Origin of the sequence: Shewanella decolorationis, assembly GCF_004354305.1 — a bacterium.
Lineage (GTDB): Bacteria > Pseudomonadota > Gammaproteobacteria > Enterobacterales > Shewanellaceae > Shewanella > Shewanella decolorationis.
In genome coordinates, this window is sequence record NZ_CP037898.1 from 4492200 (window position 1) to 4549870 (window position 57671).

Sequence of the window (57671 nt, forward strand, 5' to 3'; positions counted from 1 at the left end):
ATTCTGGCGCATTCAATCTTGCTGTTTTCACCGCAAAGCCAGCAAGTCGTTGGGCTGATTGAGCAACAGCGTTGGACGCGGGATATCACTAAGCGCGGGCAACGCCGCCAACATGCTACTCGCCCTTACGAGGAAAAAGAGAGCCACAAATGGGAACAAGCCTCCGCCAATATGTCTGCCCGTTTAGGCGAGCATATCAACAAGGTGATTTCCGTCTGTGACCGTGAGGCTGATTTGTTTGAATATCTGACCTATAAAACCCAGCACCAACAGCGCTTTGTCGTCCGCTCGATGCAGAGTCGATGCATTCAACAGCATGCACACAAACTCTATGACTACTCGAATACATTACCGCTTGCAGCGACGAAATCTCTCCTCATTCCTCAGAAAGGCGGAAGGAAAGCCCGGGCGGTGACGCTGGAAATGAGATATGCCCGAGTGACCCTCAAAGCTCCAGCCAACAAACGCACTCAGGCAGACATCCCACTGTATTACGTCAGTGTCGTAGAGCAAAGTCATCGTGAAGAAAAACTGGCATGGCACTTACTCACCTCCGAACCTATCACATGCTCGAAGGAGGCACTGGAGGTTGTCGGCTATTACGAGCGCCGTTGGTTGATTGAAGATTACCACAAGGTATGGAAAAGCAGTGGCACCGCGGTGGAAGAGCTGAGAATGCAGTGCCGTGAGAACCTGGAGCGTATGAGTGTGATACTGGCTTTTATCGCCACACGCTTACTCCAGCTTCGCTTTATGAAGGTATCCAAAGCGGAAGTGGCAGCACAATGTTGTGAAACGCTATTGGGTCAGAAAGCGTGGAAATTACTTTGGCTGAAAATGGAGGGACGTCCGTTACCTCAACAGGCACCCGATATGCAGTGGGCGTACGAGCGTCTGGCCAGATTAGGGGGTTGGAAAGATACCAAGCGGACAGGTCGAGCTTGTGTAGAGGTATTGTGGGAAGGATGGTTTAGGTTACAAACCATCCTTGAGGGTTACGAATTGGCCATGTCTCTCAATCACGAAGACTTGTGATCAAGAGACAGCCCGAAGGAGCCTTAATGCAATGTTGTTCGATTTAGTCGATATTTTCTGGTGGGACAATGAAGCCCTGATAGGCATCCGTTTTTAGCTCATTAAAGCGCTCTAGCTGAGCTTCTTCTTGAATTCCTGTCACTATCACCTGAATATCTAATCCTCTAGCCACATTGATAATCGCACGGCAGAGCTCGCTATTATGTGATGCTTCGTCATAGTAAGAGAAAGATTGGTCAAGTTTAACGTAACTCGGTCTTAGCTCTTGCAGGTAAGACATGGAGCCAAATTGACGGCCGAAGTGGTCTATACCAAATTTTGCACCATTGTCTCTAATGATATTGCAAAGGCGAGTACAGGATTCTAAATCGCTATAAACTCCCGCTTCAGGGATCTCAAAGCAAATCCGTTCAACCTGTGGAGCACTGCGCAGGAAGTGATTAAGCCAGTCGTGGAACTGGGGATCGCTAATACTTTGATGCGTTAGGTTGATTGCCAGTGGCTCATAGTTACGCTCAAGCAGTTTTTGCTCGTAGACTGTCTCAATGAGGCATTTATCGAGTAATGAGCCGAGTGAGAGTAGCTCGATATACGGCATAAACTGGCCTGCATGAGCAAGCTTATCACCCAACTCGAGTTGGCAATAAAGTTCTCTTTGGCTCACGCCATCGCCATTACAAAATTGGATCGGTTGCCAACGAAACTTGAATTTTTTGTTGCTAATGGCGTGGCTAAGGTTATCGCGCCATTGTTCTCGGGTGAAAAGCTGTTGTTCGGTTGTCTCGAACCAATGGAAGGTCTTATTTTCTTTGAGTGCTTTTTGCAGGGCGTTGTCTGCTTGGGCAAGAATATCGGATACCTTCATTTGGCCAATACGTTCAGCGACACCAATGGCGAAGTTTTCATTGGGTTTACAGCCCGCTTTAGAAATTTCTTGGTTAATGGTGCGGATCAGCGTTTGCAGGTATTTGCTAATTTGATCATGCTCGACATCGGTAACTAGGAAGGCAAACTCAAATGCGGCAATTCGTGCAATCACAGAAGGTGTGATCTCATTTAATTGCTGAACTAGTTTTTCGGCCAATAGGCGAATGGTTTCATCGCGAACCTGATAGCCATATTTACTGTGAACTTCTTCGAGCCAGTCTAGCTTAGCTAAAAATAGGGCACCGCTACTCGGTTCGCTTAGCCAGCCATTGAGACGGCTCACCACATATTGGCGGTTAGGCAGTCCAGAGGCGGGGTCTGTGAGATTCTTTTTACGTAAAGTACCAACTTCTTCATCGAGCGATTGGAAGAGTTGTTTAAGTTGAGCTGACATACTGTTGAATGCGGTAACGAGATCTTTGAGTTCTGTGGTCTTAGGCAAGGGCATATCGGGGCCAAACTGGCGCGCAGCAATCTTTTTAGCATGATCAGATAAAGCGTGGAGTGGTTTTAGGATCCAAGTTAATCCTAATCTTGCAGTAAAAATTGCGACTAAAAACAGCAATGAAAAGGCGATAATGGTATTTGACATAATTCGCCATAATTCATGGTAACCAAAACCTGGGTGCGCAGTGATTTCTAGTTGAGCCAGTTGTAACCATCCAGAGGTAATAGTGCTTTCTTTTTTGATTGTCTTAAATAGTTTTAAATTGATGAACCATTGGGGCACATCTTCAATTTTTAGCGGGTTATTCCATTCCTGTTGTTTGCCATCAACCATCCAAGTCAACTTGATATTTTGATAATAGCCGCCTTCAAAAATAACGTTAACTAAGGTTTCGGCAGCCGCAGTATCGCCAGCTTCAAGTGCAGGAGTAAGCATTAATCCAAGCGAAGTACTGGCGTTGTTTAGATCCGATTCCATTTGCTTGGTTAAAAAGCTTTGAGTCTCAGTGAATTGCACATAGCCAAGGCTTGCTACTACTAACAAAAACAGGCTAAAAAGCAGCGAATAAATCTGTCTAAACAGTGTCATCTTGGGTGCTACTCCAGTTTTAATTTGGGTTGTCTTAGGCGATCAACCCCTAACCTATGGTTAAGGTCATTCCATTTTTCGAGTCGTGTTGACGAGCCAGCTAAAACGCCTCGTCCCTGTTCTTTATTTAGCCATAACTGTTTACCGTTAAAACTGTAAACGGGTATGAGATCTTTACGTTGTGTTGCGGGTTTGATGACATGGTCGAGATTATCGAGTACTAGAGGGATGGATGAAGGCGTATCATAGTAAGCCAATACCATATGATACTGATTCACGCTTGTGGCTTTAACCATAGTGATCCGCATCTTATCTTCGGGAACACCTAACTGAAGCAGTGTGAAATACTTGGCGATTGAAAAATCTTCACAATCTCCACCATTGACCCCAATGAACTCCATCGGAGTGGCCCAATAGTTTGATTCTCCCCATAATTTTATGTCATCAACAAAACGGAATAAGTTAAAGAAGTTGTTCACTTTCAATAGCTTTTCCTTTTCGTCAACCGTGCTTGCCTCTGCCAATACTTTAAACCAAGCCCGTGCTCGCATCCCTGCACGTTCACCATAGCGTTTTTCTAACGTTGAGGTGATTTTCGCTTCATCAAGTTTTTGGGTAGGAGACGCATATAGAAAGCTAATCCCTAATGCAGATGCAACAAGGCTAGAGCGGCAGGCTCGAATAAATGCACTTGTACCCTTTGGCCTGCCGTTCATAACCTACTCTGTTAGACCTTATTTTGCGTTATCGACGGAATAAATCGTCCATTTCATATCTGTCGCCGTATCGTCTCCCGTCACTTCTGCAACGACTCGACGATTACGAATTTCTGCTTCGGGTGTTCGTTCTAGAACGACTGGCCGACTTGAGCCATATCCTATTGCAGTCAATCGACTTCTGTCGATACCAAAACGTTCGGCCAGTACCGCGGTGACGGCATCTGCCCGCTCTTGTGATAATACCGCATTGCGTTCGTCAGTACCTGTACGACTAGTGTGACCTTCAATAGTCACTTTAGTCGTTGGATATTGACGTAAGAAAATAGCAACTTCTTCGATTTGCGGGTAATACTCTGGTGCTATATATGCTGAGTTATTAGGAAATAATACATTAATTTCCTTACGCTCATTGATTGATTTGATCTGACCACAACCGTAGTTATCTGTGCCCGCTCCTTTGGCTGTATCATTACAGCGCTCACGGGCTTCGATAACGCCATCACCATCCTTATCGGAAAGATCGTATGCTTGAGTGGTTGTCATATCATCAATATTGACAGTATCACGCATGGAACAACCTGCTAAAAGCGCCACGCTAAGGAAAAGGATTGTGGTTTTCATTGGTTAGCTCCTCCTTCGTAGTTACGTTCGCCACGCCATGCTTCTGGACGAGTCACTTTCAGTGAGTCGAGTAAGCGGCCTGTCGCATTAAGTACACGGTATTTCGCAATGATTTCATCATATTCAGCCTGTAAGTAGTCCTTGCGAGCTTCGAATAACTCATTCTCAGTATCCAGTAAGTCGAGCAAGCTGCGTTGGCCGAGATTGAATTGTTGCGCATAGGCGGACTGAGTGTCTTTGGCTGCGATGACATGGTCGCGAATGTATTGCTTTTGAGGCGCTAACATTTCGTAGGCGTTCCATGCAAGGTTTACCCCTTCAACGACTTCCCTTTGTGCACGTTGACGGATTTCTTTCGCTTCACCCAGTTTGTAAGCAGATTCCTTTTCGCGAGCAAGATCTTTACCGCCAGCGAATAGGTTGTATCTGACTCGCACCATAGCAACGATATCATTGCTATACCCACCGACATTTTGGCTCGCGATAGCACTTACACCATCCTCACCACCCACATCATTATTCCAGCTACCGTTAAGTTCTAACGAGACTTGTGGATAATAATTGGCTTGGGCCGATGAGCGCTCATTTTCAGCGGCACGAATGTCATTTGCTGCAGATTTGAGAATAGGATGATTTTTTTCAGCGTCTGCTAGGCTGCTGTTTAAATCCTTAGGCAACATATCTGCATCAGGAACGGGTTGAATTAAGTCAACGGGTTCAGCGGACACGACACGGATAAACTGGGCTTTAGCATCGAGTAAATTATTACGTGCCGAAATTACGTTAGCGTTTGCACGGGCAAGACGACCTGAAATCTGTGATAGGTCGGCGGTTGAGCCTAAACCTGAATCGGTACGTTGCTTGATTTGGTCATAAATTTCTTTATGGCTATTGAGATTTTTTTCAGCCAACTTCAATACTTCATCAGTACGAAGGTAGTTTAGATAAACTTTGCTGACATCCAATGCCATATCTTCTGCTGCGGCAAGAAGGGCCCATTGGTCTGCACTGGCTTCAAAGCTATAACGGTCAACTTCACTGCTGGTATAAAAACCATCGAATAGCATTTGTTTAAGGCTAATACCAAATTCACCACGGTTTAGCTCAGCAACACCATTGCTATCAACATCGCCGACATTTTTGCGTCTGCGGGTTGATACACTATCTGTTTGCTCATAGCCATAACCACCAGTGATATCTACTGTAGGCATATAACCAGCAATAGCTTGATTCACTTGCTCTTCTCTAGCTTTAAAGCGATTAAAAGCCACACGTAGATCTGGGTTGGTATCGAGTGTATGCGCAACCGCTTGCTCTAACGTTTGGCTTTGAGCCGATAGTGGAAGCAAGATAGCTGATAACAACACAGCTATTTTTGAACATTGAAATTGTCGTCTTACTAAAGTCTTCATTGCAAACCTCCCGGTTTATAACAGGCTTAACGCTCTCTGAGCGCTGTGTCCTTAGCCCTTAAAATTGGATTTAAAATGTACTCAAGAATGGATCTTTGTCCGGTTATGACATCAACGGTCGTTAACATCCCCGGTATAATTGGCATCTGCGTGCCATCGTCTTTGATTAAACTTGATTCTTCGGTTCTCACCTTTATAAGGTAGAAGCTATTTCCCTCATCGTCCTGTGATGTATCGGCACTAATATGTTCGACTGTACCTTTAAGACCCCCGTAACGAGTAAAATCATATGCCGTTACCTTAACGACTGCAGGTAAACCTGTGTGTAAAAACGCAATATCCTTAGGAAGGATTTTGGTTTCTATCAATAGTTGATCTTCGGATGGGACAATTTCAATAATATCAACACCCGGTTGGACAACTCCTCCTAACGTATTGATATGCACAGTTTTGATCGTGCCATTTACCGGCGATGTAATCACCGCTTTGCTTACCTTATCCTGGGCACCAACTTGGGCTTCGTTCATTCTTGATAATCGAGTTTGTGTTTCGTTTAGCTGTGCACGAAGGTCTGCGGCATAAACAAACACCGCCTCACGGCGTTTTAATATGGCTTCATCTAATGCTGCTTTCAGTTTTGGTCTAAGCAGTCTCAATGAGTTTAATTCCCCTTGGGCATCGTTCACTGCGCGTTCGAGTTTAAGTAATTCAACTTCGGGCACAATCCCTTTTTTAGCCAGAGGCCTCGTAAGCTCTAACTCCCTAGAAATCAATTGCATACTGGTTGTTAAGGTCGTAGTTTTTGAGGCAAGGTCATCGATTTCTTGTTGTCTTTGTTGTATCTGACGAACCAGAATCTCCAGTTGGTTGCTCAGATTGTCTAAGCGCCCATTATATTCTTCTTGCTGCCTCCTCACTAATGCAGGCTCTGCTTCTGTAATGCTATCGGGGAATACCAAAGCTTTTTTGGTTATTTTTACTTGCTCACGCCAGTCAGAAGTCATATCAGAGATTAGAATGCTATCTAATTCCGCGCGCATGCGAATTGCATTCGTTTTTAAACCTAAAACCTCTTGCTCCTGTTGAGCAAAGTCAGAACGAAAACGTGTATCATCAATCCTAACAAGGGGTTGTCCTTTAGTGACAATATCTCCTTCTCTCACAAAGAGTTCTTGCATGATACCGCCGTCGAGACTTTGAATGACTTGAACTTGAGAAGAAGGGATAACTTTCCCAGAACCCGTTGTCACCTTATCGAGTTTGGCAAAACCTGCCCATAACAAAAAACAGGCGACCATGGCAGCTAAAGCCCAAATAATTAATCTGTGCCCACTAGGAGCATCAGTCATAATCGCGCCATAAACATCATCGACCATATCTAAATCATTTGCCGTGAGGTGTTTGCTCATTTTCTGGCGCCTCCATTAACTAGGCCAAAATTGAGTTTTTCTAACACTTCGGCTTTAGGACCGTCGGCAACCACATGGCCGCGTTCCAGCACAATAATTCGGTCAACCAATTGTAATAAATGCATTTTATGAGTGATTAGTAGCAAGGTTCTATCCTTGCTAACATTTTGCATTGAGCGGATAAATTGTTGTTCCGCTCGGGCATCTAAACTAGCTGTAGGTTCATCCATTAACAGCACTGGCGGGTCGTTCAGTGTCGCACGGGCAAGGGCTACGGTTTGTCGTTGGCCGCGACTAAGAGACATACCTCCTTCACCAACCTGCTGATCTAGCCCTTCTGCTTCCATGTGAGTGAACTGACTCACTCCTGAAAGTTGTACCGCACGGATCAGTTGATGCTCAGTCACTTGGCGAGTACCAAATAGAATGTTGTCCCTGATTGTTCCATGGAATAGGGTGACATCTTGAGGTAAGTAGCCAAAGTTACGGCGCAAATCACAGGGATGGATTTGGGCAGAGTCGACACCGTCGTACCGCAGGCTGCCTGTTGTGGGTTGGAAGAGTCCAACCAGAAGTTTAGCTAAAGTACTTTTACCTGAACCATTGCGGCCAATAATCGCAACTCGCTCACCAGGATTAATCGTTAATGTAAGCGGATGAAGTACTGGTTTTTCAGAGCCAGGATAACTGAAGCCAACATGATCGGCGTTAATTTTCCCGATTAACCGCAACTTACTCACCAGATGACCTTTATTTTCAAATTCATCTTCTTGGGTCATAAGTTCGTTGAGCTGTCGTAGAGCACTGGCGGTGTGATTGGCGCGTGTTAACAATCCCGCGAGTTGCGCCATTGGAGCTATCGCCCTACTTGATAACATAACAGCCGCAATAATGCCGCCCATGGAAATTGCATTATCCGACACACGGTAAACACCTAAAATTACCACGCAGACCACGGTAAATTGCACGATAAAGTTAGCGAAATTAGAGACTGAATTTGAGAGCTTTTTCGAGCGCAATTGCCAGTTAGCACTATGGCCAATCATCTGTTGCCAGCTTTTTTGCACAATCCCTTCTGCTCCGTTAGCCTTAATCGACTCAAGTGCAGAGAGACTTTCAATCAAATGTCCATGTTTTAAGCTGGAGAATTTATTACCTTCTTCGATAGCCGCTTTTAACTTGGGCTGTGTATACAGCGTAAAACCAAGAATGATCAAGCCTCCAACAACTGGAATAACAGCTAAATCCCCAGAAACGATATAAATGACAATCAAGAAAAATAATGCAAAAGGAAGATCAACTAAGGTTGTAATCGTCGCTGAGGTTAATATTTCCCGAATACTATCAAACTCCCCAAGTTGTTTTGCCATGCCTCCAACACTGGGAGAGCGTTTTTCAAGCGGTATACCAATTGCTTTGGCAAAGAGGCGAGATGATACGATGATATCTACTTTTTTACCTGCTACATCAATTAAATAGCTTCTTAGTTGACGCATAACAAGGTCAAATAAATAGGCAATCGATGCACCAATTGCTAATACCCAAAGTGAATCAAATGCAAGGTTAGGTACGACTTTATCGTACACATTCATGATAAACAGCGGAGAAACCAACGCGAAAATATTCACGAGAATCGAGGCTATTAAGGCATCACGGTAAATGGGGGCTGAGTCTTTGAGAGTTTGGACTAACCAGTGGGTTTTGTTGTCGTGTAAATAGACATCGAACCCCATGTCCCCACGATATTCTTGTTTAACGAGAAATAGATAGCCCACATACAGAGTTTCAAGCGATTCTATTGTGAGTATTTCCTCGCCCCCTGTCTCGGGCATTTGAATGACAGCTCGATCGGATTCGATGTCAAACTCCCGCAAAACACAGGCTTTTTTATCCTTTAATAATAAGATGCAGGGTAGCAGTATTGGCGATATCTCATTTAAACCTTTACGAGATAATTTGGCCGCTAATCCTGCGCGTGATGCTGCCTGAGGGAGCAGATCGGGTGTTAGTACCGCTCCAGACAAAGGCAAGCCTGCCGCAAGTGAATCACTTGAGCATGGATTACCAAAATGTTCAGTAAGGAGCACTAAACAATCTAACAGTGGATCTACTATTACTCGCTGTGAAGCGGAAATAGTCCACTGTTCAACTTTTTCAGAAGCTGTAACAGGCACCTCTTATCTATCCTTTGATTTTTATTTAATTATCAGAAGTATCGGTCATGATGGCCTATATTTCTATAGGCCATCCGAACTGATTTTATTAAGGAATCATAGTGCCATTATTATGAGGGTCTATCAGTGGCGTCACTCCTTGTGGTGCATCTGGTGTCACGGGCGCTGCATCGATAATGAGTGGGCCATTACCATTAGTACCAAGTAATCCATTGATAATACCTGCATTATCTGTCGCACCATATTGGCTATAGAGGTTAACCCCATCGAGCACGATATGCTGATCAAATACACCATCCTTGTTAGCATCGATATCGATAACGGTAGAACCATTGCTATCTAAGCTAAAGTTCAGATAGCTTTCTAACGTGCCAGCCGTTTCTCCTTGGAGTAAATCACTCAGATCGAGCTTATCTTCACTCACATTGAAGTCCATGATGTGGTCTGTGCCTTTGTCAGCATCCGCATAGCGCCATACGAAAGTATCATTACCACTATCACCACGTAGAACGTCATCACCAAGGCCACCGATCAGAGTGTCGTTACCTGCACCGCCAATCAAAGTATCGTTACCATTGCCACCATAGAGAGTATCTTTACCAGCACCTCCATCCAAATAATCATTGCCGCCCTGACCGAATAGAATGTCATTACCAGCACCACCCAAAATGATGTCTGCTTTGTCGTTTGCACCAGATTGGTCAAACTCGTCACTATGTTCACTGATGTATCTGTGAACTTGGGCATCACTAGCATCAGCTATACCTAGCTTATCGGCAACGTAGGCTTTAATAGCGGCGAAGCCTTGGCCACTAATGCCAGTAAAGTGTATCGCATCACCAAAGATGACATCATCTCCAGCACCACCATCAAAACGATCTGCGCCTGGTATGGCGTTAACTTGGTCGCCAAGAATTGCATCGGCTAGATCATCAGCATCAACATTCGTTTGAACATTATCATCAGAGTCATAAGGTAATAGGTCATCCTCATCGATGTTCGAACCCATGCCGATGGCTTGAACCGTGACGCCTAGGCTTGAGAGCAATGCAAAGCCTGCTTGGGAATTTGATATAGTATCCGCGCTGGAGTCTCTACCATTACCAGCTAAAGCATAGTACTGATAGTTACCTTGGGCATCGGGTCGCATTGCTCCAACAGGGCTCCGGCTCACGCTGTTGAAGACGTCTACGCTGAAAACATTACCATTTTCGTCAATCACCACATGTCCGTTAACTGTATAGACTTGGCCGAATACGTAGCCACTGCCGATGAGTTGTGACAAGCTACGATCATTATTGCTCCCCCAAGTGTCGTATACCAGTGGGTTACCACCAGGAACAGCATTGTAGTAGGTTGGTTTGCCGTCGGTAATAAAGAAGGCAAGATTAGTCGCCCCACTATTATTTTGGGCATCACCATTGGCGAACCAGTTGGCCGTAGTTGTGAATACATCCTCATAGTTGGTGCCGCCGCCGCTGCTCATATCATCTAAGGCATCTTGAAGAATATCTAATGCATTGGGGTCACTAAGATCTACACTGATGCTGCCCTTGGCGTGAGTATCAAAATCAACCAAGAAAATTTTCACCGTACCACTTTGTTGGCCGCTTGCACTGTCTTTGAGGGTTTCCAATACCTGAGCCAACTGCAATTTCATCGTCTCTAGCGTATCAGCGTTAATACTGCCTGAGCTATCGACCATAAAGGCAATATTGTAGTTTTGACCTGGCAGAACAATGCTACCGTCAAGGTCTCCCACAACAATATTGTGTTCGCTGCCAAAATTGACATTTTGGTCTCCTGGCTCACCTTCTGTGCCCTTGAAGTAATCAAGACGGATGGTATCTTCACCCGTTGCAGAATTAGTGAGATCGGTCCCTTTCTCTCTGGCAACCGCTTCAACTACCAAGTCAACCTGACCTGCACTTGTTCCTGGAACGCGAATTGTGACTCCAGTCAACGTAGCGTCCAGTGCATTTTCAGCCCAGAGATTGCCACCAGTCCAGCCATCAGGGCCGTCGTAATCTAGCAGTAGCTTGCCATCATTGTCAGCTACACCGAGTAGTTGTCCGTTGTAGAACACTTGTGTGCCAGCAGGCAAACCACTCAATTCAATGGAGTCGAGCAATTCGCTGCCGTCACGATCAGTTAGAGATGCATGGATTTCAACTGGGTAGTCAACATAGGTTGGCTGAACCATGACGAGCTCACCAGTGTTCTTGTCCAATTCATAAATGCCGTCATCAAATTGGATATATTCGATATCGTGCAGTGCTTTTGTTATTGTTTGTCCGTGCTCAATTGTTGTGAAGTTGAACCAGTTGTCCCACTGTGAATATCTATAGTCTTTTGTGATGATATAATCAGCGCGATTGCCCATAAGGACGGCAATATCATTCCCTTCGCCACCATATAAGCTATCTTGGCCAAGTCCTGCGACTAGGATATCATTGCCAGTACCGCCATTAATTGTATCACCTTGAATAGCATCTCCGCCGACTAGCACATCATTGCCAGCATAACCAAGCAAGTGATCTCCACCGCCATTCGTGCTAACTATGTGATCGTTTCCAGTCGAACCATATACTGTATCTTGGCCACTGGAAGCATCTGTTTGTTTAGCTCCAGTATTGAATGGTTGGTGAGTAAAATCGCCATTGCGGAACTGTTCAGTTGTAATTCCTGAGCTGATGAAACCACTGTAAAGTGGTGTGCCATTAGCGGTCAGTATCACGTCAACCAATGGCTTATCGGCAACTGGTTGTACTGTAATATTGAGTGTTGCCGTATCTCCCGTATTAGTCGTGTACGTAACAGTGGACACATCGCCTGACCAGTGTTGATTAGGTATAAATTTGAACTCTCCATTAGCTTGTATTAGCAAGCTACCTATGGAGAGGGCCACTGTTTGACCTGCATTGAAGCTTGTTAGTGTACCGTTATACATGACGGTAAAGCTGACGATACTTGTATTACTTGAATGGTCGTTAGTCAAAAGTTGACCTGTTACTAACTGATCTTCTTGCTCGGTAAAGCTATCGTCTTTCGCATAAATGACAGTCGCCTGGTCACTGCCCGGCTCGGAGACGTTGCCCGCCTTGTCGGTCTGGGTTGCACTTACCGTCAGTGACTGGCCATCCGCCGGGGTATTCTCGGTCCAGCTGATGGTGCCGTTGTTGTAGGTAAAGCCTGTCGCCGGAGTGCCGTCAGCAAACTGCAGCGCGCCATTCACCAGCTTCAGTTCCACATTGGTGGTCGCGGTGCCATTGACGATAGTCAGGTTCACGTGACCGCCTTCAGCAAAGTCGGCATGGTTGATGGTGACTTGGAGCTGTACGCCATCACCGTTGATTTCGGCTTGCGTGAGTGAGCCATCACCTGGATTGCCGTCATCGACGATCAATACGGTCGGTGCAGTGGGTGCTGTGGTGTCTATTGTTACAACGTCGCTGGCATTATCGGTGTTACCTGCAGGATCTGTGACCGTAGCTGTTAAAATCAGGGTCTTGCCTTCATCTGGGGCATCGACCGCTAAACTCAGGCCGTTATTCAGCATGTCCAGAGTGACGGTACCATTAAACAGCTCGTTACCATCTTGGTCGACAATTACTAAGGTATCGCCGATGGAGGTACCTGCACCGAGGGTGACTTGGTAGTTCACTTGACCGCTGAGTTCGGCGCTGCTGAGCAGGCCGTCGTTGTTGGTATCTTCAGTGATTGTGAGGTTAACTACTGGAGCATTGGTGTCAATCACCACATCTTGGGTGACGGTTTTGCTGTTGCCAGCGGCGTCAGTGACGGTGGCGACCACGGGGTAGGTGCCGTCAGGCAGCACGGTGCCAGTCAGGTCGACACTCCAGTTACCTTGTGCATCAATCACTAAGCCGTTGGCGGTGGTGTAAACCACACCATTGATGGTGACGGCTAAGGTGCTGTTGTCATCCAAATCGACGGTACCTTTGAAAATCAGGGTGTTGTCGTTGGTGATAAAGTCACTGCTGGAGCTGCCGGTGTCTTCGGTGATGGCGGTGATGGCCACGGNGTTNCCGTCACCGTCTTGGTCAATCTNGGTGTCAATCACCACATCTTGGGTGACGGTTTTGCTGTTGCCAGCGGCGTCGGTGACGGTGGCGACCACGGGGTAGGTGCCGTCAGGCAGCACGGTGCCGGTCAGGTCGACACTCCAGTTACCTTGTGCATCAATCACTAAGCCGTTGGCAGTGGTGTAAACCACACCATTGATGGTGACGGCTAAGGTGCTGTTGTCATCCAAATCGACGGTACCTTTGAAAATCAGGGTGTTGTCGTTGGTGATAAAGTCACTGCTGGAGCTGCCGGTGTCTTCGGTGATGGCGGTGATGGCCACGGTGTTGCCGTCACCGTCTTGGTCAATCTTGGTGTCAATCACCACATCTTGGGTGACGGTTTTGCTGTTGCCAGCGGCGTCGGTGACGGTGGCGCTGACGGGGTAGGTGCCGTCAGGCAGCACAGTGCCAGTCAGGTCGACACTCCAGTTACCTTGTGCATCAATCACTAAGCCGTTGGCGGTGGTGTAAACCACACCATTGATGGTGACGGCTAAGGTGCTGTTGTCATCCAAATCGACGGTACCTTTGAAAATCAGGGTGTTGTCGTTGGTGATAAAGTCACTGCTGGAGCTGCCGGTGTCTTCGGTGATGGCGGTGATGGCCACGGTGTTACCGTCACCGTCTTGGTCAATCTGGGTGTCTACGCTGCCGTTATCGCTGGCTTTTCCTGTATTACCCGCTGGATCGGTGACTGAAGCCTCTGCAGTGTAGCCACCTTCAGCGATGGGGTTGGTCACATCAACTACATAAGTTCCATCTGGGTTAACCGTCGTTGTAAGAGTTTGTTGTGCTCCCGTACTGTCGGTAACAACGATAGTGATAGTACTACCTGGAGGAGCATCGGTTGTACCAGTGATAGTGGGCGTTGTATCTTGCGTGTCATCAGGCGCACTCACAGTGATCACTGGACCTGTAGTATCCAGAACTGCGGAATCACTGCCTTCTGGCGAGGTGTTCCCTGCTGAATCTGTTATAGTTGCAACGACAGTGATTGTTTCACCTTCAGCAGGAGCTGGAAGCGTTAGATTAACAAATCCATTATCTATGTCTTCCTGCGTTAGGATGTAATCAACACCATTAACTGTGAGCGTATCTCCCGCATTCGCGCCAGTACCCTCTAAGCCAATAGTGACATTTACTTCGGTTGCTCCACCAAGTTCTTCATTACTGATGAAGCCGTCATTGTTAGTGTCTGTAGTGATAGTGACACTAGGACCGCCATTTGCAACCGGAGTGATATTAATCGTTAATGTTGCAGTTGAACCAGTATTGGTGGTGTAAGTAATGACGGGTACTTGGCCATTCCAGAATTCGTTAGGTGTGAATGTGTAGGAGCCGTCGGCATTGATGACTAAGCTACCGCCTTCTAAAGTAACTGTGGTGCCAGCTGCAACCGTTTGACCGTTGACTGTAAAGCTGGTCACGGACAGTTCATTGTCCACATCGCTATCGTTATCAAGCACATTACCTGTCGCCACGGTATCTTCTGGCACGGTATTGGTGTCGTTTGCTAGTACCGATGGGTCATCCACTGGCGTGATATTAATGGTTAATGTCGCAGTTGAACCAGTATTGGTGGTGTAGGTGATAACAGGAACTTGACCGTTCCAGTTTTCATTTGGCGTGAAGGTGTAAGAGCCATCGGCATTGATGACTAAGCTACCGCCTTCTAGAGTAACTGTTGAACCTGCCGTAAAACTTGTACCGTCAACACTAAAACTCACCACACTTAAAATTGTGTCAGCGTCAGTATCGTTATTGAGCACGTTACCTGTGGCTACTGTATCTTCATCAACGGTAATACTGTCGTTTGCTAATACTGAGGGAGAGTCTGTCGCAATAGATTGATCTGGCGTGTTACTAGCAATAGCCGCAAGTGTTTGTCCTGATGTGCTATAGCCGGATGTTGCAATCGCTTCGGCCCCATCACGGGCAAGACTTACGTAACCGGAATTCCCATCACTGGCAGGGGCATTGCCTGCAGCGGTTTCAGGTAAGTTTTTCGTTGGGTCTTCACCTGAAGCAATAAGATCTTGTAATGCTTGGATTTCATCAGGTGTTGCTTCAGCGTTTGTTGGGGTAGCTGCTGTAATAGCTGGCGCTGCCTCGTTTGATAACTTAGTGCCATCATCAAAAGTGATTTCGTAAGTGGCATTTTCACCAATGTGGAGAACGGCACCCTTTGGGAGTTGTTCGCCATCCTTAGCGGGTTGTTTTGAACCATCAACTTCGATATTGATCTGCCCATTAACTAACTTGAGCAAACCTTTCTTTGATGTAATTACCGATCCCATAATTAGCTCCCAACAGCCAAAGTGTGTTAATCCGAAGAAGCACAAATTCAACAAAAATGCAGAATTGTGATACAAGTGGTGAAATTTTAGCTGGGTAAGTAGCGCAAGTCAATTTTTTGACGCGCCTAGATGGCTTGCTGTGACTGGGTTTTACGGGAGGAGAGACTGAATAATGTCGTTTATAAACCAAAAAACTAGATGTTGTATCTTAAATCACAAATGCAACTGTATCTAGTGTCATTGATTTCTATGTTTAAACATTTTTATAACAATTTGTGCTTGAAATAGATATTAAAGTTTTATGAATTGTTTGAGATGTGCAAGAGGTTGACCGCCAACTTCAGTTATTAACCAATAAATTTGCTTAGGCAATACCTGCTCAACAAGCATTGTCGCAACCCGCTAATGGGGCTGCGACGGCAAAATATTATAGGTTTACCGCTTGGCGATAGCTTTGATTAGCGTTGCCTTGTTCACCTAATTGCTCTTGAATGCGTGCTAGCGCAAGCCAAGAGTCTTTACTCGGGGCAAGGCGACACACATTCTGCCAGCAGGTTTTCGCTTCTTTCATGTCGCGGGTTTGTTGATACAGCAGTGCTAAGCATTTTTGGTAATCAGCATTATTCTCATGGGTGATTTCATGCTTGAGCAATTGCTTGCGGATCTCTTCGTCATGGGCGGTGACGATCTGTGGGATCACTTCTAACAGTGCTGACTCTGGCGAGCTACGTAGCTTTTTCGAGAGTAATTTAAGCGCTTGGTCTTTACGATTAAAGCGGCATAAGCCCATGGCGTAAATCGCTAAAAACTCAGACTGGTTACGTTCATCGCGTGAAAGCCATTGCCAGCATTGCTCTAGGGCATCTTCCCCTTTAAGACTCGCCGCTTTTAATAGGGCGCAATGGGTTTCAACGCTTAGTGCAGTTAACTTTGCATCATCTAGAATTTGGCGTTTCTTCAATATTGGCAGCAATAGCTTAAGTGCTTCCCAGTCTTGTTGCGCGCGATATAACTCGAGGGCGAGTTTCAGCACTGGGGCTTTACTCTTACTGGTTGGAGCTAACTTATCGAGTTCCGCTCTGGCTAAGGCTAATTCACCTTGTTTGAGTAAATAACGGGTACGAGTGGTTGCTACCGCATTGGCCGTCATAGGTTGGGCTTCTGCGCGGGCAAGATATTGATCTCGCTCTGCAATTTTATTTTGGTGTTGCGCGGCGCGTGCTGCGGCTAACAAATTTAATGCGGGCAGTTCACCGTTGTCGGCCCCTTTAATCATGGCGCGCTCTGCCGCAGGCCAATCTTCTTCGGCAATGGCAAGTGCGCCGATGAGGGTGTGTTTTTTAGCGGAGCGGCGACGCCAATGTTGCGGAATAAAACGGCTACGTAGCAGTAGATTAATCACAGTGATCACTAGCCATTCCAGTATTTGGAATAGGGCATAGAACACGATTAACATGATGATCCCAAAGACTAAGCTGGTCTCAAGTTGATAGTCACCCGCTGCGATATATACATAACCCGTATTACCAACAATCCAGGGGCTGATACATAGGCCTAAAAGTATAATACCAAGAAATATTAATACCTTAATCATAGCTGTGGTTCCTCTGAAGAGGTGAGTTCACCATAGCTGGTTAACTGTAATAACAGCGGTTTAGCGGCAAAGGATTTCAGGGTGATCGGGTCAAGCTCGAGTATTGCCAACTTGTCGATTTCGGCAATCGCTTCACTAGTTTGATGGGCTTGAACATCAAAATAGGTTTGGATCCACTGGCGCGCCATCATCAGTGATTGATGATAAGCGGCTCTATCATAGCGATAGAGTGCCAGTTGTGATTGCAGCAGTTTATGGCGGATATTCTCAACCAGATACCATTGTTGCTCTGGAGCAAGTAGGGCTGGCGCATCGGCGGTTCTGTGGCGAATGGTAATAAAATCTTGGGTCAACGCCTTCCAAGTTTTACTTAGATTGCTTTGCCAATCATTCAGATCGCCAGAAATGGCGGTATCTTCAGTGGCGCTTGCATCAGCATCGGCACGGTTTAGCGGTAATTTGTCGAGTTGAGCGATTAAGGCATCGAGTGCTAGTACACCACCTTCAATATCCACACTCTTAATATTGGTAGTCGCAGCAATATCCTTGGCCAGTGCCTTACGGATTGGCAGTAAGGCTGGGTTGTTCATCGCGGCAATGGTTTCGTCGGCTGACTTTAATAAGTCGGTCGCCGTGCGCGGATCTTTTTCGAGCCAAAGTTTACGACCCGCCATGTTCACCAAATATTCGGCTTCCGAGGCCATCCAGTGGGTTGGGCTACGTTGGGCCAGCTTATTTAATCTGTCCTGCAACTGGCTTTGGTCCGTGGCGAGTTTCGACAATTCTTGGAAGGTTTTGGCATCGGATAGTTGTTGTTGCTCAAGCTGTGCAATGCGCTGATTCGGGACGAGTAAAGCCTGCTGCAACTGATCTTGCAGGGCTAGATTTTTTGTCTCTTGCAATTGAAGCTGTTGCTGCATTTGTTGATACAGCAAATAGCCGCCACCTATGGTGCAAACGGTTAAGCCTAAGGCCAGTAACACACCGAAACGAATCGCCCAGGAGCTGCGATTCACTTGCAACACTTGGCGAGCCGCTTGAGTCGATTCGGGTTTGCTGGCTTGCGGCTTAGTATCGGCAGGTTTAACGGCTTTATCTTCGAGTTGATTGGCCTGGGGTTCAGAAGCTTGGGTCTGTGGCGCAGCGTCATCGGTATTGACCGACGGAGCGAGAACTGGGGTAGCCTGTGACTCTGGGCTTTGGGCGTCGTGCTTGTTGTTATCCATTTAACAGTCCTTAAAATCATGCTACTGCCGAAATTCGAGTAAAATCGGGCTAAATAGCACTTAGAGTTTAAGGGCGTTTAGCACGGCTTTGCTGTTGGCGGCATTGGCATTGGTGACTTGGGTTATACCAAAGGCATGAGCTTGAGCTTCTACTCGGTTACTGGGGACTATGATATGACATGAGCGCAGCCATGCAAATAACTCTTTTGGCACTAGATTAATCAGATTATCCAGTACTTCACCACTCGTCACGACGATAGTATCTATCCCTAAGTCTCGCCATTGTTGGCTTACAGCTGCGCCATCGAGTGGCGGGCAAGCGCGTTGATAGACTTCCCAATAGCGGACCTTCGCACCTCTGGCACTCAGTTGCTCGGCGAGGGCTTCACGGCCACCGACACCACGAATGATAGTGATGTGTTTGCCTTGGATATGTTGCAGTGCAGGCAATGTCAGCAAGCCTTCTGTTTGCTGGCAATCATCTGGTGCTTCGAGAGCCTCAATTCCCTTCTCTTGCAGCGCTTCCCAAGTTGCATGACCCACGGCGAAATAAGGCACGCTTGGCCAGTCTTTAACTTGGGCTGTATCGACTTTAAACGCAGCATCAGCAAAGCTCACCGCATTGGCGCTGATGCAGATAACCATATCGACATTAGCGAGTGGATGCGAAGTGTCTGGGGGAAGAGGAGGCGTAGCCTCGACACAGAGGAGTGGGGTAACGCAGTGGTCGATACCTTTTTCAGTTAAGGCATCGACCATGGACTGATTGCGCCCCTCGGGACGCGTCAGTAAGACTTTCATCGTCTTAGGCTTTTGCGTAAACAGCGTCGAGGATGCTTTTGGCGCCTTTACTCAGCAGTTCTTCCGCGAGGGCGACACCGAGTTGCGTGGCTTCGGTCTTCGGACCTGTGATCACGCCTTCGATGATTTGACTACCATCGGGATTACCCACGAGGCCGCGCAGTGTCATCTCATCGCCGTTTATTTCGGCAAAGGCACCAATAGGTACTTGGCAGCCACCTTCGAGGCGAGTATTCATGGCGCGTTCGGCGATCACCCGGTAGCGAGTCTCTAAGTGCTCTAAAGGTGCTAAAAGCGCTTTTACGCGTGCATCGTTATTGCGGCACTCGATACCAACAGCGCCTTGACCGTTGGCGGGTAAGGATTCTTCGGCAGAGATAAAGCTGGCAATACGCTCTGATAACTTCAGGCGAATTAAACCTGCCGCAGCCAGGATAATCGCATCGTATTCGCCGTTATCGAGTTTCGCTAGGCGGGTGCCGACGTTGCCGCGCAGATCTTTGATAATCAGGTCTGGACGTGAGGCGCGTAGCTGGCACTGACGACGTAGGCTTGAGGTGCCGACTGTTGCACCAAGTGGCAGCTCACTGATTGACTTATACAGGTTAGACACAAAGGCATCACGCGGATCTTCGCGTTCACAAATCACTTCCAGCCCTAAGCCTTCGGGGAAATCCACTGGCACGTCTTTCATTGAGTGCACTGCGATATCGGCTTGATCTTCCAGCATGGCGACTTCGAGTTCTTTTACAAACAAGCCTTTACCACCAACCTTTGCTAAGGGAGTGTCTAAGATAACATCGCCCTTGGTGCTCATTGGCAATAGTTCCACCACGATACCTGGGTGAACGCGTTCTAATTCTGCTTTAACAAATTCAGCTTGCCACATGGCTAGCGGACTCTTGCGGGTAGCGATACGTATGCGGTTTTCAGACATGCCTAGTTTCCATCCGAGATCTTAGTTGCGCCAATGCTAACATTGGCTATTCGCGAATGTAAGGAAGCCGTATCGATTCTTTGAAGTCGGCGGTGTTCTAAATAGTATAAAAGTGTGATGGATATCTCATTTAGTTGCTCCGCTTTGCAAAAGTGTTAACATGAGCACACTTCTCAATTGTGCTTAAGTGTCGTGTTCTAGGATGGATCAGCAAGGTCAATTTCCTGATATCGCAGAAAGACTTAATCAAGTTCGTATTGCACGAGCTTTGGCTTTGCTTTCGCCGCTGCAAAAGCATTTGTTCCGTTTAATCCCCTTTCTTATTCAGCAGAATAGCGTTCAGTATCCTGGCTTTGTCGATGTCAATACGCCGTGTGGGATCCAAGGTTATTGTCCTGACTCACTTGAGGCTCAGGCCTGTGATGTATTTAAGCTCCCCTTTATTGCCAGCGAGGTTGAAAATCCAGCCTTTGAAGGCGTTTATGCCATGGGCAGCACTGCAAGCTTTGGTCAAAATGCTAAGAGCGATGTGGATGTGTGGTTAGTGCACAACGCGCAGTTATGTGATGACGACTTAGCCTTAATCAAATTAAAAACCGAGCGTTTAACCGCCTGGTTTGCCGAGTATCAATTTGAGGTGAATTTTTATTTAGTTCACCCACTGCAATTTTGTGGGGATATGGCGCAGCGTTCGGGCTGCCAATCGTCGATGGCCCATGAGCACAGTGGTAGTACTCAGCACTGGTTATTGCTTGAGGAGTTTTACCGTAGCCAAATTCGATTGGCGGGCAAAACCGTTGCATGGTGGCCGGATGCCAAGCTCAATCCTGAGCTGTTATACCTGGGCAATGTGCATGAGTTACCGGCAAGTGAGTACTTTGGAGCTTCGCTTTGGCAGCTCTATAAAGGCCTTAATAAGCCCCATAAGGCGTTGATAAAAGTACTGCTACTTGAGGCCTATGCGAGTGAATACCCCCATTCGCAACTCTTGTGCGACAGGTTATGGCAAAAGACCTTAGGGGGAGATTTCTCCGCCTCTAACGATGCCTACTACGCGATTTATGAGGTTATTGAGGCTTACCTATTAAAGCAAAATGATAGTCGCCGACTCGAGATTGTACGTCGCTGTTTTTACCTCAAATGCGGTGTGTTTTTGAGTGTGGAGGCTCAGGGTAAAGATTGGCGTTATGCCAAGATGCAAAAGCTGGTGCAGGAGTGGCAGTGGCCCGACAGTTTGATCACTACCTTAGATGATTGCGAGCATTGGCATAGTGGCCAGCTCAATTGGTTTAATGAGCAACTCAATGAATTATTGCTGGCGAGTTATCAAACCTTACTGCGTTTCGCCTCGACCCATGAGTTAAACGAGGGACTCAGGATTGAAGAGTTGGGGATGCTTACTCGCAAACTGCACACTTACTTCAGCCAAGATGAAGACCAAATCGCTAAGTTGAATTTACTCTGGAGCCGATCGGTTGCCGAATCTGAAGTGACCATGGTGTCTAGTGCCAAGGAAAATCTGTATTACCTCTATCGTCAGGGACCAATTCCCCGCAATCTTTTAGGTGAATCAGCTATTTGTAAAGGGAAAAGTCCTTCGTCGTTAATGATCTGGGCCTGTTTAAATGGGGTCTCGACCTTGGAAACCAAATGGTATGAATTTGGTCAGGGCAAAGCCAAATCTAGCCGTTTGACAGAAGCCTCAAGGCGACTGCTTAATTTTATTGACCATGATTGGCGAGTGTCGAAACTCGATTTATGTCAGCCCTGGCATTTTAGAAAGCTTATTTTTGTCCTTAATCTCGACTGTGATCCTACCGTCAATTGGCATGGGCAAGAGATGATGGTCGATGTGATGAATGCCAACGTGTTTTCATTGGGCCGTAAGAAAGAAAATATGCTCGGCGCCCTCGATGCCATCTGTCTCAATAGTTGGGGAGAGTGGCAATGCCATCGTTTTGAGGGTGAAACTGCGGTGTTGCAGGCGCTATCGTTTGTCACGCCGGGATTAAGACGAGCAACCCATCCCGTTGATATGGATGTGATTAGCTGCTCGCAAAAACTTAGGCCACAACTTAAGTTAGCGGTGAAAAACCTGCTGAAACAAACCGTGCGCCTTTGCCAACAAGTGCAGCAATCGAGCACATTAGTGCAACCGTTGCAAATCAGTCATACCCGTTATGGGATTTTCTTTAATCCATTAGGCATGGCGTATCAGGACTTGAGCGATGCCAAATCCTTTTATCAGCAGCTGTCACGCAGTCATTTGGTGCAATTACCTCGGCCTGAGTTGGGCGACGATCCCTTTTCGAGTATGCCGAAAATTATTCAAAACTTTGCGGCTAAGGGCGCGATTCAATATTTTCTGCGCCAACGCGCTGACAGCCTAGATGTGTTTATTCTCGATGAGGAAAATCAGTTAAGCCATTATGTGCAGTCTGGTTCGGATATGAGCGAACTGGTTAACAAGGTGAGTCATCACTATGTGTTTGATGAATTTTATGCATCAAAAGCACGCTTTAATATTCCGCAGTTTTTCCAGCTGGTGCGGGTGGCCGGCGAGTTGACCGTGATGCCTTTTGGGGTGGATATCAATAATGCCAATGTGGAGTTTTAAGCGGGAATCATTTCCCGCTTAGCAATGTCATATCCGCCTATTATAGGCTCAATGCGATACCGCTCTGGCGAAGGATGGAGTCCTGCACAAAGGGCATAAACTCGCCACCATTACGACCATCAATCCATTTACCATCAACAAAACCAAAGTGATAGCCACCGAAACGGGTCGCAACCCAGATTTCATGTAAAGGCTCTTGTTTGTTGATGACGATTTTCGAACCATCGACAAATTCCAGCTGTAACACGTTACCGCTGGCATCGATATCCACATCGGCGTCTTGTTGATCAATTGCGGTTTCGATAGCGGTCTCTATCGCTTGGAACATGTCATCGGCGAGCTGGTGAAATTCTGTATCTGTCATGGCCATGCATTTCTGTCCTTTGCTTTCGTCAAGATGGGTGCGATTATAAGGCTATTAGTCACCAGATGCACAGATGTTGAGAAAAATGAGACTGTTTTTATTGTTATTGCTTGGTAGCCTATTCATTACAGCATGCGGTCAAAAAGGCCCCCTGTATAAATCCTCTGCCGCAGAGGTGAGTCAGTCTAAAAAAGTCAAGGCGCCTGAGAGAGAAGCAACCCTTGCTAATCCGGCGGAGCCTCAAGCTGAAACTGAAAAAACACAATAATAATCAGCATAATTACAACAAAGCGCAGTAAGGAATCGGACATTGGATCACTTTCTCTACCAAGACAATACCCTGTACGCCGAAGGCTGTCGGGTCAATGATTTAGCCCAGCAGTATGGCACGCCACTGTATATCTATTCCCGTGCGACGCTCGAACGTCACTGGCATGCGTTTAACAATGCGGTGGCCGACCATCCACATTTAGTGTGTTACGCGGTGAAAGCCAACTCGAACTTAGCCGTATTGAATGTCTTGGCTCGTTTAGGCAGTGGTTTTGATATTGTCTCGGGCGGTGAGTTAGCGCGGGTGATTGAAGCCGGTGGCGACCCGGCCAAAGTGGTATTTTCGGGCGTGGGTAAAACCGTTGCCGAAATGGAACAGGCACTTAACCTCGGTATTTATTGCTTTAATGTCGAATCGAGCGCCGAGCTTGAACAGTTAAATCAGGTCGCAGGCCGCTTAGGTAAAGTTGCCCCCGTGTCGCTGCGGGTGAATCCCGATGTCGATGCCGGAACGCATCCCTATATTTCTACTGGTCTTAAAGAAAACAAATTCGGTATTGCCATGGACGAAGCAGAAGCGGTATTTGCTCGCGCCCATGCCTTGCCGCACTTGCAGGTCAAAGGGGTCGATTGCCATATTGGCTCACAGCTGACCGAGATCCAGCCTTTCCTCGATGCGATGGACAGAATGTTAGCCCTTATCGACCGTCTGGCCGATCAAGGCATTGTGATTGAACACTTCGATGTGGGTGGCGGTTTAGGGGTGACCTATGACGATGAAACGCCGCCGCATCCTGATGTTTACGCTGCTGCACTGCTCGCGCGTTTAGGCGAGCGCAAACTCAAGTTAATTTTCGAGCCGGGTCGCGCCATTGCCGCTAACGCGGGGATTTTCGTGACTCAAGTGCTGTACCTTAAAGAAAACAGCGATAAGCGTTTTGCGATTGTCGACGGCGCGATGAACGACTTAATTCGCCCCGCACTCTATAGTGCTTGGCAAAATATCATTCCGGTAAATCCAAGGGATGAACAGGCACAAGTATTTGATATCGTAGGGCCAGTGTGCGAAACCGGTGACTTTTTAGGTAAAGATAGAGCACTCGCGATTGCGGCGGGGGATTTGCTGGTTGTGCGCTCGAGTGGTGCCTACGGTTTTGCCATGGCCTCAAATTATAACACTCGTCCGCGTGCGGCCGAGGTGATGGTCGATGGTGACAAGGCTTATCTGGTGCGTGAACGAGAAAAATTAGCGCAGCTCTGGCAAGGTGAGCAACTCCTGCCGTAAACTAGAAAATTATATTGATTCAGGCGCTTGGCTAGTTAATGGCGGCGCCTAGGCTTAAAGGATAAGTATCTTGATCCAATTCACTAAGATGCACGGACTGGGCAACGATTTTATGGTGGTCGATGGTGTCACGCAGAACGTGTTCTTTTCGCCTGAGCAGATCCGCCGTTTAGCCGACCGTAACTTTGGCATAGGTTTCGACCAACTTTTACTGGTTGAGCCGCCCTATGATCCCGATTTGGATTTTCACTATCGTATCTTTAATGCCGACGGTGGTGAGGTCGAAAACTGCGGTAATGGCGCCCGTTGTTTTGCGCGCTTTGTTCGCAATAAAGGACTGACGAATAAGAATAAAATTCGTGTAAGCACCTCTGCGGGTAAGATGACTCTGCGCCTCGAACGTGACGGCACCGTTACTGTGAACATGGGCGTGCCCGTGCTCGACCCAAGCCAAATTCCTTTCAAAGCCAAAAAGGCCGAAAAAACCTATCTGCTGCAAACGCCGCAACAAACCTTTTTATGTGGCGCGGCCTCTATGGGCAACCCCCATTGCGTGCTCGATGTCGAAGATGTTGCTAACGCCAATGTCGCCGAAATTGGCGCGCTGCTCACTAGGCATGAGCGTTTTCCGCGCGGGGTAAATGTCGGCTTTATGCAGGTGGTGAACTCGGGCCATATCAAGCTTAGAGTTTATGAACGTGGTGCGGCCGAGACTTTAGCCTGTGGCACAGGCGCTTGTGCCGCCGTGGTGGTAGGGCAGGTCCAAGGCAAACTTGACCAACAGGTGCGTGTCGATTTGCCGGGTGGCACCTTAACCATCAATTGGGAAGGTGAAGGCAAACCGCTATGGATGACGGGACCTGCGCAGCACGTTTACGATGGACAAATTCAGTTATGACCGAGCCTTTGATGCCGCAGACCAATCTTCCCTTCGATGAGTTGATTATTCGCGAGTACCTACTCGATAACCCAGACTTTTTTAATCGATATCCCGAGCTGTTATTGGCGATGCGTTTGCCCCATTCGGAGCGCGGCGCGATTTCTTTAGTCGAGCGTCGTCAAGAGTTACTGCGCCAACGGGTTGGGCAACTCGAAGAGGAAATCACCAGTCTGCTGGCGATGGCGGCACGCAATGAAAAGATATTTCGGTTTAACACTGAGCTGTCTTTTAAGTTACTCAATTGCGTTAATTTAGAAGCGCTTAAAGAAGTGCTGGCCGATAATTTAAAGACGCAGTTTAATTTTACCCATGTGCGTCTTATCAGTGTGTTAGACGCTGATGTTGAGATGCAAGCGATTTGGGCGCAGCGCCTACGTAAGGATTACTACTTTGGCCGCTTAACCCAGCAGGAAGCGAAACGCCTGTTTGGTAGCGAAGTGGGCTCAGTCGCGTTAGTGAAGTTAGCCGATAATATTCCAGTAATTTTTGCCATCGCTAGTCATGATGCTACTCATTTCCATCCGGATATGGACAATATGTTGCTCGAACAATTACGTCGGTTACTCGCACATATGCTGGCCAAACTTTAAGGTACATGGTCCGCCTTGCCTCAATTCCCTAATGATGAGGAGCTGGAGATGCCCCCGCAGTGTCAGTCCTATTTGCAGCAATTTGAAACCTATATGCAGTCGGAGCGACAGTTATCGGCGCATACGGTTCGCAATTATATGTACGAGTTGCAGCGGGGAAGCGAGTTACTGCCCGAGGGCGTTGATTTGCTCAATGTGGGCCGTGAGCATTGGCAACAGGTGCTTGCTAAGCTGCACCGCAAGGGCTTAAGCCCACGCTCGCTATCATTGTGGTTGTCGGCCATCAAACAGTGGGGAGAGTTTTTATTGCGCTCAGGCGTGATTGAACTCAATCCAGCTAAGGGACTGAGCGCGCCCAAACAAGCCAAACCGTTACCTAAGAATATCGACGTCGATTCTATCTCGCATCTGCTCTCAATTGAGGGTAATGACCCACTGACCCTGCGTGATAAAGCCATTATGGAGCTATTCTACTCCAGCGGATTGCGTTTGGCTGAGTTGGCGGCGCTGGACTTATCCAGTGTGCAATACGACCAGCATGAAGTGCGCGTCTTAGGCAAAGGCAACAAAGAGCGCATCGTCCCTGTGGGGCGTTATGCTATAGAAGCCATCAGTGCTTGGCTTAAGTGTCGCAAACAAATTCCCTGCGAAGATAGCGCATTGTTTGTCACCGAGAAGGGCAAGCGTTTATCCCATCGCAGCATTCAGGCGCGGATGAGCAAATGGGGTCAGGAGCAGGCGCTTTCTATGCGGGTGCATCCCCATAAGTTACGCCATTCCTTTGCTACGCATATGCTGGAATCCAGTGCCGATTTACGGGCGGTGCAGGAATTATTAGGCCACGAAAACCTATCTACCACGCAAATTTATACCAGTTTAGATTTCCAACACTTAGCTAAGGTGTATGATAACGCCCATCCTAGAGCGAAAAAACAACAGGATAAATAATGCGTTGTTATCTTAGACCCCAGAAGATTCGTGCGATTAGCTTCGATCTCGATGATACCTTATACGATAACGAGCCCCACATTCTTAACGCCGAGGCCGAGCTCACGCAGTTTTTGCATCAGGCTTATCCGCTGACTCAAGCTTGGCAACCGCAGCAATGGCGACTGCTCAAGTTGCAACTGATACAGCAAAATCCGGCCCTTGCCCATGACACCTCTGCGGCGCGAATTGCGACCCTGCACAAAGGCCTTTTACTGCTCGGTTATAGTGAACCTGAGGCAAAACGTGGCGCGCAGGAAGGTTTGGATTGTTTTTATTTTCATCGCAGCCATTTTCAGGTTTCAGACGACGTCTTGGCACTACTCACGCGCTTATCGGCCCACTTTCGCTTGATTGGTATCACCAATGGCAATGTGGACGCACAGCGTATCGGCTTAAGTAATGTGTTCGAATTTGTGCTGCATCCTGGCTGTGGTGTACGGATGAAGCCTGCTAAAGATATGTTTTCACAGGCCTGCGAAAGGTTAGATATTGGCTTAGATGAACTGCTGCACGTTGGCGATAGTATGAACGCCGATGTTCGCGGTGCGCGTTTAGCGGGGTGTCAGTCGGTTTGGCTGAATCCGAGTTTTGGCCGTGTGGCGTCGCTGCCTATTGCAGCACTCTTGCCCCATATGGAAATTGCGAACCTCGATTCATTACAGGAAATGTTATTGCCTTAAAAGAATAGCAGCCTATTTAAAGTGATAGGGATCAAGGATTGGCATATCGTTTTGCCGTAGAGTATTAGCATTTGTTTAACTCAGTTGTTACGCTTTCACTAACAAGGAACTGCTATGGTGCGTTTAAGTCTGTTGCTTCTCTTGAGTCTATCGTTTATTGCCCCTGCGTCGGCGCACGAAATCCACTCCGGTGGTGGTTTTATGGCGGGCTTTAATCATCCTGTTTTAGGCTTTGACCATCTCCTTGCCATGTTAAGTGTGGGCATGCTCAGTACTCAATTGGGCGGCCGCGCTATTTGGACTGTGCCCTTAGCCTTTGTGTGTTTTATGTTGGTGGGTGGTATTTTAGGGTTATACGCGATTCCGGTGCCTTTTGTCGAAATTGGCATTGCGTTATCTGTCTTATTGCTTGGGCTGGCGATTGCCTTTGACCGCCAATTACCGCTGTTGTTTGCGATGGCATTTGTCGGCGTGTTTGCGATTTTCCACGGGCATGCCCATGGCATGGAAATGCCAGAACTCGCCAGTCCCGTGCTCTATGCTTTTGGTTTCTTATTCGGTACTGCGGTTATCCATTTAGGTGGCGTTATGCTAGGGCTTGGCATGCAGCGGGTCACCGGACAGCGCAGCCTAATGCGGGTATCGGGCGTGGCGATTGCTGCTATGGGTGGCTATTTACTCGCGGGTTTTTAGAAATACTACCGCGCCTTAAGTTGCTTATTGCAGTGATGGGCGCGGCGCAGCATTTGTGTAACCTGTCTTCGGCTGGCGTGCATGTCGGCATCTCCCACACGAAAATAAGTCCCCGTATAAGGATCTGTACCGATAAATACAGGCTTTAGGTGCTCTGGCGCGATCGGTACGCGAATTCTTATCAGTTTTTTATTCATAATTTCAATCAGCTGCACATCGGAAATCGCCAAAATATTATGGCTGGTGCGGCTTGGGTCATCGAGGATTTCCCAAAATTCCTGTAATACGGGTAGTGGATTAGGAATGCCTTCAATGGTGAAGTGACCATGTTCTTCACGCACCCCGAGGATAATCTCGCCACCTAAGGTATTGGCGAAGGAACTATAGGTTGCCCAAATATCTTCAGGTAATTGACCTTGCCCATCGCGGCCCCGCGCGAGCTTAAACTCCACTTGGGCGGATTCATGCAGTGAACCAATATCATCGAGTGCGAATGTGGGGTATGTCATGGCGGCTTATCCTAGCAAGGCACACCACTTTTTGTAACACGCCAAAATAACAAAGGCCAGCAGTTGTGCCAGCCCTTGTGGTTAATCAATCTTGTTTATTAGGCAAGTTGCAACGCCTTGGGGAAGAGGATGTTATTCTCTAAATGGATGTGTTGGTGCAAGTCCGCCTCAAATTCGACGAGAGTCGCATAACATACGCGCCATGTGGTGCAGGCGTATTCCGGCGGCGTAAAGTCATTGGTTAACTCGTGTAGCTTTTGCAAAATTTGCCCAGCTTCTTCATGCTCGTGTTGCATCACATTGATAGGATTGCCGATATGACCAAAACAACCTTGCACTTGTTCACCTTGACTCATGGCACGGATCGCGGGGAAGAGGATATTTTCTTCCTTCATCAAATGCGGCATTAAATCTCCAATTAAGGCGCGTACCCAACCAGCGAAGGGAATAATCTCTGCATAATGCTCGCCATGGGCGCGTACCATTTTCTCTGAATATTCGAGCAATAATGGCGCCTTAGCACGAACGTATTGGTGGTGGGTTTGCTCGATATAATAGATCAACTGGTCGAGGGGTAGCTGATTGAGCTCATTTTCTTTAGCGCCAGAGTCCGAGACTGCCTCCAATGCCGCAACAACCTGCTCAGGATTTGCTTCTGCTCGCTCACAGGCCTTGATCAGTGCTCTACCACCACCGCAGCAGAAATCGATACCAAATTGGCTAAACACATGGGCGCGACGAAAATCCTCAGCAACTAACTCACCCACTTTACGATCAAGCCATGGTGAGATTGAGGGGTCTTCTATTTGAGGACCAGACGAGAGATTAGCTGACAGCATAACAACACTCCAAAGCGCAAATAATTTACATGCATAATATTTGCGGCTTTAAAGTGGTGCAATAAATCCTTACTAAAATACTCAAGATTTGCAGCAGCTGTCACATAAATAGCGTCTGTTAAAAAGTCATATGGGGATTATCAAGCTGGAATGGGATTAGCCCTTTTGAGATTTGATTCATCTGAAGAGGAAATTGCTGAAAATTGCCGCATATTAAGATGATTTGATGGGTTATAGCGGCTATTTGGATAGCAAAACCCCCTTGAAAGTTAAACTACTCAGCAATAAAAGCGGCTAGCGCCTTTGGGTTGATAATATGCAGCTGCTGATCGCGTTTTTCGACAAGGCCGAGTTCAATCAGGGAGTTGAGTGCGCGGCGGTAGACGCGACTGCTGGTGCCGAAGCGTTCGGCTTCCTGTTCGACCTTGTTAAAGGCTCCGAGGGCGAGATTGTTTTGGCTGCGTTGTAGCAAATCTAGGGCGATATTTACGGCGATAGGGTGCAATAGGCGGTTGGTGTAGATTGCCATTGAGTCTTGATAATCCCATGCCAGCGCGGAGGCAAAAAACAGTGCTAACTGCGGTTGCGTGATGATGCATTGTTGCAGTTTGGCCGCACAAATTACCTCGGCTTCTATTTGCTCTTCGGCCACCACAGTCCACTGGCAGGGCAGTTGGGTAAAAAACTCAATTTCGCCAAAAATATGTTGGTCACAATTTAGCTCGCCTAGTTGAAAGCGCCGACCATTATTGGCGCTGGTATACATGGCGACTTTCCCGACTGATACCACGTAGAGCTCACGCACATTTTGCCCCTGTTGCAACATGATATCTCCGGGGGCAAAGTGGCGGCTGGCCGTTTGGCACTGAAATAAAGCTTGCTTAAAGAGTTCGCGCTGCTCGTTTAAGGTGTCGCCAAAGCGGCTAGAGAGTTCAGGATGTAACTGCATGTTGATGATAGTTGCGGATTACTAATGCGATTAAGGTACGCATTTCACCGCAGGATTGATACTTATTCGATCATAAAATCAGTTAATCCGTGCATACAGGCACTTTGGTAGCGGTGGATGATAGCGCACAATGCGCGTCGCCGCAGTTGTGGCGCTACAAACTCTGTTGGAGGGATTGGGGTGAACGTGAATGATAGTGTGAGTTGAATGGGAGAGTGGCGCATTGGCTGCGCCATTAAGAGCATGGCTTTGTGGTTATCTGGATGCTGTGTTTAGCGGCAATGCGGGTCACTTTAGCCTTGCTCGCCCTAATCACGCAGGGCGTTGAGCGCGGCTAAAATGGCATGTCGCTCACCTTGGGCGCTTGCCTTGGACGATGCTACATAGTCATTAACGCCTGCTTTAACATCCTGCTCAAATAGCACTACGTTGGTGAGTATCGCCGCCACTTCAAGCTGGCGCAGTCGGCCGACGGTGAATAACGCAGCGGTTTCCATATCGGCACCGAGCACGCCTTGGCGATGCCAATAGTGGCAGAGTTCCTGTTCTTGATCGGTATAAAAACTGTCGTGGGAGCGCACTACGCCGCTATGGGCACATATATGATGCTGTGCGCAATATGCTTGCAGTTTGCCGACCAAGTGATGATTGGCACAGGCCGGAAAACCGGGCTTTACATAGCTGGCAGAGCCGCCATCATCACGAACGGCGGCCTCGGCAATAATCACATCGCCTATGGCTATTTGCGGTTGTAGCGCACCAGCAGAGCCGATGCGGATAAGTTGCTTTACACCGCATTGATACAGTTCCTCAAGGGCAATGATCGCTGAGGGCGCGCCAATGCCAGTGCTGCAGACGGTGACTGTAGTGTCGCCATAACGACCACGCATCAGTCGAAACTCACGGTTATCCGCCAATGATTCGACATCAGTTAGATGCGCCGCGATGCGGTTGACTCGATTGGGTTCGCCGCAGACGACGGCTTTTTCACTGACTTGATGGGGCGCGACGAGAATATGGGGTTGAATGCTCATTGTTAACCTTTATCAATTACTTAGCTTGGCGGTAGCCCCGAGTTTTAACGGGCTACCGCGAAGGGAAACTTAGATAAACAAACTGACAATTGCAGCATTCATTAAGTTTGCTAACGTTGCCGCTAGCAGTACTTTCATTCCGAGCTGGCCAATCAGCCCTGCACGTTGTGGGATCATTTTACTCAGGGCGCCACACACCATGGCCACTGAGCCGATATTGGCAAAACCACAAAGGGCAATGGTCATAATGGCATTACTACGTGCAGACAGTTCCACATTGCCCATATTGGCGAAGGCAACAAATTCATTCATGGCAATTTTTTGCCCAAGGAAAGCGCCAGCTGTACTTGCTTCAGCCCATGGAATACCAATCAACCATGCTACTGGCGCAAACAAGGTGCCGAGGATCATATCTACGGTTAAGCTTGGCATGCCAAACAGTTCACCAATTGTCCCCAATCCGCCGTTCAACAAAGCCATGAGGCCAATGCAGGCAATAATGACTGCGCCGACGATGGCAGCGATTCCCATACCTGCAATGGCACCTTTGGCTATGGCATCAATAAAGCTGCTGGGCTTTTCATCATCGGGTAATTCGGGCACTTCGTTAACGGTTGGCTCGGTTTCAGGGATAAGCAACTTAGCGAACATCAACCCCGCAGGGGCAGACATAAAGCAGGCCATAATCAGATAATTAAGCGCAACGCCCATCCCCGCAAGGCCCGCTAAAATGGAGCCTGCAATCGAAGACAATCCACCGACCATGACCGCAAAAATTTGCGCGCGGGTGAGAACGCGGTGATAGGGCTTGATCAGTAACGGTGCCTCGGTTTGGCCGAGAATAATATTGCCCGCCGCATTCATTGACTCCGCCCGTGACGTGCCGAGCACCTTTTGCAAGCTGCCGCCAATGATTAACACAAACCACTGCATAATGCCCATGTAGTACAGTAAAGAGGTGAGTGCGGCAGTAAAGATGATTTGCGGTAAAACCTGTAACGCCCAGACAAAACCAATGCCTTCAACACTGAAATTGACTAAGCTGCCAAAGGCAAATTTAATCCCTTCAGTACCATAACCAAAGACTTTGCCTACGGTATTTGATACCGCTAGTAGCACATCGGCACCAATCTCGGTTGCCAGCACAAAAAATGCGAGCGCGATAATAATGCCAAATGCACCGATAACAGCGCGCCAGCTGATCAAACGGCGGTTATCAGAACACAACAAACCAACGCCTAAGAGCACTAAAATGCCAAGGATGGACTGGATCATACTGAGTGGTCCTTATATGAATTAACGGCTGCAATTACACGATCTGCGTGGGCCTTTGCAAGGGAAAGAGTGTTGGATTTATTGCCACCTTCAGCGGCAGTGGAGTTCATCTCAAAGCTAATAATGGTATCGATAATATCGACAGCGGCTGCGCGAAATGGGTGTTCGTAAGCTTGCTGGTATGCGTTAAAGGGTAAAAAGTTAAAGCCTGTCTCGCTGTAAGAGTCCTCAGTCGCCCCCGCAGTGATAGAAAATAAGACAGGTTTACCTTGGAGCTGGCTACCATTGGGGCCAAAGGCAAAACCATAGGTAAATACCTCATCAATCCAATGTTTGAGCACGGCGGGATAGGTGCTCCAATAGAGCGGGAATTGCACCACTATTACATCGGCATCAAGCAACTGTTGCTGCTCCGAGGCGATATCGCCATCAAACTGAGCCACTGAATTGATATGCCAGCCCAGTTGCTCAGCCTCTAGGGCAAGTATGCTGGCATTGGCAACAGACTGGGTTAAGTTGGGGTGCCCGTTTAGCACGAGTATGTTCATTTGCTAGCTCCTGAGAGAAAACGGTGCCACTTTGCAGCCAAAACCAGAGGCTCAAGCACCGTGTTACGAAGTCATAGCGTGGATTATAGGGAGGGAAGAACGAATGCCAGAGGACATTTGTCTCCTAGCACCTGATTCAGTTCATACTATTGTGATAATTTGATTAACACATCGATGTAAAGATGAATGAAGTGATAAATGCCGTACTTTTCCAATGAAATTAAAACAATTTATTTAATTCACTATTAATGCATAAGAAGTCATCGTGAGCGAATATCAATACTATAAATTCGAGCGTCTAGATGGGTATTTAGACGCTAAAGCACGCGAAGCACTCCGAGCCATTTCAAGCCGTGCCGAGATCAGTGCTACATCCTTTCAGGTGTATTACACCTACAGTGATCTAAAGGCAGAGCCTTTTAAGCTGATGTTAAAATACTTTGATATCGGTTTTTACTATGCCGATTGGGGCTCAATCGATGCCTACATCAAGCTACCAGCAGGAACGCTTCCTGATGCGTTACTTGGCTTTTCAAGCGATGGGCTTCATGTTCAAGAAAACGATGAGTGGCAGTTGCTGATTTTTTCCCTTGAGGAGTATGACGACTATTTTGACGATGAACAGGCTGACGACTTTTTCCAGCATTTAGCTGCTTTACGCAGCGGGTTAATGCAAGGGGATTGGCGCCTTGTGTACTTTATGTGGCTCAAAGCGTTTGATTTTAATGATGACATTGAGCGAGTGCCGTTAATTCAATTCGATTTTGAGCACCTCAGTGAAGAGGAGCAGGCGTTTGCTGCGCTGTATGATATTCCCTTAGCATTGGTTAAGGCACTCGCCATGGCGCTGAACGCACAACCCAGCCATCAAGCCAAACAAACTCAGCTTACGTTTGATGCGTGGCTCCATAATCTCTCTGAAGCAGAGAAAGACACGCTATTACGCACGTTGTTTGAGCAAGGCCAGCTAACCCGTCACCAAGCCTTAGCGCTGACGCGAAAAGAACCTGCCAACACAGACGAGATCTATCAATACTGGTTAACCCCCGAGGTAATTTCCCCTTTCATCGAGCAAGCGCAAAGCCAATTACAGCAAGAGCAAGCCGCAGCGCTCGCAAAAAAATTAGCCACCGAAAAAGCGGAAAAAGAAAAAGCGTTGACGGATATCTACAATCAGCGCGAGTACTACTGGCAGCAATCACAAGAGCAAGCGGATCGAACTTGCGCCAGTGGTTATGATGCGGCATCACGCTATTTGCATCAGCTGTTTGAGGCCTATCAGTTCAAAGCGGATGAAGCGGTGTTTGAACAACGTTTTAAGCGCTTTGTTGTGGCGAATGATAGCCGGAAAGCACTGTTAAATCGTCTCAAAAGTCTACTTTTATAGGGCGTTCCGTTACGCCCCTTTGCGTAGCACAAACATGCGGTACCCAAACTCGCCTAAGTAGCGCTCATAAATCGCAATTTCTCGCTCGATATCTGCGATGGCGTTTGATTTTGGCATGCTTGCTTTCACTTCTGCCACTCGCGCTTTGAGTGGTTGATAGTAATCGTGCCATGCTTGTTCCCTTAAGGTGAAATGATCAATCACTTCAAAGCCTGCTTGGCGCATTTGGCTTAAGCGTTTTTCGATGGTTTGCATATCTGGGTATTCACCTTCCCAGAATGCGACTGCCTCTTGACTTGGGTTATCGGTTAACCAGATCAAATCACTGACGACCATATAGCCACGATTAGTCAGTAGTTTACGCCACTGGGTTAATGCTTGTTCAATACCCATTATGTAAGCTGAGCCTTCTGACCAGATACAATCAAAACTTTCAGGTGTAAAAGGCAGATCCGTCATGCTGGCGCAGCTTAAGGTAACGCGGGTATCTAACCCCTGCTCAGTGAGGCGTTCACCGAGTTCATCCAGCGCACTTTGCTCGTTATCCACTGCCACAATCTCGGCTAGGGTGTGCTTTGCCAATAACCGGGTTGAAAAGCCTTTGCCGCAGCCAATATCAATGATCTTGGAGGGTATTGTTGGCAGCGTTAATAGCGCCTTTAGCGAATCGGCATCACAGCCCGGCCCCCATCGTTCTAGAGTTTGGAATACCATCATGAAGTCGGCCATGTATTGATCGTGTTCGTTCATATCTTTTGATAACCATTTCAAATGCAGGGCTTGTTGTTCATTAAAACCTTGCTGTTTTAACCAATCCAGATAGGCTTCTGGCGCTAATTTATCGGTCTGTTGATGCCAAAGACGAAGCGAACCCTGACCCAGCAGGGCGACGAGTAACTCGCGAGCTTGCTGCTTTTGAGCGATATCTTCGTCCAACTGCTGCAAGCGCTTTTCAAGTACCGCGCGCTGCACCTTGCTGTCCAAAAAGGATTTACATTCCTTAAGTGTTAAGCCGCCCGATTGTAGTTGTTGCAACAAGTGCAACTGCTGAACATCTTTATCGGAATAAAGTCGATAGCCGTTGGTTTGGCGAGAGCCACGTAATAAGCCTTGCTTCTCGTAGTAGAGCAAGGTTGAACGTGATAGCCCGACTTTGTCAGCTAACTCAGAAATGCGATACACAGATAAAACGTCCTTTCCGTTCTTTTTTAATAATGGCGCGGCTGGCTCAAACAGACCTGAACGCTATTGACGATAAACTATGAAGTTATAGACAGGTCAATCATTGTTGGCAAAAAATATTGTTCAGCGGTGATTGGATGATTGGATGATTGGGTGATTGGGTGATTGGGTGATTGGGTGATTGGGTGATTGGGTGGAAGGTTGTATGCCACCTTTAGGTCTTCAGATTGTTACCTTTAAAGTAACTTAGCGTAGACCACTGACCGCTGCATTTCCCCGTTCATTAAAACGCGTGTACGAGGCTGTTCATAATTCTGTGTCAGGCTAATTTCACACCTCTATGCGCATGAAAGTATTGTGGTGTTCTAGTCGAGTATAAAACAACCCCTCAATAGCTTTCTTCTTTGCGAATGCCAGCTCGTTAAACAAGGCGTTGCCATTGTGCAATGGCTTTTGACACTTCCCCCTTGGGCATTTTTGGTGGCATGGGGACGCCTTGAGTGAACACACCTAGCGACTCATCAACCCTGCCACCATTTAAACAACAACTGATAACAGACATCTGCAAACCGATTTGGATGGGGAAAATAAAAAAGCCCTGTATTTACAAGAAAATAATAGGGCTTTTAAGACATTCTTGGACGGGTGGGAAAACTATTCGATGTTTTGGATCTGTTCGCGCATTTGCTCTATTAAAACTTTAAGTTCTACTGCTGCAGCGGTGATTTCGGTGCTGATGGATTTTGAGGCGAGGGTGTTAGATTCGCGGTTAAATTCCTGCATCATAAAATCTAAGCGACGGCCTTCGCTGCCGCCTTTTTTGAGGATGCGGCGCGCTTCGGTGACATGGGCTTCGAGTCTGTCCATCTCTTCGGCCACATCTTGCTTTTGCGCTAACAGGATCATCTCCTGCTCTATGCGGGCTGGGTCGAGTTCACCTTTGATTTCCGCGAGGCGATTGGTGAGTTTATCGCGTTGATATTCCATCACTTTAGGCATATGCTCACGCACGATAGCGATTTGCTCTTCGACGCCTTCTAAACGGCTTAACAACATTTCTTTAATCGCTGCACCTTCGCGGCCACGGGCTTCGATAAACTGGTCTATTGCTAAATCGAAAGCCGTTAGTAACTCGGCGCCAATGGCATCCATATCTTGCTCTGAGCTTGAGAGCACACCTGGCCAGCGTAGAATGTCAGTCAGGCTCACTTCGCCTTGGCCGGCTTCTTGCCTTAGCCAACTGGCCGCGTCGAGCAGCTGTTTAGCTAATCCTTGATTTAATTTAAGTTCGTTATTGCTATTGTCGGCTAACTCGTAGCGTAAATTGACCTCGACTTTACCGCGGCTTAAACGTTTACGCAGGCGGTCGCGCAGCACTGGCTCGAAACTGCGAAATTGTTCGGGTAAGCGCAGATAAGTTTCGAGATAACGTTGGTTAACTGAGCGAATTTCCCAAGAGGCGGTGCCCCATTGTGCTTTGTGCTCGATGCGAGCGTAGGCTGTCATGCTTTGGATCATGGGATTGTCCTGATGGTTGAATCGTCATATTGATAGGCGATTATAGAGTCAATGGCTTTAGGATTAAAGGCATACAGTATACTGCGAAGGGAAAGCTGGTGTTGTAAATGGCGGAGTTTGCCAGAGAATGGCCCTAGGCATGGCATCCTCAGGCACAAATCCCTATAATATGCAGCCAAAATCGGTCAATGACTCAGAATACAGGAATCTCGCATGCGTCCAAGTAACAGAACGCCAGCACAAACACGTCCCATCACTATCACTCGCCAGTTTACGGCCCACGCCGAAGGTTCTGTGTTAGTGGAGTTTGGCGAAACCAAAGTACTTTGTACCGCCAGTTTTACTGAGGGTGTGCCACGTTTCCTTAAAGGTCAGGGACAAGGCTGGGTGACGGCAGAATACGGTATGTTGCCACGTTCAACCCACAGCCGTATGGACCGTGAAGCGGCTCGCGGCAAGCAATCTGGTCGTACTCAAGAGATCCAGCGTCTGATTGGCCGTGCACTGCGTGCTTGCGTCGATATGAAAGCCCTTGGTGAAAACACTATCGTTATTGATTGTGATGTGATCCAAGCCGATGGCGGTACTCGCACCGCATCTATCACAGGTGCCTGTGTGGCTCTTGTGGATGCTCTGAACTGGGCCCGTGGTAAGGGCATTATCAAGTCTAACCCACTGAAGTTTTTGATTGCTGCGGTCAGCGTAGGTATCTACAACGGTGAAGCGATCAGCGATCTTGAATATGTGGAAGACAGCGCGGCCGAAACCGATATGAACGTAGTTATGACGGAAACCGGTAAGATTATTGAAATTCAAGGTACGGCCGAAGGTGAGCCGTTTAGCCATGAAGAATTGATTGAGCTACTCGGATTGGCGAAGAACAGTATTCGTGAAATCGTCGATGTGCAGAAAGCCGCATTGAATTAATTGTTGTTGATAAGAAGCCCCGTTATGGGGCTTTTTATTAAATCAATATTGCTATAACCCAATAAAAATAGAACGTTAAAGTCGTAAGGAGAGATTGTGAAAGCCTATCAACGTGAGTTTATTGAATTTGCCCTAGAGCGTCAGGTACTGCGATTCGGTGAGTTTACCCTTAAATCGGGCCGAATCAGTCCTTATTTCTTTAATGCGGGTTTATTCAATACTGGACGAGACCTTGCGCGCTTAGGGCGTTTTTATGCGGCGGCGTTAGTGGATTCAGGCATAGAGTATGATCTGTTGTTTGGTCCTGCCTACAAAGGTATTCCGATTGCGACCACAACTGCAGTGGCCTTGTGCGAACACCACGATATCGATATTCCCTACTGCTTTAACCGTAAAGAGAAAAAAGATCACGGTGAGGGCGGTAGCTTAGTCGGTAGCGAGCTTAAAGGTCGGGTGATGCTGGTGGATGATGTGATCACTGCGGGGACGGCGATCCGTGAATCGATGGAAATCATCGAAGCTCATCAAGCGCAGCTCGCGGGCGTATTAATTGCGCTGGATAGACAAGAGAAGGGCAAGGGTGAACTGTCGGCCATCCAAGAGGTTGAGCGTGATTTTGGCTGCGGTATTGTGGCGATTATCAAACTGGCTGATCTGATCAGCTACCTGTCAGAAAAACCGGGTATGGAAGTGCAGTTGGCGGCGGTGAGCCAGTACCGTGAGCAATATGGTATCGAGGCTTAAGCAAGACTTAAGTTTGTTATAAACACCTAAAACCAAAACGCTGCAATTCAATAAGAATGGCAGCGTTTTTTTATGCCCTGATTAAATCTAACAGCTTATTTGGATTGATTTAAAAACTCGGCACGGGTGGCGGGGTTAGATTTAAAAATCCCCCCTAAGGCGGTGGTCGTGGTGGAGCTGGTGGAGTCCATTACGCCGCGGGATTTTACGCAGTAATGTACCGCATCCATTTTAACCGCAACATCTTTAGTTTCGAGCAAGGTCTGCAGCGCGACTAACACTTGCTGAGTCAAACGCTCTTGTACCTGAGGACGTTGGGCAAAGAAACGTACAATGCGGTTAATCTTTGATAAACCAATAATTTTTTTACGTGGAAGATATGCAATGGTTGCCGTGCCATCAATAGTGACAAGGTGATGCTCACAGGTACTGGTCAGGCTAATATCCTGCACTCGCACCATTTCATCAAAGCCCATTTTGTTATCAATCACAGTGATCTTTGGAAAGTTCTCATAATCTAGACCGGAGAATATTTCGTCGACATACATTTTGGCGATGCGGCGTGGGGTATCGGCAAGACTGTCGTCGGAAAGATCCAGCGACATTAATGTCAGGATTTCCTTCATATGGTGTTCAATCTTGTCCTTACGCTCTTCAGGAGTAAACACACTGGGGAGCATGGGGGTTTCAAGTCCGCGCTCTTGCAGGGCGGCCTGTACTTTTACTGCTGCTTCACTTAATGCCATTTTTATCCTCCACTACTTTTGTAGCGGCTATCACTGAAAACCTAGCACTGGTCGCTGTGTATCAGCAATCAGGCGCACTAGGGTACAAATCGATTCGTTGTCACTTGGACAAGAATAAGGTGGGGCAGAATAGCGCGAATTGCGGATAATTCATACCAAAAAACGCTCACGCTGAAGATGAAAAAGTCGATAGTCCTTATCGATTATCGGCTCCTCGGGGCGTTAAAACATCATTATCTTGATGAAGATAATAGGGCGTGTTGACGTTTCAGGATTATTTTTGCAGCAATGTGGCTGGCTTTTATGCAAGACAAAGTCCGTGCTGTGCAGTTATTCTACATAAACGGACGATAACGCGGCAGAAAAGCCAGCCAAATGCTGCCCGAAGGGTTCGTCTGGCAAGCCCTTGCTCTTATTTTCTGTCATAAGAGCCGCTCGTCATTTGAGTAGAATAACTACACATCATTCCTCGTTTCGCGAGCACGTGCTTGCCAGAACGAACAAAATTTAATCTCGAAACGTCAACACGCCCTAGTTATTTTAGTGAGTACTAAAGTTTTAAGTTGGTTTTTAAGAAGCTCAGCATCTGATCGTAATATTTGGCTCTATGCTCATCGTTATAAAAACCATGGCCTTCGTTATCCATCACCAGTTTTTGGTAAGGGTAATTATGGGCTTCGAGGGCTTTTTCGAGTGATTCGAGTTGTTCAATCGGCGCTCGCTCATCGTCACCACCGTGCACCAGTAAGAGGTTTGCTTTTAATTTAGCAACGTTTTCAGAGGGGGACATGGCTTTTAGGGTGGCTTTGTCTTGGCCAAGTACGTCCTTAAGATAGCTTGTGCCTGAACGTGTTCTGGCGACGTCACCTTCATCAAACATCAACTCCAGATCATACACACCAGCAAACCCAACCGCACATTTAAACATATCGGGTGCTAATACCGCACTTTGCAAGGCGCTATAACCGCCAAAGCTACCGCCTGCGATACACACCCGTTCCTTATCGGCAAAGCCTTGGTCAATCACATATTGAGTTGCATCGATAATATCGTGCTGAACATCCGAGCCCCATTTTTGATAGCCAGCTTGCTCGAAACGCTCGCCATAACCCCCTGAGCCACGGAAGTTTACCTGCAACACCGCCATACCATTTTGAGCAAGTAGTTGGTTTTGTGAGTCAAACCCCCACCAGTCACGAACGCCATGGGGGCCACCATGGGGATTGACGACCAGAGGTAAATTTTTGGCTTCTTTTCCATTGGGTAAGGTTAAGTAGCCATGGATTTTCTGGCCATCACGGTTAGTGAAACTAATAGGTTTAACCTCAGCCATTTTTTCGGGGTCGAGCCACTTACGGGCGGCGGCCAGATACTCTAGCTTGAGTTTTTTCGTATCAAACAAATAGTAATCACCGGGATTGCGATCGTTAAATGCAATCACCACCAATTGTTCGCCATTACGGGTTTCGCTGACGATTTGCACTTGATGCCCCGGCAGGGCCGCGAGTAAATCCTTAAGCAGTTTGGCATGGTTATCGTTGTTATCGACAAAGGCATAGCTCGGATAGCCATTTTCAAACTCAACGGCATAGAGCTGTTTGTTAGTGCCATTGATCCAGAAGTTGCTCGGATCAACGACCTCATCTTGAATGATTTCCGCTTTATCGCCTGTTTCGAGATTGATGCGATAGACACCTAAGGTTTCATTACCCACGCGGCCAGCGGCATAAATGCTATTTTTATTATCGGCGAAGGAGATAGGCGTAAAATCACTTAAGCCTAGGTTGAGTTTGTCGGTGTTTACCCATTCGCCATCTTTGCGGTAAAAGACTTTAGTAATGTTTTTGCCATCTTCCCCTGCCACAAAGCGGACTTCACCCTCATGGTCTGTCATAAAGCGTGCTCGGCCAATGGGGGAGCCTGTTATACGTTTACGAACCCCGCTAAATAAGTCAACGCGGTAAACATCCTGAAGTGTTTCAGTAAAGTTGGGGGCACCACCCCATGGGATCGCATTGACTAACATATAACGCTCGTCATCAGGCATGGGATCGAGAATAAAGGCGGTAGCACTTATAGGAGTATTTTTCTTGAGATTCGATCCTGTTTGTTGCTCGCCGCTGTTATATCCAAATAGATATTTAGGGCGAGAGCCATCGGCGTTGACCGCCATTAATTCACCGTAGTATTGGGGCACATCGCTCCAGCCTTTAAGGTATTCTTTTGCCAGTACAATGCGCTCGCTATTGGCCCATTCATAGGTGCCTACCTGTGCGTTGCTCGGGAAGCGAATTGCATTAAGCAGTTTTTTGGTTTGAGCATCTAATACTATAAGTACATTTTTACCCTCGACACTGGTAATTGCGCTCAAGTACTTACCAGTAGGTGATATTTTCACATCAGCGTACTCATTGCCGCGACTGAATAATTGGGATTGTGACAGGGTATTTGTCGCCGAGGTTTCGGCCGCTAATGTACTGAAAGGCATAATAGGCAAGCAAATTACGGCCAATGCAGCAAATGGCAAAGATTTCATCTGACATCCTTGTAATATTGTTGTGATTTTTGTTTTAAAAATGTTTATTCGAGATTAAAGCAAAAGAAATACTGATACAAGGAGTAGGGGATAATATAAAGGACGGTGATTACCGTCCTTTATATTGAAAAATCATTAGCTTTGTAACAGCTGATGCTGAATAAAGCGCCACTGTTCATCGAAGTGCTGTGTTGGTTTGAGTTTAAACTCACTGCGGACAAATTGAGCAATTCGTCCTTCAGCGAAAGCTAACAGCAAATTAGCTAAAATAGCCTCATCTAAATTAAAGCCTTTACCTTCACGCAGGGTTTTTTCCCGCAGGATTTGCTTAAGTTGGGTCTCAATTTTGGCAAATAGGGTGCTGATACGACTGCGTAGACGTTCATTTTCACCTAAGAGTGCATCGCCATTGAGTACCCGAGAGATACCAGGGTTGCGCTCGGCAAAAATCAACAGCAGTTGCAGCACTAGTTGACAACGTCTCATGGTGTCTTTTTCATCATCCATGATGATGTTGATGCGGGAGAGTAATGATTCTTCAATAAACTCAATTAACCCTTCAAACATCCGCGCTTTACTCGGGAAGTGGCGATAGAGTGCCGCTTCCGATACACCGACTTCTGAGGCGAGTTTAGCGGTGGTAATACGTTGTCCTGGGCTGGTTTCTAGCATTTGCGCTAGGCATTGCAGTATGTGTTCACGACGATTAATTTTTGGGCTTACAGCCATTGCAGTATCCTTCGCTCAATAACGATTCAGGTTATTTAGTGCCAGAATGGCCAAATCCACCTTCACCACGGTCTGAGCTGTCGAACTCATCAACGAGTTTGAATTGCGCTTGCACCACAGGGACAAATACCAGTTGTGCGAGACGATCACCAATTTCTAAAGTGAATGGGGTATCGCTGCGGTTCCAGCAAGAGACCATCAAAGGGCCTTGGTAATCTGAATCGATTAGCCCAACCAGATTTCCAAGGACGATACCGTGCTTATGGCCAAGGCCTGAACGGGGCAGGATCACGGCGGCAAGGCCTGGGTCTGCCACGTGGATGGCGATGCCAGTCGGGATTAACTGAGTCTCACCTGGGGCTATCGTCATTGTGGTATCTATCATGGCGCGAAGATCCATGCCTGCGCTACCAGGTGTTGCGTAGGCTGGCAGGGGAAATTCGGAACCAATGCGGGAGTCGAGGATCTTTAATTCAATCGGTGTTTTCATTTATTTTGTTTTTTCTTTCACTATCAACGAAAGTAATTGCCGAGCCAACGTGAGCTTATCGGTAGCTGGCAAATCTTGACTACCCTGCGGCCAGAATACACGCAGGGCATTGGCATCGGCATTAAAGCCAAGACCAGCAACGGATACATCGTTTGCGGCGATCATATTCAAATTTTTGCGTTTGAGTTTATCGCGGGCGTAGGCTTCTACATCATGGGTTTCGGCGGCAAATCCCACCACAAAAGGACGGTTTGCCAAGCTTGCAACCGTCGCTAAGATATCAGGATTCCTCACCAGCGCAAGTTGCATTTCTTCGGCGGACTTTTTGATCTTACAGTCCGCAATATCGCTGACGCGATAGTCGGCAACCGCCGCGCAGCCGATAAAAATATCTTTTTTATCAACATTATCCATCACGGCGTCGAGCATGTTTTGCGCCGATTCGACATTGATGCGCGTCACCCCTTCAGGCGTGGCTAAATTTACGGGTCCTGCGACCAAGGTCACAGCGGCGCCCATGTCTGCTGCGGCTTTCGCTAAGGCGAATCCCATCTTGCCTGAGCTGTGATTAGAGATATAACGCACCGGATCGATGGCTTCACGTGTTGGCCCTGCGGTAATGAGCACTGACTGGCCCGCTAGGGGCTGCGTTTCCTGTTCAGCATAGACATCTTTTGTTGCAAAAAAGCGACTGGCAAGTTCGGCAATTTCGAGCGGTTCGAGCATACGACCAGGGCCGACTTCGCCACAGGCTTGGCTGCCGCTGGCGGGGCCCCACAGGGTATAACCTCGGCCTTGTAAACTCGCTAAATTGGCTTGGGTAGCGGCATTGCGATACATCTGCTGATTCATCGCGGGGCACAGGGCTATCGGGGCTTCGGTCGCAAGGCAAGTGGTGGTGATAAGCTCATCCGCCATGCCAGCATTGATGCGGGCGAGAAGATTCGCCGTTGCAGGGGCGATAATCACTAAATCCGCCCAGCGCGCGAGCTCGATATGACCCATTGCCGCTTCGGCGGCGGGGTCGAGTAAGCTTGATGATACTGGATGGCCAGACAAGGCTTGCAGTGTGAGTGGGGTAATAAATTCCATGGCGCTCTGGCTCATCACCACTCGCACATCAAAGCCGCGTTCTTTTAAGCGGCGCACTAAATCCGCACTTTTGTAGGCCGCAATGCCGCCACCAATACCCAGTAGGACGTTTTTCGTTATCAGGCTCACAGACATCATCCGAGATTGAAATAATGTCGCCAACCATACCACAAAGCGATGAATTGGCGTGACTGTCCAAGTTCAAAAAATCTCGTCCATACTCTCTAAAGTAAAAATAGAAAACGACAGGAGGTCACATGGCGATTAAGGATTGGCCAGAGGGAGAAGGGCCGCGAGATAAGTTATTAGTCAAAGGCGCTGCCCATCTTTCAGATGCAGAATTGTTGGCCGTTTTGCTGCGAAATGGGCTGAGCGGTTTGAATGCGGTCGACCTTGCACGCTCACTCATTCAAGAATTTGGTGGATTAAGAAGCTTACTTTGCGCACCAAAGCATCAGGTGTGTCGACTTCCGGGCGTGGGACCTGTAAAATACGCCCAGCTTCAAGCCGCGGCTGAATTAGCGAGGCGTGTGGCACAAGAAAACCTGCAGAGAGGTCAGGTTTTGACAAATCCCGATTTAACTCGGGATTATTTAATGAGACAATTAGCTGACCGCTCCTATGAAGTGTTCGCAATTTTGCTGCTGGATAGCCAGCATAGAGTGATTCAATTCGTCGAATTATTCCGCGGAACAATAGATTCAGCTTCGGTGTATCCACGTGAAGTGGTGAGCTTAGTGCTGGAAAAAAAGGCTGCTGCCGTCATAGTGTGTCACAATCATCCGTCTGGTATTGCCGAGCCCAGTCAGGCTGACAGACGAATAACTGAGCGATTAAAAAATGCGTTAGCAACCATAGACGTATCCTTACTGGACCATATGGTTGTTGGTGATCGAGAGATAGTTTCCTTCGCGGAACGAGGCTGGATTAATTAATCTAACGCTTGATCTTACCTCTATGATCGTGTATAAAATGCGCCCTCTTTGTGCCTCGGGCGACGGCCATACGAGGTACATTAATGCTCGAGCGTTAAAATTGTTTTTTGGAGAAGACTGACATGTCAAGAGTATGCCAAGTTACTGGCAAGAAGCCGATGGTTGGTAACAACCGTTCGCACGCAAAAAACGCGACCCGTCGTCGTTTTTTACCTAACCTGCAAAACCACCGTTTCTGGTTAGAAGAAGAAAAACGTTTCGTACAGTTACGTGTATCTACTAAAGGTATCCGTCTGATCGATAAGAAAGGTATTGAAGTTGTTGTTGCTGAACTTCGTGCCCGTGGCGAGAAGGTGTAATAGATCATGGCTAAAGCTAAAGGTAATCGTGAGAAGATCAAATTAGTTTCTACAGCTAAAACTGGTCACTTCTACACAACTGAAAAAAACAAGCGTAACATGCCAGAAAAAATGGAAATCAAAAAATTTGATCCAGTTATTCGTCAGCACGTTATCTACAAAGAAGCAAAAATCAAGTAATCCTTGTTTAGTGTTTCGAGAAAAGCCCCTTATCTAAGGGGCTTTTTTTTGGCCTTTTTTCGGCTTCTCGTCATCAAGTTGAGATAAATCTGTCCCATACTTGGCCTGTATTGCTAAAGCACATCGAGTTAAAAAAATGTGAATATTTATCTGGAATGCAGTTTTTTGAAAATATAAGCACTTTATTGTATTAAATCTGTATTTTTGTGAGAATAAATTCTTTATTGGTGAATTAAAATGCAATACTATACGCGGGTTTTAGTCATTCACTCTTGGTGTGTCATATTGGCATTGCCAGCGCAAATATGAGGTGTAAACAACGCGTGCGTACCACTGAACTGGTTGATGGATTTCGTCATTCTGCCCCTTACGTCAATGCCCATAGAGGGAAAACCTTTGTGGTGATGTTGGGTGGCGAGGCTTTAGCACAAAATCAATTTCGCGGCATTTTAAATGACGTGGCCCTGCTGCACAGTTTAGGCATTAAAGTGGTGTTGGTGTATGGCGCGAGGCCGCAAATCGATGCAGCATTGGCAGCCAATGGAATTGAACCCGCCTACCACGAAGGTGTACGTATCACCGATGAAGACTCGCTTAAAGTGATCAAGCAGGTCGCGGGCGCATTGCAGTTTGATATCACCGCACGTTTATCGATGAGCCTCAGTAATACGCCGATGCAAGGCGCGCAAATCAACTTAGTCAGCGGTAACTTTGTGATCGCCCAGCCTCTGGGAGTCGATAATGGTGTGGATTTTTGTTTAAGCGGCAAAGTGCGCCGTATCGATACTCAAGGGCTTAAGCGTCAGCTCGATAACCACTGTATCGTGTTGATGGGGCCGATTGCTGCATCCGTCACTGGCGAAAGCTTTAACCTCACCGCCGAAGAGATTGCCACTCAAGTCGCGATCAAGCTGAAGGCCGATAAGATGATTGGCTTTAGTTCGCAAAACGGCATCCTCGATCGCAATGGTGATGTGATTGCCGAATTAATGCCAAATGACGCGCAAAACATTCTGACTAAGCTTGCTGAGCAAGGTTCAGCCTGTGTGGGCACTATGGCTTTCCTCAAGGCGAGTATTGATGCGTGCCGCAATGGTGTGCCACGTTGTCATTTGGTCAGTTACCTCGATGACGGCGCTTTGCTGCAGGAGTTGTTCTCCCGTGAAGGCATAGGTACGCAAATCGTAACAGAGAGCGCTGAGCGTCTGCGCCGCGCGTCGATTAGTGATATTGGTGGAATCCTCAATTTAATCCGTCCTCTGGAAGAGCAGGGCATTTTGGTGCGCCGGAGTCGTGAGCAGCTTGAGATTGAGATCGAGCAGTTTATGTTGATTGAGCGTGATGGCTTAGTGATTGGCTGTGCGGCCCTGTATCCCTTTGAAGAGGATAACGCCGGGGAGTTTGCCTGTTTGGTAGTGCACCCAGATTATCGCGATGCCGATAGGGGCAGTTTGTTGCTGAAAAATATTATAGGTCAGGCGCGTAGCCGTGGTTATTCGCGTTTGTTTGCCTTGACTACCCGCAGCATTCACTGGTTCTTAGAGCATGGCTTTGTGATTGAAGATGTGGATGCATTGCCGCAGAAGAAAAAGCAGCTGTATAACTATCAGCGCCGCTCTAAAATTCTCGCACTCGATCTGTAAGCTTTTCACGCTTGATAAGATGCCAGTCTAGCGCTGGCATTTTTGTTGACATAATATGTCTTTATTGGCAGATTAAGCTTTTGTTCCTCAAGGACTGCCCACCATGGTGACTCAGTTTTTCTCTCTCGCACCTCTGACTCAAACCTCCATTTTAAGCTTTATTATCTTGCTGTTAGGTTTAGCTGGCGTATTGTGGATGTTGTGGGTTAAACCCATGCCTAAAGTGGCTAAATCGGCGAGCTTAGGCATCTTGTTAGTGATGATCGGCGGATTTTCTTGGGTGTTTTATCAATCCCATAATGCTGAAATCGCGTTAACCGACACTGAGCTGAAACTCGATATTCCCTTCTATAAAGTGCATTTAGCACGATCCGAGCTGCTGGTCGAGCAGGCGCGCATTATCGACTTGAAGCAGGAACCGGATTTAACGCTCAGCTTTAAAACCAACGGCATAGGTATGCCGGGCTTTCAACTCGGCTGGTTTAACCTAAAAGGGAAGGGCAAGGCATTTGTCGCAGTGACGGATAAATCCGACTTGGTGTTAGTGCCAACGACGCGAGGCTATAATCTGCTCTTGTCTGTGCCCGAGGGTGAAAAGTTTATCAGCCAGCTACAAAAATAGCTGTTAAGGTTAACGGCTACTTCTGTAACTATTGGCTACGGCGTGATGTTATCGCGCCGTTTTGCGTTTATAGGCCATATCGAAGGTGAACACCAGCAGGGCGCTCCAGATAAAGCCAAAGGTGATGCTCTTCTCGGCATCAAAGGGTTCATTGAATAAGGTTACCGCGAGGATAAACATAATACTCGGGCCGATATATTGGAAAAAGCCGAGCATAGACAATGGAATACGTACCGCTGCGCCAGCAAAGCACAATAGTGGAATTGTGGTAACAATCCCCGCCGCCATCAACAACAAATTAAGGTGCCAATCGTTGGTGAGCATATTCGCCGTGGCGCTATCTAAAGTCGCGACCAGATAAACCAATGCGACCGGTAGCAGAATGGCGGTTTCGACTAGCAGACCCGATTTAGCATCCACATTGACCTTTTTACGCAGCAGCGCATATACCCCAAAGCTGCCCGCTAAGGCGAGGGAGACAATGGGAATAGAACCGAATGAAATCAACTGAATAAGCACGCCAGCACTCGCCAGCGCGACGGCAAACCATTGCAACTTACGTAATCTTTCACCTAAAAACAGCATGCCGAGCAGCACATTCAGTAGGGGGTTAATAAAGTAACCCAAGCTGGCATCGAGCATATGATCGTTATTCACGGCCCAGATAAAAATCAACCAGTTGGCGGCAATCAACAGGGAGGTGATGGTGAGCACGAGTAGCTGCTTTGGCTGTTTAAACAGTTGACGCAGCTTTCCAAAGCCACCGATAAACAGCATGATGATCACCATAAACACAAATGACCAGATCACCCGATGCAGTAAAATTTCGGTCGCCGAAACATGGTGGAGTAGTTTGAAATATAAGGGCGCAAATCCCCACATACAGTAAGCACTGACGGCGAGTAGGATCCCTTTGCGGTATTCAGTATCAGGCATGAGACATCTTCGAAGGACAACAGGACGGCGATTGTAGGAGGCTATGGGAATTGACTCAAGGTGTGTGCGGCCGCCTTTTTCGTTACAGGATGTCTCTAATAACCAGTGCTCAGCAAAAAGTAGAGGGAAACACCTGAATAATCAAGGTGTTTTCCTTTAGCTTATCGATGATGAATGCGGTAAAAAAATTCTAAAAAACGATGTGTGACAACGGACTAGCCAACCATATAAGTGCCTGTGCCGAAGGCGATATGGGTTCCTTGCTCGTTATGAAGCTCCATGCGACATACCGAGACGCGATTGCCAGCACGGATCACGCTGCCCGTGCCAGTGAAAACCTGTCCACGCCCGGGGCGCAGGTAATCAACGCGCATATCGATAGTGCCTAAGGTCTGCAACCGTTGTTGTAACTCCTCCACAGTCCAATCATCACGACTCGCAACCAGTCCTGCAAAGGCGGTGAGCCCTCCTACCACATCAAGCACAGTGGCGGTGACACCACCGTGGAGAATTTGTTGGTGAATATTGCCAATGAGTTCTGGCTTCATATTGATCACCACTTCGACGCCATCTATGTCGTAGCGTTTGATATCCAGACCCAATAAATTATGAAACGGCACGTGCTGATCAAACACTTCGGCAACACGTTTGAGTACTTCGGCTTGAATTGGGTTTGTCATGCTGTTCGTCCTTGTTGGCTGTAGGGCTTCTTAGAATAGGGTCGAAGCGTGTGCAATAGCGTTCGACTTAGAGCAATTAATCTACAGCCAAGCCTATGCCTAATGCAACTTAAGCCTTTGTGCGGGCAAATCGTCTTAGGTGTTGTGATGAGTCGTGGTAGCAGCCTAAGCCTTAGTTGTTAGCGCTGGGTCAGTTTGAGCAAGATGGCGCAAGACAGGAGCGATTCTGTCCTTTAGAATAGGCGCCCTTACTTTTTAGCTAGAAGATCCATGGAAACTCAGTTACTCGACATACATGATGATCCGCTGTCGCAACGCCTAGCGCAGGTGTTTGGCTACCGTGATTTTAGGGACGGTCAGCGCGAGGTTATCGAACGTGTATGCAGTGGTGAGGACTGCCTTGTGATCATGCCCACTGGCGGCGGTAAGAGTCTGTGTTACCAGTTGCCCGCACTGCTGATGCCTGGCATCACTATCGTAGTATCACCGCTGATTTCATTAATGAAAGATCAGGTCGACAGCCTGTTGCAGACGGGGGTCAATGCCGCCTATTTAAACTCCTCGCAGCCGCGGGAGCAGAGTGTAGAGGTGCTGAGGCAGCTGCATCGAGGCGAGCTAAAACTGCTATATGTGTCTCCTGAGCGGTTACTTACTGGCGATTTTATCGAGCGCATGCGCTCCCTGCCGCTATCCATGTTTGCCATTGATGAGGCGCACTGCATCAGTCAATGGGGACACGATTTTCGTCCTGAATATGCCGCCCTTGGCCAGTTAAAGCAGCTCTTCCCCCATGTGCCCATGATGGCGCTCACCGCCACAGCGGATCAGGCGACGCGGCAAAATATTTGCGAGCGCCTAGGGATTAATCCCTTTAGGTTACTATCGAGTTTCGATCGGCCTAATATTCGTTATACGGTTGCCGAAAAACTCAATGCCGCGAATCAATTACGGCAGTTTTTACTGCAACAAAATGGCAGTAGCGGCATTGTCTACTGCAGCAGCCGTCGCCGTGTGGATGAGGTGGCAGAAAGACTCACGCTGCAAGGGTTTCATGCTAAGGCTTACCATGCGGGCATGACGCCAGAAGAACGCGGCGAAGTACAAGATAGCTTCCTTAAAGATCAAATTGATATTGTGGTTGCCACCGTGGCCTTTGGCATGGGAATTAACAAATCCAACGTGCGCTTTGTGGTGCATTACGATATCCCTAAGAGCATCGAAGCCTATTATCAAGAAACTGGTCGAGCGGGGCGCGATGGACTCGAGGCCGAAGCCTTTATGCTGTTTGATCCTGCCGATATTGGGCGGGTGCGCCATCTTATCGAACAGTCGGAGCCAGGGCCACAGCAGCAGGTGGATTTCCATAAACTCAATACCATGGCTGCATTTGCAGAGGCGCAAACCTGTCGTCGCCAAGTATTGCTGCATTACTTCGATGAGAGCGCGTTAGAGCCCTGCGGCAACTGCGATATTTGTCTCGATCCGCCTAAACGTTATAACGGCACCGAGGATGCGCAGAAGGTGCTATCTTGCATCTATCGGCTCGGACAGCGTTTTGGTATCAATCATTTGATTGAAGTCTTGCGTGGCTCCAAGGGCGCCGCGATTGTGGATAGAGGGCACGATAAACTCAGCACTTGGGGCATAGGCAAAGACAAAAGCCATGAATATTGGTTGAGCGTTATCCGTCAGCTCATCCATTTGGGGCTTGCGAGCCAAGATATTACGCGGGGCTCGTCCATCACCTTAAACCCTTCGGCAAGACCGATCCTTAAGGGCGAGGTGGCGCTAATGTTGGCGGAACCACGGATTCAACTGACCAACATTAAGCGCAAAGTCACTCAATCGCGGGCACCGCTGAATTACGACCGCAAACTGTTTGCGAGGCTAAAAGCCCTGCGTCGCACGATTGCCGAGGAGCAGGATGTGCCGCCCTATCTGGTGTTTAACGATGCGACCCTAGCGGAAATGGCAGCCATGATGCCGACCAGCCCCGGTGAAATGCTGGCGGTCAACGGCGTCGGTGAGCGCAAACTCAGCCGATTTGGTGACGATTTCCTCGATGAAATTGCCGCCTATTTAGCGGGGGAATAACTATTTAGTGGCTCGCTGCCCTTGAGTTTGCCTAATCGATTGATGCTAGCGCGTTTAACCAAAGATTCCAAAGTATCAAACTGTTGCATTACTGCAACGCCAATATTCACCTTACTTGTTCCTTGTAAGGTCTGAATGGTTGGGGTGATTTGGTTGACGACTCGTTGCGCGCCCACGGCAGAAGTATAGGGTAGAACGATAACGACCTCATCGATGGAATAGCGTAATAGTTTGTCTTGTTCCCGCAATTTGTCTTGCAGCTTGTCTAGTAATCCCGGTAAGTCGACTTGACGAATTTGGCTGGCATTGAGCAGCAATAATGACAGCGGATAATCACCCTGTTTAGCGCTGTGGAGTGTTAGTTCAAGTTGTTCTAGTGGTGGAATATTTTTGGGGCTAGCATCGGCTGCTGGTGCACGGTTATTTTGTTTATCAATAAAATACCAAATAGCGCTGCCAGTGAGTGCCATAATCACTAAAAATAATGTGCTATAGGCCCAATCAAGGTTTAAATCATTTAATAATGAAGTGTGACTATGTTGCTCATCACTGTTAGCATGTTCTAATCCTTGTTGATTGAGTCTGGCTTTAAACTGCAAAATTCGGGTGTTATTGGTAGCTTCATTTGCTAATTCAGCTGCATCGAAGCGTTTTTGTAAAAACTCGTAGGCCAATTGGTAGTTATTATGGGTTTGATAGTAGTCGCTCAAAATGCCGTAAAACCACTTTAGGTCTGTATACTGTTTTAGTGCCTCTCCTTGCTCTATAGCGGATTGCATCAACGTGATTGCCGCTTCATCTCTATTCTGTGCAAATCTAATCTGAGCAAGTAAACGTGTAGAACGCATCATGGCAACTTTTTGGTTTTGTTGCTTAAAAGTGTTCATTGCAATGGAGATATATTCTTCGGCCGTGTCGATTTTTCCTTTATCGAGGGCGATTGAAGCCAAAATGGCATAGCTATAGGCGAGTTCGAGTGGAGAGCCTATTTCTGGCAGTAAAATTTTTGCTTGTTTTTCCAATTGATCGCTGTATTCACGATCGTTGTTGTCAAGCGCGATTCGAGCAGCATTACGCAGTAGCACATGTCGGACTTTTCCTTTGGCATCCGCACTTTTTAACGCTAGCTTAGTGTAATACATCGCTTGGGGTAAGTCGTTGGTTGCGTAGAGTAAATTGCCCATTGCGGCATAGACATAGGCCTGCGGTGGCCACACCCAATTTTGTGTTTGTGAATTGATATCGGGATAGATATCGAGAGCGATACGTAAATCTTCGATGGCGGAGGAAAAGTTATCGGTATTGGTATCGAGTTGTCCTCTTAGCCTTAGTGCATCGATCAGGGCTTGAGGTTGCTGATAACGTCTGGCAAGAGTAATCGCAGAGTCGAGCAAGGGTAAAGCATCTTGGATATTATCATAATTGAGGTAGGCATCGGCCTGACAATTCAAAAAGTAGGGGCGAGCTTGATCGAGCTTAAGCTGCTTAGCGCTGGCCTCACCCATCTGGGCAAGGTTAATTGCCGCTTCATTTTCCCCAAGCTGTAGAAAATTTTGACATTTCAATACGTTGAGTCGAAGTTGATTGATGTCATTGGTGTTATCCGATGTTTGCTGTTTTTCTAATGCGGTAATTTGCGCTAAGGCCTTGGTGGGGTACTGATAAACCATCTCTGCGAGATTATCTAACTGGTCGTTAGCACTGGCCCATAAAGGGAATAGCCATAAAAACAGGCTAAGTGCTAAGACGCGAAAATCCATTTTTTGCTCCATACCGTGCATCGATTCAACAATCCGTAACTGCAGGCGTGGATTATAACGTGTCTCTATGCTTTTTTGCATAAAAAATGATTTTTTTGTTATAAATTTGAGCGAGTCCAATTTATTAATTCTTATTCGCTAGCAAGGGATTAACAACTATCTCTTTAGATAGAATGCTGACATTTTGCTATTTAGGGGAAAGTATAACGCTGAACATGAAAAAAATTGGGGTTGACACATTGTGCTTGGCGAGTTAAATATTAACCGTCCTTATTTTGAGTCAATAGAATAAATATTTAATTTAAATGAATAGAATTAGCAGCAAACTCGACCTCCTCCTTCTCTCTCTCGCGCCACAAACGCGGAGGTCTTAGTGTTGCTCGCTCGATAGAAAGGCAAAACACTCATAAACCCCGCACCAATGTTGCGGGGTTTTTTTGTATCTGAATACGGCAAAAGTTAAATAATGAACGGTGACGTTCCATGGAGAAGCGAGATGTCTAACAGAGTAATTATATTTGATACCACCTTACGTGATGGCGAGCAGGCGTTAGCGGCAAGCCTGTCGGTCAAAGAAAAGTTACAGATCGCCATGGCGTTGGAACGTCTCGGTGTGGATGTGATGGAAGTCGGTTTTCCGGTGTCGTCACCCGGTGATTTTGAGTCGGTGCAGACCATTGCCCGTACCATCAAAAATAGCCGCGTGTGCGCCTTATCCCGCGCCTTGGAAAAAGATATCGATGCCGCCGCCCAGGCATTATCGGTCGCCGAACAGTTCCGTATTCACACCTTTATCTCCACCTCGACCATCCATGTGGAGAGCAAGTTAAAGCGTTCATTCGATCAAGTATTGGAAATGGCGGTCGGTGCGGTGAAATATGCCCGTCGCTTTACCGATGATGTTGAATTCTCTTGTGAAGATGCAGGGCGTACGCCAATCGACAACCTGTGCCGTATGGTAGAAGCGGCGATTCACGCTGGCGCTCGTACCATCAATATCCCCGATACCGTGGGGTATACAGTGCCAAGCGAGTTTGGGGGCATTATTCAAACCTTGTTTAATCGCGTACCGAATATCGATCAAGCCATTATCTCCGTTCACTGCCACGATGATTTAGGTCTATCTGTCGCCAATTCGATTACTGCTGTGCAGCATGGCGCGCGCCAAATCGAATGTACCATGAACGGTATTGGTGAGCGTGCGGGTAACTGCTCCCTAGAAGAAATCGCCATGATCTTAGCAACTCGTAAGAACCTGCTAGGGTTTGAAACGGGGATTAATGCGAAGGAAATTCACCGCACGTCGAATCTAGTCAGCCAGTTATGCAATATGCCAATCCAGTCGAATAAGGCGATTGTGGGCGCGAATGCCTTTACCCACTCTTCGGGGATTCACCAAGATGGCATGTTAAAAGCGCAAAACACTTATGAAATCATGACGCCAGAAAGTATTGGTCTGAATCGCAATAACCTGAATATGACCTCGCGCTCAGGCCGTCATGTGATTAAGCATCGCATGGAGGAAATGGGCTACAGCGAGCAGGATTACAATCTGGATGCCCTGTACGAACAGTTTTTACATTTGGCCGACAAAAAGGGTCAAGTGTTTGATTATGACTTAGAAGCCTTAGCTTTTATGGAGGCGCAAGCGGCGGAAGATAATTTCTATCAATTACAGCAGTTAGTAGTCCAATCCGACTCCACCGAAGGCGTGGCCACGGCCACTGTACGCATCGATGTCGGCGGTGAGATTAAAACTGAGGCCGCCACAGGCAATGGCCCTGTTGATGCTGCCTATAACGCTATCGCCCGTGCGACGGACCGTCGTATCGATATCATCAGCTACAAATTAGGTGCGAAAGGCGTAGGGCAAAATGCCCTGGGTCAGGTCGACATTACCGCGGTGTACCATGAACAAAATTTCCACGGTGTCGGCTTAGCGACCGACGTGGTTGAGGCATCAGCCCGTGCGTTAGTGCATGTGATGAACTTGACATGCCGCGCCGATAAGGTCGCAGATTACAAACAGAATATGCATAAAAACAGAGAGCTGGGTGGCGTGTAACCCAGGCGATATCGAGCATAAAGTTTTCACATTGAAGGAGTGAGCGGGCGTATGAGTTATCAAATTGCAGTATTAGCCGGGGATGGGATTGGGCCAGAAGTGATGGCCGAGGCACGTAAGGTGTTAAAGGCGGTTGAGGCGCGTTTTGGTCTTAATATTGAATACACTGAATATGATGTCGGTGGTATCGCTATCGACAATCATGGTTGTCCATTGCCTGAAGCAACACTGAAAGGTTGTGAAGCGGCCGATGCCATTCTATTCGGTTCTGTCGGTGGTCCTAAATGGGAAAAACTACCGCCCAATGAACAGCCAGAGCGTGGTGCATTATTGCCATTACGTGGTCATTTCGAATTGTTTTGTAACCTGCGCCCGGCAAAATTGCATGATGGTTTAGAACATATGTCACCGCTGCGCAGCGATATTTCTGCTAGAGGTTTCGATGTTCTCTGCGTGCGTGAGTTAACGGGTGGGATCTACTTCGGTAAGCCTAAGGGGCGCCAAGGTGAAGGTGAGAGCGAAGAAGCCTTCGATACCATGCGTTACAGCCGCCGCGAGATTGCCCGTATTGCGCGCATTGCCTTTGAAGCCGCCCGCGGACGCCGTAAAAAAGTCACTTCGGTCGATAAGGCAAACGTCTTAGCTTGTTCGGTGCTGTGGCGCCAAGTCGTAGAAGAAGTGGCGGTGGACTTCCCCGATGTTGAACTGGAACACATCTATATCGATAACGCGACTATGCAGTTGCTACGCCGCCCCGATGAGTTTGACGTGATGCTGTGCTCTAACTTGTTTGGCGATATTCTATCGGACGAAATCGCCATGCTGACTGGCTCCATGGGCTTGTTGTCTTCAGCGAGTATGAATAGCACTGGCTTTGGTTTGTTTGAACCCGCTGGTGGTAGTGCGCCGGATATCGCGGGTAAGGGCATCGCTAACCCGATTGCACAAATTCTGTCGGCCGCACTGATGCTACGTCACAGTCTTAAACAAGAAGAGGCGGCGAGTGCCATTGAGCGCGCCGTGAGTAAGGCACTGAATTCTGGCTATTTAACCGGTGAGCTATTAAGTGGCGACCAACGCCATAAGGCCAAATCGACAGTCGAAATGGGCGACTTTATCGCCGATGCAGTTAAGGCAGGTGTGTAATGACGACTCCTTCAACATCAACCGCTCCGAAAACCCTGTAT

The 57671-nt window shown here is 47.5% G+C and carries 49 protein-coding genes and 1 pseudogene (1 of these 50 only partly in view); 21 read left to right on the forward strand and 29 right to left on the reverse strand.

Going from position 1 to position 57671, the window contains the following annotated elements; genetic code table 11:
- The coding region (locus tag EYR25_RS20170; protein WP_133182974.1) for an IS4-like element ISUnCu8 family transposase at positions 1-1035 on the forward strand (1035 nt) is incomplete at its 5' end.
- A 43-nt stretch (positions 1036-1078) separates the two neighbouring features.
- Here EYR25_RS20170 and EYR25_RS20175 read toward each other — a convergent pair.
- The 12 genes and pseudogenes from EYR25_RS20175 to hemC form a co-directional block, all read right to left on the reverse strand.
- Positions 1079-2998, reverse strand: a complete 1920-nt coding sequence (locus tag EYR25_RS20175; RefSeq protein ID WP_023265412.1) for a bifunctional diguanylate cyclase/phosphodiesterase — start codon at positions 2996-2998, stop codon at positions 1079-1081.
- 8 nt (positions 2999-3006) lie between these two features.
- A complete protein-coding gene (locus tag EYR25_RS20180) occupies positions 3007-3714 on the reverse strand; it encodes a transglutaminase-like cysteine peptidase (RefSeq protein WP_023265411.1) in 708 nt (235 codons plus the stop codon).
- An 18-nt stretch (positions 3715-3732) separates the two neighbouring features.
- Positions 3733-4338 carry an OmpA family protein gene (locus tag EYR25_RS20185; RefSeq protein ID WP_023265410.1) on the reverse strand — a complete coding sequence of 202 codons (606 nt, stop codon included), beginning with the start codon at positions 4336-4338 and terminating at the stop codon, positions 3733-3735.
- Positions 4335-5750, reverse strand: coding sequence for a type I protein secretion system protein AggA (aggA, locus tag EYR25_RS20190; RefSeq protein ID WP_133182497.1), 1416 nt, complete (start codon positions 5748-5750; stop codon positions 4335-4337). The genes EYR25_RS20185 and aggA overlap by 4 nt, the downstream gene beginning before the upstream one ends.
- A 26-nt stretch (positions 5751-5776) precedes the next feature.
- Entirely contained in the window at positions 5777-7159 is a 1383-nt protein-coding gene (locus EYR25_RS20195) for an HlyD family type I secretion periplasmic adaptor subunit (protein ID WP_011715607.1), read from the reverse strand.
- On the reverse strand, positions 7156-9333 hold the full coding sequence (locus tag EYR25_RS20200) for a type I secretion system permease/ATPase (RefSeq protein WP_133182498.1): 2178 nt from the start codon (positions 9331-9333) through the stop codon (positions 7156-7158). The genes EYR25_RS20195 and EYR25_RS20200 overlap by 4 nt, the downstream gene beginning before the upstream one ends.
- Positions 9334-9421: 88 nt before the next feature.
- On the reverse strand, positions 9422-12892 hold the full coding sequence (locus tag EYR25_RS21575) for a type I secretion C-terminal target domain-containing protein (RefSeq protein ID WP_481882989.1): 3471 nt from the start codon (positions 12890-12892) through the stop codon (positions 9422-9424).
- Between the two features lie 135 nt (positions 12893-13027).
- Positions 13028-15718 (reverse strand): annotated as a pseudogene (locus EYR25_RS21580) (retention module-containing protein); the annotation flags it as partial.
- 427 nt (positions 15719-16145) lie between these two features.
- On the reverse strand, positions 16146-17312 hold the full coding sequence (locus EYR25_RS20210) for a heme biosynthesis HemY N-terminal domain-containing protein (RefSeq protein ID WP_133182500.1): 1167 nt from the start codon (positions 17310-17312) through the stop codon (positions 16146-16148).
- Complete coding sequence (locus EYR25_RS20215) at positions 17309-18538, reverse strand: uroporphyrinogen-III C-methyltransferase (RefSeq protein ID WP_133182501.1); 1230 nt, start codon at positions 18536-18538, stop codon at positions 17309-17311. Before EYR25_RS20215 ends, EYR25_RS20210 begins: the two co-directional genes overlap by 4 nt.
- Positions 18539-18598: 60 nt before the next feature.
- Entirely contained in the window at positions 18599-19339 is a 741-nt protein-coding gene (locus EYR25_RS20220) for a uroporphyrinogen-III synthase (protein ID WP_133182502.1), read from the reverse strand.
- A 4-nt stretch (positions 19340-19343) separates the two neighbouring features.
- Positions 19344-20276, reverse strand: a complete 933-nt coding sequence (hemC, locus tag EYR25_RS20225) for a hydroxymethylbilane synthase (RefSeq protein ID WP_133182503.1) — start codon at positions 20274-20276, stop codon at positions 19344-19346.
- Positions 20277-20478: 202 nt separating this feature from the next.
- Between hemC and EYR25_RS20230 the strand changes: the two genes are divergently transcribed.
- On the forward strand, positions 20479-22893 hold the full coding sequence (locus tag EYR25_RS20230) for a class I adenylate cyclase (RefSeq protein WP_133182505.1): 2415 nt from the start codon (positions 20479-20481) through the stop codon (positions 22891-22893).
- Positions 22894-22933: 40 nt separating this feature from the next.
- Here EYR25_RS20230 and cyaY read toward each other — a convergent pair whose 3' ends face one another.
- Positions 22934-23263, reverse strand: a complete 330-nt coding sequence (gene cyaY / locus EYR25_RS20235; protein WP_023266356.1) for an iron donor protein CyaY — start codon at positions 23261-23263, stop codon at positions 22934-22936.
- A gap of 79 nt (positions 23264-23342) precedes the next feature.
- Between cyaY and lptM the strand changes: the two genes are divergently transcribed.
- From lptM to EYR25_RS20270, 7 genes are all read left to right on the forward strand, one after another.
- A complete protein-coding gene (gene lptM, locus EYR25_RS20240; protein ID WP_165953598.1) occupies positions 23343-23525 on the forward strand; it encodes an LPS translocon maturation chaperone LptM in 183 nt (60 codons plus the stop codon).
- 42 nt (positions 23526-23567) lie between these two features.
- Positions 23568-24812 (forward strand): diaminopimelate decarboxylase, encoded by a 1245-nt coding sequence (gene lysA, locus EYR25_RS20245; RefSeq protein ID WP_133182509.1) that lies wholly within the window; start codon positions 23568-23570, stop codon positions 24810-24812.
- A gap of 70 nt (positions 24813-24882) precedes the next feature.
- Positions 24883-25710: a diaminopimelate epimerase gene (dapF, locus tag EYR25_RS20250; RefSeq protein ID WP_133182512.1), complete on the forward strand. Its 828-nt coding sequence runs from the start codon at positions 24883-24885 to the stop codon at positions 25708-25710.
- Positions 25707-26342 (forward strand): DUF484 family protein, encoded by a 636-nt coding sequence (locus EYR25_RS20255; RefSeq protein ID WP_023266360.1) that lies wholly within the window; start codon positions 25707-25709, stop codon positions 26340-26342. The genes dapF and EYR25_RS20255 overlap by 4 nt, the downstream gene beginning before the upstream one ends.
- Before the next feature lie 48 nt (positions 26343-26390).
- Positions 26391-27290, forward strand: coding sequence for a tyrosine recombinase XerC (gene xerC / locus EYR25_RS20260; protein WP_133182514.1), 900 nt, complete (start codon positions 26391-26393; stop codon positions 27288-27290).
- On the forward strand, positions 27290-28012 hold the full coding sequence (locus EYR25_RS20265) for an HAD-IA family hydrolase (protein WP_133182516.1): 723 nt from the start codon (positions 27290-27292) through the stop codon (positions 28010-28012). Before xerC ends, EYR25_RS20265 begins: the two co-directional genes overlap by 1 nt.
- Positions 28013-28126: 114 nt before the next feature.
- Positions 28127-28705, forward strand: a complete 579-nt coding sequence (locus EYR25_RS20270; RefSeq protein WP_023266363.1) for a HupE/UreJ family protein — start codon at positions 28127-28129, stop codon at positions 28703-28705.
- Positions 28706-28710: 5 nt separating this feature from the next.
- On the opposite strand, the gene EYR25_RS20275 is transcribed toward EYR25_RS20270, so the two are convergent.
- From EYR25_RS20275 to EYR25_RS20300, 6 genes are all read right to left on the reverse strand, one after another.
- On the reverse strand, positions 28711-29214 hold the full coding sequence (locus EYR25_RS20275) for an AlbA family DNA-binding domain-containing protein (protein WP_133182518.1): 504 nt from the start codon (positions 29212-29214) through the stop codon (positions 28711-28713).
- A 98-nt stretch (positions 29215-29312) separates the two neighbouring features.
- A complete protein-coding gene (gene ric, locus EYR25_RS20280; RefSeq protein ID WP_133182520.1) occupies positions 29313-30053 on the reverse strand; it encodes an iron-sulfur cluster repair di-iron protein in 741 nt (246 codons plus the stop codon).
- A 274-nt stretch (positions 30054-30327) separates the two neighbouring features.
- Entirely contained in the window at positions 30328-31002 is a 675-nt protein-coding gene (locus EYR25_RS20285; RefSeq protein WP_133182522.1) for a Crp/Fnr family transcriptional regulator, read from the reverse strand.
- 308 nt (positions 31003-31310) lie between these two features.
- Positions 31311-32036, reverse strand: a complete 726-nt coding sequence (locus EYR25_RS20290) for a nucleoside phosphorylase (protein WP_133182524.1) — start codon at positions 32034-32036, stop codon at positions 31311-31313.
- A 69-nt stretch (positions 32037-32105) separates the two neighbouring features.
- Positions 32106-33311 (reverse strand): NupC/NupG family nucleoside CNT transporter, encoded by a 1206-nt coding sequence (locus tag EYR25_RS20295; RefSeq protein ID WP_133182527.1) that lies wholly within the window; start codon positions 33309-33311, stop codon positions 32106-32108.
- Complete coding sequence (locus EYR25_RS20300; protein ID WP_133182529.1) at positions 33308-33859, reverse strand: NAD(P)H-dependent oxidoreductase; 552 nt, start codon at positions 33857-33859, stop codon at positions 33308-33310. Before EYR25_RS20300 ends, EYR25_RS20295 begins: the two co-directional genes overlap by 4 nt.
- Positions 33860-34124: 265 nt before the next feature.
- Between EYR25_RS20300 and EYR25_RS20305 the strand changes: the two genes are divergently transcribed.
- Entirely contained in the window at positions 34125-35246 is a 1122-nt protein-coding gene (locus tag EYR25_RS20305) for a hypothetical protein (protein ID WP_133182531.1), read from the forward strand.
- Positions 35247-35255: 9 nt separating this feature from the next.
- Here the strand turns inward: EYR25_RS20305 and EYR25_RS20310 are convergent, their stop codons facing one another.
- On the reverse strand, positions 35256-36428 hold the full coding sequence (locus EYR25_RS20310; RefSeq protein ID WP_133182533.1) for a MerR family transcriptional regulator: 1173 nt from the start codon (positions 36426-36428) through the stop codon (positions 35256-35258).
- Between the two features lie 654 nt (positions 36429-37082).
- Positions 37083-37946, reverse strand: a complete 864-nt coding sequence (locus tag EYR25_RS20315) for a YicC/YloC family endoribonuclease (protein ID WP_133182535.1) — start codon at positions 37944-37946, stop codon at positions 37083-37085.
- Positions 37947-38159: 213 nt separating this feature from the next.
- Between EYR25_RS20315 and rph the strand changes: the two genes are divergently transcribed.
- Positions 38160-38873, forward strand: a complete 714-nt coding sequence (gene rph, locus EYR25_RS20320; protein WP_011624329.1) for a ribonuclease PH — start codon at positions 38160-38162, stop codon at positions 38871-38873.
- A 96-nt stretch (positions 38874-38969) separates the two neighbouring features.
- The gene (gene pyrE, locus EYR25_RS20325) at positions 38970-39617 is read left to right on the forward strand and encodes an orotate phosphoribosyltransferase (protein ID WP_133182537.1); all 648 of its coding nucleotides are present in this window, start codon (positions 38970-38972) and stop codon (positions 39615-39617) included.
- Positions 39618-39712: 95 nt separating this feature from the next.
- On the opposite strand, the gene folE is transcribed toward pyrE, so the two are convergent.
- The 5 genes from folE to coaBC all read right to left on the reverse strand — a co-directional run bounded on the left by folE (position 39713) and on the right by coaBC (position 45348).
- The gene (gene folE, locus EYR25_RS20330; RefSeq protein ID WP_023266392.1) at positions 39713-40363 is read right to left on the reverse strand and encodes a GTP cyclohydrolase I FolE; all 651 of its coding nucleotides are present in this window, start codon (positions 40361-40363) and stop codon (positions 39713-39715) included.
- A 550-nt stretch (positions 40364-40913) separates the two neighbouring features.
- Complete coding sequence (locus tag EYR25_RS20335) at positions 40914-42899, reverse strand: alpha/beta hydrolase family protein (RefSeq protein WP_133182539.1); 1986 nt, start codon at positions 42897-42899, stop codon at positions 40914-40916.
- Between the two features lie 135 nt (positions 42900-43034).
- Positions 43035-43628, reverse strand: a complete 594-nt coding sequence (gene slmA / locus EYR25_RS20340; protein WP_011624325.1) for a nucleoid occlusion factor SlmA — start codon at positions 43626-43628, stop codon at positions 43035-43037.
- 31 nt (positions 43629-43659) lie between these two features.
- Positions 43660-44118 (reverse strand): dUTP diphosphatase, encoded by a 459-nt coding sequence (gene dut / locus EYR25_RS20345; RefSeq protein WP_011624324.1) that lies wholly within the window; start codon positions 44116-44118, stop codon positions 43660-43662.
- Positions 44119-45348, reverse strand: a complete 1230-nt coding sequence (gene coaBC, locus EYR25_RS20350; RefSeq protein ID WP_023265765.1) for a bifunctional phosphopantothenoylcysteine decarboxylase/phosphopantothenate--cysteine ligase CoaBC — start codon at positions 45346-45348, stop codon at positions 44119-44121.
- A 119-nt stretch (positions 45349-45467) separates the two neighbouring features.
- Between coaBC and radC the strand changes: the two genes are divergently transcribed.
- From radC to EYR25_RS20375, 5 genes are all read left to right on the forward strand, one after another.
- On the forward strand, positions 45468-46145 hold the full coding sequence (gene radC, locus EYR25_RS20355) for a RadC family protein (RefSeq protein WP_011624322.1): 678 nt from the start codon (positions 45468-45470) through the stop codon (positions 46143-46145).
- A 122-nt stretch (positions 46146-46267) separates the two neighbouring features.
- Positions 46268-46504: a 50S ribosomal protein L28 gene (gene rpmB / locus EYR25_RS20360; protein WP_006079870.1), complete on the forward strand. Its 237-nt coding sequence runs from the start codon at positions 46268-46270 to the stop codon at positions 46502-46504.
- A gap of 6 nt (positions 46505-46510) precedes the next feature.
- Positions 46511-46684 (forward strand): 50S ribosomal protein L33, encoded by a 174-nt coding sequence (gene rpmG / locus EYR25_RS20365; protein WP_006079871.1) that lies wholly within the window; start codon positions 46511-46513, stop codon positions 46682-46684.
- Between the two features lie 323 nt (positions 46685-47007).
- Positions 47008-48327 (forward strand): amino-acid N-acetyltransferase, encoded by a 1320-nt coding sequence (gene argA / locus EYR25_RS20370; protein WP_039977292.1) that lies wholly within the window; start codon positions 47008-47010, stop codon positions 48325-48327.
- A 103-nt stretch (positions 48328-48430) separates the two neighbouring features.
- On the forward strand, positions 48431-48949 hold the full coding sequence (locus EYR25_RS20375; protein WP_133182541.1) for a PH domain-containing protein: 519 nt from the start codon (positions 48431-48433) through the stop codon (positions 48947-48949).
- 48 nt (positions 48950-48997) lie between these two features.
- Here EYR25_RS20375 and rarD read toward each other — a convergent pair whose 3' ends face one another.
- Together rarD and EYR25_RS20385 are read right to left on the reverse strand one after the other, a co-directional pair.
- Positions 48998-49885, reverse strand: a complete 888-nt coding sequence (gene rarD / locus EYR25_RS20380; RefSeq protein WP_133182544.1) for an EamA family transporter RarD — start codon at positions 49883-49885, stop codon at positions 48998-49000.
- Between the two features lie 215 nt (positions 49886-50100).
- Complete coding sequence (locus tag EYR25_RS20385) at positions 50101-50565, reverse strand: thioesterase family protein (RefSeq protein ID WP_011624318.1); 465 nt, start codon at positions 50563-50565, stop codon at positions 50101-50103.
- Between the two features lie 270 nt (positions 50566-50835).
- Here EYR25_RS20385 and recQ point away from each other — a divergent pair, with 270 nt between their 5' ends.
- A complete protein-coding gene (gene recQ, locus EYR25_RS20390; protein ID WP_133182546.1) occupies positions 50836-52659 on the forward strand; it encodes a DNA helicase RecQ in 1824 nt (607 codons plus the stop codon).
- On the opposite strand, the gene EYR25_RS20395 is transcribed toward recQ, so the two are convergent.
- The gene (locus tag EYR25_RS20395) at positions 52641-54419 is read right to left on the reverse strand and encodes a diguanylate cyclase domain-containing protein (protein WP_133182548.1); all 1779 of its coding nucleotides are present in this window, start codon (positions 54417-54419) and stop codon (positions 52641-52643) included. The two genes, recQ and EYR25_RS20395, sit on opposite strands and share 19 nt — an antisense overlap.
- Before the next feature lie 496 nt (positions 54420-54915).
- Here EYR25_RS20395 and leuA point away from each other — a divergent pair, with 496 nt between their 5' ends.
- The 3 genes in view from leuA to leuC are tightly spaced (at most 51 nt apart) and all read left to right on the forward strand, a layout consistent with a single transcriptional unit that may run on beyond the window.
- Positions 54916-56484, forward strand: coding sequence for a 2-isopropylmalate synthase (gene leuA / locus EYR25_RS20405; protein ID WP_039977290.1), 1569 nt, complete (start codon positions 54916-54918; stop codon positions 56482-56484).
- A gap of 51 nt (positions 56485-56535) precedes the next feature.
- Positions 56536-57630, forward strand: coding sequence for a 3-isopropylmalate dehydrogenase (gene leuB / locus EYR25_RS20410; RefSeq protein WP_133182551.1), 1095 nt, complete (start codon positions 56536-56538; stop codon positions 57628-57630).
- Positions 57630-57671, forward strand: partial view of a 3-isopropylmalate dehydratase large subunit gene (gene leuC / locus EYR25_RS20415; protein WP_133182553.1) — the 5' portion only. 1383 nt of this gene lie beyond the right edge of the window; only the first 42 of its 1425 coding nucleotides appear in the window; it begins with the start codon at positions 57630-57632; the stop codon falls past the right edge of the window. Before leuB ends, leuC begins: the two co-directional genes overlap by 1 nt.

Excerpts from the sequence above, each read along its gene's own strand:
- EYR25_RS20255 (WP_023266360.1), top strand. The coding sequence starts at position 25,707 with ATGACCGAGCCTTTGATGCCGCAGACCAATCTTCCCTTCGATGAGTTG.
- dut (WP_011624324.1), bottom strand. The coding sequence starts at position 44,118 with ATGAAAACACCGATTGAATTAAAGATCCTCGACTCCCGCATTGGTTCC.
- coaBC (WP_023265765.1), bottom strand. The coding sequence starts at position 45,348 with ATGATGTCTGTGAGCCTGATAACGAAAAACGTCCTACTGGGTATTGGT.
- EYR25_RS21575 (WP_481882989.1), bottom strand. The coding sequence starts at position 12,892 with ATGCTGAATAACGGCCTGAGTTTAGCGGTCGATGCCCCAGATGAAGGC.
- EYR25_RS20215 (WP_133182501.1), bottom strand. The coding sequence starts at position 18,538 with ATGGATAACAACAAGCACGACGCCCAAAGCCCAGAGTCACAGGCTACC.
- EYR25_RS20315 (WP_133182535.1), bottom strand. The coding sequence starts at position 37,946 with ATGATCCAAAGCATGACAGCCTACGCTCGCATCGAGCACAAAGCACAA.
- aggA (WP_133182497.1), bottom strand. The coding sequence starts at position 5,750 with ATGAAGACTTTAGTAAGACGACAATTTCAATGTTCAAAAATAGCTGTG.
- EYR25_RS20385 (WP_011624318.1), bottom strand. The coding sequence starts at position 50,565 with ATGACAAACCCAATTCAAGCCGAAGTACTCAAACGTGTTGCCGAAGTG.
- EYR25_RS20230 (WP_133182505.1), top strand. The coding sequence starts at position 20,479 with ATGGATCAGCAAGGTCAATTTCCTGATATCGCAGAAAGACTTAATCAA.
- EYR25_RS20290 (WP_133182524.1), bottom strand. The coding sequence starts at position 32,036 with ATGAGCATTCAACCCCATATTCTCGTCGCGCCCCATCAAGTCAGTGAA.
- rph (WP_011624329.1), top strand. The coding sequence starts at position 38,160 with ATGCGTCCAAGTAACAGAACGCCAGCACAAACACGTCCCATCACTATC.
- xerC (WP_133182514.1), top strand. The coding sequence starts at position 26,391 with ATGCCCCCGCAGTGTCAGTCCTATTTGCAGCAATTTGAAACCTATATG.
- cyaY (WP_023266356.1), bottom strand. The coding sequence starts at position 23,263 with ATGGCCATGACAGATACAGAATTTCACCAGCTCGCCGATGACATGTTC.
- leuA (WP_039977290.1), top strand. The coding sequence starts at position 54,916 with ATGTCTAACAGAGTAATTATATTTGATACCACCTTACGTGATGGCGAG.
- leuB (WP_133182551.1), top strand. The coding sequence starts at position 56,536 with ATGAGTTATCAAATTGCAGTATTAGCCGGGGATGGGATTGGGCCAGAA.
- EYR25_RS20270 (WP_023266363.1), top strand. The coding sequence starts at position 28,127 with ATGGTGCGTTTAAGTCTGTTGCTTCTCTTGAGTCTATCGTTTATTGCC.
- hemC (WP_133182503.1), bottom strand. The coding sequence starts at position 20,276 with ATGTCTGAAAACCGCATACGTATCGCTACCCGCAAGAGTCCGCTAGCC.
- rpmB (WP_006079870.1), top strand. The coding sequence starts at position 46,268 with ATGTCAAGAGTATGCCAAGTTACTGGCAAGAAGCCGATGGTTGGTAAC.
- EYR25_RS20275 (WP_133182518.1), bottom strand. The coding sequence starts at position 29,214 with ATGACATACCCCACATTCGCACTCGATGATATTGGTTCACTGCATGAA.
- EYR25_RS20335 (WP_133182539.1), bottom strand. The coding sequence starts at position 42,899 with ATGAAATCTTTGCCATTTGCTGCATTGGCCGTAATTTGCTTGCCTATT.
- ric (WP_133182520.1), bottom strand. The coding sequence starts at position 30,053 with ATGCTGTCAGCTAATCTCTCGTCTGGTCCTCAAATAGAAGACCCCTCA.
- EYR25_RS20220 (WP_133182502.1), bottom strand. The coding sequence starts at position 19,339 with ATGAAAGTCTTACTGACGCGTCCCGAGGGGCGCAATCAGTCCATGGTC.
- EYR25_RS20180 (WP_023265411.1), bottom strand. The coding sequence starts at position 3,714 with ATGAACGGCAGGCCAAAGGGTACAAGTGCATTTATTCGAGCCTGCCGC.
- recQ (WP_133182546.1), top strand. The coding sequence starts at position 50,836 with ATGGAAACTCAGTTACTCGACATACATGATGATCCGCTGTCGCAACGC.
- rarD (WP_133182544.1), bottom strand. The coding sequence starts at position 49,885 with ATGCCTGATACTGAATACCGCAAAGGGATCCTACTCGCCGTCAGTGCT.
- folE (WP_023266392.1), bottom strand. The coding sequence starts at position 40,363 with ATGGCATTAAGTGAAGCAGCAGTAAAAGTACAGGCCGCCCTGCAAGAG.
- rpmG (WP_006079871.1), top strand. The coding sequence starts at position 46,511 with ATGGCTAAAGCTAAAGGTAATCGTGAGAAGATCAAATTAGTTTCTACA.
- EYR25_RS20395 (WP_133182548.1), bottom strand. The coding sequence starts at position 54,419 with ATGGATTTTCGCGTCTTAGCACTTAGCCTGTTTTTATGGCTATTCCCT.
- EYR25_RS20295 (WP_133182527.1), bottom strand. The coding sequence starts at position 33,311 with ATGATCCAGTCCATCCTTGGCATTTTAGTGCTCTTAGGCGTTGGTTTG.
- radC (WP_011624322.1), top strand. The coding sequence starts at position 45,468 with ATGGCGATTAAGGATTGGCCAGAGGGAGAAGGGCCGCGAGATAAGTTA.
- EYR25_RS20375 (WP_133182541.1), top strand. The coding sequence starts at position 48,431 with ATGGTGACTCAGTTTTTCTCTCTCGCACCTCTGACTCAAACCTCCATT.
- EYR25_RS20210 (WP_133182500.1), bottom strand. The coding sequence starts at position 17,312 with ATGATTAAGGTATTAATATTTCTTGGTATTATACTTTTAGGCCTATGT.
- EYR25_RS20175 (WP_023265412.1), bottom strand. The coding sequence starts at position 2,998 with ATGACACTGTTTAGACAGATTTATTCGCTGCTTTTTAGCCTGTTTTTG.
- slmA (WP_011624325.1), bottom strand. The coding sequence starts at position 43,628 with ATGGCTGTAAGCCCAAAAATTAATCGTCGTGAACACATACTGCAATGC.
- EYR25_RS20285 (WP_133182522.1), bottom strand. The coding sequence starts at position 31,002 with ATGCAGTTACATCCTGAACTCTCTAGCCGCTTTGGCGACACCTTAAAC.
- EYR25_RS20300 (WP_133182529.1), bottom strand. The coding sequence starts at position 33,859 with ATGAACATACTCGTGCTAAACGGGCACCCCAACTTAACCCAGTCTGTT.
- EYR25_RS20185 (WP_023265410.1), bottom strand. The coding sequence starts at position 4,338 with ATGAAAACCACAATCCTTTTCCTTAGCGTGGCGCTTTTAGCAGGTTGT.
- EYR25_RS20265 (WP_133182516.1), top strand. The coding sequence starts at position 27,290 with ATGCGTTGTTATCTTAGACCCCAGAAGATTCGTGCGATTAGCTTCGAT.
- EYR25_RS20195 (WP_011715607.1), bottom strand. The coding sequence starts at position 7,159 with ATGAGCAAACACCTCACGGCAAATGATTTAGATATGGTCGATGATGTT.
- lptM (WP_165953598.1), top strand. The coding sequence starts at position 23,343 with ATGAGACTGTTTTTATTGTTATTGCTTGGTAGCCTATTCATTACAGCA.